The 56,749-nt window shown below is 61.0% G+C and carries 52 protein-coding genes and 3 tRNA genes (2 of these 55 running past the window's edge); 25 read left to right on the top strand and 30 right to left on the bottom strand.

Translation table 11 applies throughout. The annotated features are described in order from the left end of the window. Positions 1 to 176 carry the end of a GFA family protein gene (locus INS80_RS01660; protein ID WP_192963872.1) on the top strand. Its footprint begins 259 nt before the window's first position, so 176 of the gene's 435 nt are visible here — the last part of the coding sequence; its start codon lies off the left edge, out of view; its stop codon occupies positions 174 to 176. A 353-nt stretch (positions 177 to 529) separates the two neighbouring features. On the opposite strand, the gene INS80_RS01655 is transcribed toward INS80_RS01660, so the two are convergent. Continuing rightward, complete coding sequence (locus INS80_RS01655; protein WP_192963871.1) at positions 530 to 3,124, bottom strand: hypothetical protein; 2,595 nt, start codon at positions 3,122 to 3,124, stop codon at positions 530 to 532. Positions 3,125 to 3,307: 183 nt separating this feature from the next. On the opposite strand from INS80_RS01655, the gene INS80_RS01650 reads away from it, so the two are divergent. Then, the gene (locus INS80_RS01650; protein WP_226892531.1) at positions 3,308 to 4,039 is read left to right on the top strand and encodes an SIMPL domain-containing protein; all 732 of its coding nucleotides are present in this window, start codon (positions 3,308 to 3,310) and stop codon (positions 4,037 to 4,039) included. Positions 4,040 to 4,108: 69 nt separating this feature from the next. On the opposite strand, the gene INS80_RS01645 is transcribed toward INS80_RS01650, so the two are convergent. The 4 genes from INS80_RS01645 to INS80_RS01630 all read right to left on the bottom strand — a co-directional run bounded on the left by INS80_RS01645 (position 4,109) and on the right by INS80_RS01630 (position 6,584). Beyond that, positions 4,109 to 5,401, bottom strand: coding sequence for an O-acetylhomoserine aminocarboxypropyltransferase/cysteine synthase family protein (locus INS80_RS01645; protein ID WP_192963870.1), 1,293 nt, complete (start codon positions 5,399 to 5,401; stop codon positions 4,109 to 4,111). Positions 5,402 to 5,675: 274 nt separating this feature from the next. Continuing rightward, positions 5,676 to 5,752 (bottom strand) — tRNA-Arg (locus INS80_RS01640). 35 nt (positions 5,753 to 5,787) lie between these two features. Further along, positions 5,788 to 6,264 carry a GNAT family N-acetyltransferase gene (locus INS80_RS01635; protein WP_192963869.1) on the bottom strand — a complete coding sequence of 159 codons (477 nt, stop codon included), beginning with the start codon at positions 6,262 to 6,264 and terminating at the stop codon, positions 5,788 to 5,790. Between the two features lie 8 nt (positions 6,265 to 6,272). Further along, positions 6,273 to 6,584, bottom strand: coding sequence for an ETC complex I subunit (locus tag INS80_RS01630; RefSeq protein ID WP_192967149.1), 312 nt, complete (start codon positions 6,582 to 6,584; stop codon positions 6,273 to 6,275). A gap of 293 nt (positions 6,585 to 6,877) precedes the next feature. On the opposite strand from INS80_RS01630, the gene uvrB reads away from it, so the two are divergent. Beyond that, positions 6,878 to 9,070: an excinuclease ABC subunit UvrB gene (gene uvrB, locus INS80_RS01625; protein WP_192967148.1), complete on the top strand. Its 2,193-nt coding sequence runs from the start codon at positions 6,878 to 6,880 to the stop codon at positions 9,068 to 9,070. A gap of 132 nt (positions 9,071 to 9,202) precedes the next feature. Here uvrB and INS80_RS01620 read toward each other — a convergent pair whose 3' ends face one another. Further along, positions 9,203 to 9,616, bottom strand: coding sequence for a response regulator (locus INS80_RS01620; protein WP_192963868.1), 414 nt, complete (start codon positions 9,614 to 9,616; stop codon positions 9,203 to 9,205). 140 nt (positions 9,617 to 9,756) lie between these two features. Here INS80_RS01620 and INS80_RS01615 point away from each other — a divergent pair, with 140 nt between their 5' ends. Then, a complete protein-coding gene (locus INS80_RS01615) occupies positions 9,757 to 12,303 on the top strand; it encodes an HWE histidine kinase domain-containing protein (protein WP_192963867.1) in 2,547 nt (848 codons plus the stop codon). Between the two features lie 45 nt (positions 12,304 to 12,348). Here INS80_RS01615 and INS80_RS01610 read toward each other — a convergent pair whose 3' ends face one another. Next, on the bottom strand, positions 12,349 to 12,651 hold the full coding sequence (locus tag INS80_RS01610; protein WP_192963866.1) for a hypothetical protein: 303 nt from the start codon (positions 12,649 to 12,651) through the stop codon (positions 12,349 to 12,351). Between the two features lie 148 nt (positions 12,652 to 12,799). Next, positions 12,800 to 13,258: an Lrp/AsnC family transcriptional regulator gene (locus INS80_RS01605; RefSeq protein WP_192963865.1), complete on the bottom strand. Its 459-nt coding sequence runs from the start codon at positions 13,256 to 13,258 to the stop codon at positions 12,800 to 12,802. 112 nt (positions 13,259 to 13,370) lie between these two features. Between INS80_RS01605 and INS80_RS01600 the strand changes: the two genes are divergently transcribed. Together INS80_RS01600 and INS80_RS01595 are read left to right on the top strand one after the other, a co-directional pair. Beyond that, positions 13,371 to 14,573, top strand: a complete 1,203-nt coding sequence (locus tag INS80_RS01600; protein ID WP_192963864.1) for a methionine gamma-lyase — start codon at positions 13,371 to 13,373, stop codon at positions 14,571 to 14,573. A gap of 10 nt (positions 14,574 to 14,583) precedes the next feature. Further along, positions 14,584 to 16,980 carry a thiamine pyrophosphate-binding protein gene (locus INS80_RS01595; RefSeq protein ID WP_192963863.1) on the top strand — a complete coding sequence of 799 codons (2,397 nt, stop codon included), beginning with the start codon at positions 14,584 to 14,586 and terminating at the stop codon, positions 16,978 to 16,980. Positions 16,981 to 17,329: 349 nt separating this feature from the next. Here the strand turns inward: INS80_RS01595 and INS80_RS01590 are convergent. Next, positions 17,330 to 17,405, bottom strand: a tRNA-Thr gene (locus tag INS80_RS01590). Between the two features lie 313 nt (positions 17,406 to 17,718). Here INS80_RS01590 and INS80_RS01585 point away from each other — a divergent pair. Continuing rightward, positions 17,719 to 18,594 (top strand): hypothetical protein, encoded by an 876-nt coding sequence (locus INS80_RS01585; protein ID WP_192963862.1) that lies wholly within the window; start codon positions 17,719 to 17,721, stop codon positions 18,592 to 18,594. A gap of 61 nt (positions 18,595 to 18,655) precedes the next feature. Next, entirely contained in the window at positions 18,656 to 19,648 is a 993-nt protein-coding gene (locus INS80_RS01580; protein ID WP_192963861.1) for a GT-B fold glycosyltransferase domain-containing protein, read from the top strand. Positions 19,649 to 19,650: 2 nt separating this feature from the next. On the opposite strand, the gene INS80_RS01575 is transcribed toward INS80_RS01580, so the two are convergent. Continuing rightward, the gene (locus INS80_RS01575; protein ID WP_192963860.1) at positions 19,651 to 20,556 is read right to left on the bottom strand and encodes a LysR family transcriptional regulator; all 906 of its coding nucleotides are present in this window, start codon (positions 20,554 to 20,556) and stop codon (positions 19,651 to 19,653) included. 130 nt (positions 20,557 to 20,686) lie between these two features. Here INS80_RS01575 and INS80_RS01570 point away from each other — a divergent pair, with 130 nt between their 5' ends. Next, positions 20,687 to 21,880, top strand: a complete 1,194-nt coding sequence (locus tag INS80_RS01570) for a cytochrome P450 (RefSeq protein WP_192963859.1) — start codon at positions 20,687 to 20,689, stop codon at positions 21,878 to 21,880. 64 nt (positions 21,881 to 21,944) lie between these two features. Further along, entirely contained in the window at positions 21,945 to 22,976 is a 1,032-nt protein-coding gene (locus INS80_RS01565; RefSeq protein ID WP_226892530.1) for a TRAP transporter substrate-binding protein, read from the top strand. A gap of 610 nt (positions 22,977 to 23,586) precedes the next feature. Here INS80_RS01565 and INS80_RS01560 read toward each other — a convergent pair. The 4 genes from INS80_RS01560 to dctP form a co-directional block, all read right to left on the bottom strand. Further along, a complete protein-coding gene (locus INS80_RS01560; protein WP_192963857.1) occupies positions 23,587 to 24,627 on the bottom strand; it encodes a fatty acid desaturase in 1,041 nt (346 codons plus the stop codon). 337 nt (positions 24,628 to 24,964) lie between these two features. Next, positions 24,965 to 26,320 (bottom strand): TRAP transporter large permease, encoded by a 1,356-nt coding sequence (locus INS80_RS01555; protein WP_192963856.1) that lies wholly within the window; start codon positions 26,318 to 26,320, stop codon positions 24,965 to 24,967. A gap of 3 nt (positions 26,321 to 26,323) precedes the next feature. Further along, positions 26,324 to 27,646 carry a TRAP transporter small permease subunit gene (locus INS80_RS01550; protein WP_192963855.1) on the bottom strand — a complete coding sequence of 441 codons (1,323 nt, stop codon included), beginning with the start codon at positions 27,644 to 27,646 and terminating at the stop codon, positions 26,324 to 26,326. A gap of 96 nt (positions 27,647 to 27,742) precedes the next feature. Beyond that, positions 27,743 to 28,840: a TRAP transporter substrate-binding protein DctP gene (dctP, locus tag INS80_RS01545; RefSeq protein WP_192963854.1), complete on the bottom strand. Its 1,098-nt coding sequence runs from the start codon at positions 28,838 to 28,840 to the stop codon at positions 27,743 to 27,745. 480 nt (positions 28,841 to 29,320) lie between these two features. Here dctP and INS80_RS01540 point away from each other — a divergent pair, with 480 nt between their 5' ends. Continuing rightward, positions 29,321 to 31,870, top strand: coding sequence for an ATP-binding protein (locus tag INS80_RS01540; RefSeq protein WP_192963853.1), 2,550 nt, complete (start codon positions 29,321 to 29,323; stop codon positions 31,868 to 31,870). Position 31,871: 1 nt separating this feature from the next. Here the strand turns inward: INS80_RS01540 and thiD are convergent, their stop codons facing one another. Genes thiD through thiC form a run of 7 tightly spaced genes read right to left on the bottom strand, consistent with a single transcriptional unit; the run spans position 31,872 to position 37,952 of the window. Beyond that, positions 31,872 to 32,645 (bottom strand): bifunctional hydroxymethylpyrimidine kinase/phosphomethylpyrimidine kinase, encoded by a 774-nt coding sequence (gene thiD / locus INS80_RS01535; RefSeq protein ID WP_192963852.1) that lies wholly within the window; start codon positions 32,643 to 32,645, stop codon positions 31,872 to 31,874. Continuing rightward, the gene (locus INS80_RS01530; protein WP_226892529.1) at positions 32,645 to 33,616 is read right to left on the bottom strand and encodes a HesA/MoeB/ThiF family protein; all 972 of its coding nucleotides are present in this window, start codon (positions 33,614 to 33,616) and stop codon (positions 32,645 to 32,647) included. Before INS80_RS01530 ends, thiD begins: the two co-directional genes overlap by 1 nt. Then, the gene (locus tag INS80_RS01525; protein ID WP_192967147.1) at positions 33,613 to 34,206 is read right to left on the bottom strand and encodes a thiamine phosphate synthase; all 594 of its coding nucleotides are present in this window, start codon (positions 34,204 to 34,206) and stop codon (positions 33,613 to 33,615) included. The genes INS80_RS01530 and INS80_RS01525 overlap by 4 nt, the downstream gene beginning before the upstream one ends. A 17-nt stretch (positions 34,207 to 34,223) precedes the next feature. Beyond that, on the bottom strand, positions 34,224 to 34,991 hold the full coding sequence (locus INS80_RS01520) for a thiazole synthase (RefSeq protein WP_192963850.1): 768 nt from the start codon (positions 34,989 to 34,991) through the stop codon (positions 34,224 to 34,226). 3 nt (positions 34,992 to 34,994) lie between these two features. Further along, complete coding sequence (gene thiS, locus INS80_RS01515; RefSeq protein ID WP_192963849.1) at positions 34,995 to 35,192, bottom strand: sulfur carrier protein ThiS; 198 nt, start codon at positions 35,190 to 35,192, stop codon at positions 34,995 to 34,997. Beyond that, positions 35,161 to 36,129 (bottom strand): FAD-dependent oxidoreductase, encoded by a 969-nt coding sequence (locus tag INS80_RS01510; protein WP_192963848.1) that lies wholly within the window; start codon positions 36,127 to 36,129, stop codon positions 35,161 to 35,163. The genes thiS and INS80_RS01510 overlap by 32 nt, the downstream gene beginning before the upstream one ends. Next, positions 36,126 to 37,952 (bottom strand): phosphomethylpyrimidine synthase ThiC, encoded by a 1,827-nt coding sequence (thiC, locus tag INS80_RS01505; protein ID WP_192963847.1) that lies wholly within the window; start codon positions 37,950 to 37,952, stop codon positions 36,126 to 36,128. Before thiC ends, INS80_RS01510 begins: the two co-directional genes overlap by 4 nt. A gap of 456 nt (positions 37,953 to 38,408) precedes the next feature. Between thiC and bioB the strand changes: the two genes are divergently transcribed. The 8 genes from bioB (at position 38,409) to INS80_RS01465 (ending at position 47,558) form a co-directional block, all read left to right on the top strand. After that, positions 38,409 to 39,401 (top strand): biotin synthase BioB, encoded by a 993-nt coding sequence (bioB, locus tag INS80_RS01500; protein ID WP_192963846.1) that lies wholly within the window; start codon positions 38,409 to 38,411, stop codon positions 39,399 to 39,401. After that, positions 39,398 to 40,561, top strand: a complete 1,164-nt coding sequence (locus INS80_RS01495; RefSeq protein WP_192963845.1) for an 8-amino-7-oxononanoate synthase — start codon at positions 39,398 to 39,400, stop codon at positions 40,559 to 40,561. Before bioB ends, INS80_RS01495 begins: the two co-directional genes overlap by 4 nt. Beyond that, the gene (gene bioD, locus INS80_RS01490) at positions 40,558 to 41,187 is read left to right on the top strand and encodes a dethiobiotin synthase (protein WP_192963844.1); all 630 of its coding nucleotides are present in this window, start codon (positions 40,558 to 40,560) and stop codon (positions 41,185 to 41,187) included. Before INS80_RS01495 ends, bioD begins: the two co-directional genes overlap by 4 nt. 1 nt (position 41,188) lies before the next feature. After that, positions 41,189 to 42,487: an adenosylmethionine--8-amino-7-oxononanoate transaminase gene (gene bioA / locus INS80_RS01485; protein ID WP_192963843.1), complete on the top strand. Its 1,299-nt coding sequence runs from the start codon at positions 41,189 to 41,191 to the stop codon at positions 42,485 to 42,487. Between the two features lie 362 nt (positions 42,488 to 42,849). Further along, positions 42,850 to 43,809, top strand: a complete 960-nt coding sequence (locus tag INS80_RS01480) for an ABC transporter substrate-binding protein (RefSeq protein WP_192963842.1) — start codon at positions 42,850 to 42,852, stop codon at positions 43,807 to 43,809. Between the two features lie 10 nt (positions 43,810 to 43,819). Continuing rightward, complete coding sequence (locus INS80_RS01475) at positions 43,820 to 44,875, top strand: quaternary amine ABC transporter ATP-binding protein (RefSeq protein ID WP_192963841.1); 1,056 nt, start codon at positions 43,820 to 43,822, stop codon at positions 44,873 to 44,875. Continuing rightward, complete coding sequence (locus tag INS80_RS01470) at positions 44,872 to 46,908, top strand: ABC transporter permease (RefSeq protein WP_192963840.1); 2,037 nt, start codon at positions 44,872 to 44,874, stop codon at positions 46,906 to 46,908. The genes INS80_RS01475 and INS80_RS01470 overlap by 4 nt, the downstream gene beginning before the upstream one ends. A gap of 128 nt (positions 46,909 to 47,036) precedes the next feature. Further along, complete coding sequence (locus INS80_RS01465) at positions 47,037 to 47,558, top strand: DUF2478 domain-containing protein (RefSeq protein WP_192963839.1); 522 nt, start codon at positions 47,037 to 47,039, stop codon at positions 47,556 to 47,558. Between the two features lie 162 nt (positions 47,559 to 47,720). Here the strand turns inward: INS80_RS01465 and INS80_RS01460 are convergent. Continuing rightward, positions 47,721 to 47,804, bottom strand: a tRNA-Tyr gene (locus INS80_RS01460). 120 nt (positions 47,805 to 47,924) lie between these two features. Here INS80_RS01460 and rlmB point away from each other — a divergent pair. The 4 genes from rlmB to INS80_RS01440 all read left to right on the top strand — a co-directional run bounded on the left by rlmB (position 47,925) and on the right by INS80_RS01440 (position 50,374). Continuing rightward, entirely contained in the window at positions 47,925 to 48,716 is a 792-nt protein-coding gene (gene rlmB, locus INS80_RS01455; RefSeq protein WP_192963838.1) for a 23S rRNA (guanosine(2251)-2'-O)-methyltransferase RlmB, read from the top strand. 233 nt (positions 48,717 to 48,949) lie between these two features. Then, positions 48,950 to 49,096, top strand: a complete 147-nt coding sequence (locus tag INS80_RS19240) for a hypothetical protein (RefSeq protein ID WP_226892528.1) — start codon at positions 48,950 to 48,952, stop codon at positions 49,094 to 49,096. A gap of 122 nt (positions 49,097 to 49,218) precedes the next feature. After that, positions 49,219 to 49,677: a YHS domain-containing (seleno)protein gene (locus INS80_RS01445; RefSeq protein ID WP_439650925.1), complete on the top strand. Its 459-nt coding sequence runs from the start codon at positions 49,219 to 49,221 to the stop codon at positions 49,675 to 49,677. Between the two features lie 226 nt (positions 49,678 to 49,903). Next, the gene (locus INS80_RS01440) at positions 49,904 to 50,374 is read left to right on the top strand and encodes a CoA-binding protein (RefSeq protein ID WP_192963836.1); all 471 of its coding nucleotides are present in this window, start codon (positions 49,904 to 49,906) and stop codon (positions 50,372 to 50,374) included. A 364-nt stretch (positions 50,375 to 50,738) separates the two neighbouring features. Here the strand turns inward: INS80_RS01440 and INS80_RS01435 are convergent, their stop codons facing one another. The 4 genes from INS80_RS01435 to hisA form a co-directional block, all read right to left on the bottom strand. Next, positions 50,739 to 51,056: a phosphoribosyl-ATP diphosphatase gene (locus INS80_RS01435; RefSeq protein WP_192963835.1), complete on the bottom strand. Its 318-nt coding sequence runs from the start codon at positions 51,054 to 51,056 to the stop codon at positions 50,739 to 50,741. 13 nt (positions 51,057 to 51,069) lie between these two features. Then, complete coding sequence (gene hisF / locus INS80_RS01430; protein ID WP_192963834.1) at positions 51,070 to 51,831, bottom strand: imidazole glycerol phosphate synthase subunit HisF; 762 nt, start codon at positions 51,829 to 51,831, stop codon at positions 51,070 to 51,072. 38 nt (positions 51,832 to 51,869) lie between these two features. Beyond that, on the bottom strand, positions 51,870 to 52,352 hold the full coding sequence (locus INS80_RS01425) for a DUF2867 domain-containing protein (RefSeq protein WP_192963833.1): 483 nt from the start codon (positions 52,350 to 52,352) through the stop codon (positions 51,870 to 51,872). A gap of 85 nt (positions 52,353 to 52,437) precedes the next feature. Continuing rightward, positions 52,438 to 53,160 (bottom strand): 1-(5-phosphoribosyl)-5-[(5-phosphoribosylamino)methylideneamino]imidazole-4-carboxamide isomerase, encoded by a 723-nt coding sequence (gene hisA / locus INS80_RS01420; RefSeq protein WP_192963832.1) that lies wholly within the window; start codon positions 53,158 to 53,160, stop codon positions 52,438 to 52,440. Positions 53,161 to 53,322: 162 nt separating this feature from the next. Here hisA and INS80_RS01415 point away from each other — a divergent pair, with 162 nt between their 5' ends. After that, positions 53,323 to 53,721: a DUF2147 domain-containing protein gene (locus INS80_RS01415; protein WP_192963831.1), complete on the top strand. Its 399-nt coding sequence runs from the start codon at positions 53,323 to 53,325 to the stop codon at positions 53,719 to 53,721. 24 nt (positions 53,722 to 53,745) lie between these two features. Here the strand turns inward: INS80_RS01415 and INS80_RS01410 are convergent, their stop codons facing one another. Both INS80_RS01410 and INS80_RS01405 read right to left on the bottom strand, forming a co-directional pair. After that, positions 53,746 to 53,997: a WGR domain-containing protein gene (locus INS80_RS01410; protein ID WP_192963830.1), complete on the bottom strand. Its 252-nt coding sequence runs from the start codon at positions 53,995 to 53,997 to the stop codon at positions 53,746 to 53,748. Between the two features lie 125 nt (positions 53,998 to 54,122). Continuing rightward, positions 54,123 to 54,659, bottom strand: a complete 537-nt coding sequence (locus INS80_RS01405; protein WP_192963829.1) for a peroxiredoxin-like family protein — start codon at positions 54,657 to 54,659, stop codon at positions 54,123 to 54,125. 112 nt (positions 54,660 to 54,771) lie between these two features. Here INS80_RS01405 and INS80_RS01400 point away from each other — a divergent pair, with 112 nt between their 5' ends. Then, entirely contained in the window at positions 54,772 to 55,521 is a 750-nt protein-coding gene (locus INS80_RS01400; RefSeq protein ID WP_226892527.1) for a helix-turn-helix transcriptional regulator, read from the top strand. A 12-nt stretch (positions 55,522 to 55,533) separates the two neighbouring features. Here the strand turns inward: INS80_RS01400 and hisH are convergent, their stop codons facing one another. After that, positions 55,534 to 56,172, bottom strand: a complete 639-nt coding sequence (hisH, locus tag INS80_RS01395; RefSeq protein ID WP_192963828.1) for an imidazole glycerol phosphate synthase subunit HisH — start codon at positions 56,170 to 56,172, stop codon at positions 55,534 to 55,536. A 54-nt stretch (positions 56,173 to 56,226) separates the two neighbouring features. Then, positions 56,227 to 56,749: the 3' portion of a TetR/AcrR family transcriptional regulator gene (locus INS80_RS01390; protein WP_192963827.1), read on the bottom strand. The gene runs 86 nt beyond the window's last position; 523 of the gene's 609 nt are visible here — the last part of the coding sequence; the start codon falls outside the window, past its right edge; the stop codon is at positions 56,227 to 56,229.

Below are 56,749 nucleotides of genomic sequence, written 5' to 3'. Positions count from 1 at the left end.
CCGATGATTATCAGCTGTCGATGGGCTTGCTGCACGACACCTCGGACCTGAAGTTTGCGTTACAGGTGTTCACCGATAGCAAACCTGCGGTTTATGAGTTCGCGAACAAGACAGAGATGATGACCGCAGCAGAGGTCATCGCAGCTTTTGCCCCGCCGCCTGAGGATGCTTCATAGGCTGAGTGAGCAGGGACAACTGGGAAAGAGCGGTTCGAAATACGCGGGCAGGGAACTTCATTGCGATAGCGGTAAACGAAACAGGCGCATCCGGTTTCGCTTGGGACTTTGGCAGCCCCGATGAAGCCCGTGCAGCGGCGATCAGAAGATGCGTGGGAAATGCAGCCGCTCTGCCCAAAGATGGCACCGCACGCGTTGTCGCTGCGAATGAGGCGGCTGTAGTGTACCAGTGCCGCATCGTTGGGGGGCTTTCGATAGACTGATCCGGTGCGAGTGAGCAGAGGAGATGTCGCTCAAGCCGATGCGGCCTGACGATACCAGTATCAGTTACTTCTGCTCCGTGGTAAACTCAATCAATCCGGGATCTTGAGCGTCTCGTTGCGACCGCTTTTCTGATACTGGAGCTGTGCCTCTCCGATGGCAACGACCCGGCCGCCGTCTAGCCGGTCGCCCACCTGTACTTTGCGATACCGCCCGCTGGGCAGGCGCACCAGGGCACGCCGGTCGGCGGCGGTACCGTAGACGCCGATAAGGTTCAGCTTGCGTAGGTTGATGGCGTTGGTGATCGTGGCCTGACGCGACACCGAAGCAGAGCTGGGGATCCGGGGGGTAACGCTCGCGGCTGGCGCTGCGGCTGCAGTCGCCGCTGGCGTAGTGCTACGTTGTGCACGGTCTACGATATTGGCGAAATTTGCGGGGCGCTGGCGTGGATTGAGCGAGGTGGAAACCGCCTGTTCCGTGGCGGGCTGGTTTTCTTCTTCGTCGGTTTTCAGAGTTGCGGGACGCGCGCGGGGGCGAAGACTTGCCAGTTCGGCGCGGCTACGCCCGCCAAGCTGGGAGCGCTCTACCTGTTCGGTCAAATTTGCCGGACGCGCACGTGGGCGCAGCCGTGACAGCGTTTCCAGACGGGCGGCCTCGGCTTCTGCGGCCGCGGCTGCGGCTTCTGCATCGGGATCTTCGCGCGGCGGTGTGGGCGGTGGCACCACGGGGGGGCGGCCAAGATAGACCATTACTCCGTCTGGGTTTACGGTGCCCTCCGGGGTCGCCTCGACCAGACCGCGCTGATCAAGGGCAATGGAACTGCCCGCTGCCGCTGGTGAGCTGACAACGTCCGGCGCGTCGTCCAGTTGTAGATCCGGCTGAGGCGGCAGGGCGACGGCGTCTTGCGACAGGTTGGTGTGGTCGATGGAGGCAACATAGATGTTGTCGAGGTCCACCACGGCGGGCACTTCGGCGATTTGCGGCCCGGCCTGCCAGATCCCTGTTGCTGCATATTGCGCCGCTTGCTCCATCGCGCTGAGTTGCGCGGGCTCGGTTTCAGGTTCGTCAGCAATGCCATCTGCGATGGCTTCCGGGTCAATCGCCGTTTCGGAGGCCGGATCATCAAGACGCGCAAGCTCGGTGTCGGCTTCATCGGGCGCCGCTGGCTCTTCGGGCAGTGCAATCACTCCGGGATCGGGCTGATCCGGGATCGGGCTGACCTGCGGGGCTATGGGGCGGGTGTCGGGGTCGATCAGGGCCAGGGGAGCGGGTGTGGCTTCGCCGACGGGCGCGCTGTCCGAGGGAGCCGGACGCTCGGAAACGGGTTGCTGATCCGGCTCCGGGACAGTGATTGCCTCGTCCGGCACATCTTGCGCAGGGGGAGTGGCTGTTGGCTCTGCCTCAAGACCTTCGGTGACCTCCTGCGTATCGGAGAAGCGCGCGAAAGGCCCGGTTCCGGTCACATAGGCCAGCGCGGCAACGGCAAGCATGAAGATCAGCAAAAGGACGGTCAGGATCAGTCCCATGTTGCGGGGTTTTTCCGCTGTGCGCTGTGGCTTTGAGTTTGCAAAGAAACGGGAAATGCCGCTGGTTGCCGCGGCCAAGGTCGATACGGATTTTTCGTCCTTGGAAGATGGCTTTGCCGGCCCGCCGGAAGTCAGCGGAGGGGCCGCCGGAATTGGGCTGGCAAGAGCGGCGGCAGCCAGGTCTTTTGCCAAAATCTCTTCCTGCGTTTTCAGTGGCGGAGAAGTCTTGGGCGCCTGGCTGTCGGGTTGCTCTTTTTCTTTGCGCGCGGAAAGTCCGGTGTCCGCTCCGGCGGCCGGCGGTGTCCTTGACGCACCAGCGAGCGCTGGCGACGGCGTCTTCGAGGCTTCACCCCGACGGCGACGTGTGCTGAAGCCAAGGGCGGGGGTGATGTCCTCAGCCGGACCCACATCCAGCGTTTCTTCTGTACCAAGCGAGGCGGTTGCGGTGTCCGCGCTCAGGGTTAGTCCGCCCTTGGGGCGAGCCGGTTCGCGCTCAGTGCGGTCCTCGGCGGGTTGATCCGTTGTACCTTTCTGCGGGGCAGGCTTTTCAGCCGGTTTGGCTTCAGGCTCTGTCTTGCGAGTACTCGGCGCAGGGGCAGGGGGGATTTTTGCCTTGGGCTGTTCCGCAGGACCGACATCGACAACGGCGATCCCGTCAGGCTCGATCGGGCTTTCGCCGATCGCCTTGGCGGGGCCAAAGAACGGCTCTCCCAAGAAATCCATGTCGCCCGGAATCGCAACGAAGCAGGCAGGGGTAAAACCGTGATCGACGGCGAAGCCCTCGGCTTCGGCAAGGGTTTCTCGAGCGACGGCGGCAATATGGGTCCGTGTGCCATCCTCCGAAATGTCAAAGGCCAGATCGGTAACTGCGTAGGGCGTGGCCCCTTCCAGCGCCTCAGCCGCCAGTGCGCGGCGCTCCCGCGGATCGGCCATGCCGGTTTCGATGGTCAGGTAACGGATCTGATCGTTCGGGATCACCAGCTTGCAGCAATCCGGCTCGCTCAGCTCCAGCGCGTCACCCTTCTTGCGCAGTGCCTCAAGCGCCCCCTTGAGGTCGGAATGATCCAGCGTCACCATACCTATGTTGCGCCATCCCCCGGCAGCGCGATGCAGGTAGGTGATACCGTCAGAAGACAGCGAAAGAGCAAACCCCGGTTTCATTGTGCGGTCAAACCATCCAAGTTCCTGTTGCCCGGACCGCGTTGTGCCCGATTGGCCTTGTGTGCAGACTTTAAAGCAGGAGTTTGCCGAGTAAAAGGAAAAGACAGAAACTGCTCTTGTCTGCGGCAAGGAAGCGCCCCCATTTTGGATTGGCAAAAGGAGGCAGTGCCCATGAATGCGAAAATGACAGCAATACTGAATATGAGGGCCGTTGTGGCGTCACTGGCCCTCATGGCCTGCACAGCGGCGCCGGTCCTGGCAGAGCAGGTTCTGCCACTGCGCCAGATTACGGTCACGGGCGACGCGCGTACAGAGGTTGCGCCGGACCGGGCCAGTATCACCCTTGGTGTGACGGTTGAGGCGGAAAGCGCGGCAGAAGCGATGCGCACTGTTTCGCAGGACATGGCGGCGGTGATTGACCGTCTGGCCGCAGGCGGTATCGCCCCCGAGGACATGCAGACCCAGCGCATTTCGGTGGATCCGGTCTGGAGTGGGGGGCGCTATGACAACGGATCCGGCAAGCGCGTGATTACGGGTTTTGTGGCTTCAAACACGCTTTTGGTGCGGGTGCGTGACCTCGGGAACCTTGGAGCAATCCTGGACGACGTGCTGGATGCGGGCGCCAATGAGTTTCGAGGCCTCAGCTTTGGCGTTGCGGACCGCGCGGCGGTGCTGGATCAGATCAGGGGCGATGCGGTGCGCGACGCGATCCGAAAGGCGCGCCAACTGGCCGAAGCCGCTGATATGACCCTTGGCCCGGTGCGTTCCATTAGTGAGCATGGCGGGGGCGGCGGGGTGCCGATGATGGCCATGGAAATGGCGCGCTCGGGCGACGTTCCTGTACAGGCGGGCAGCCTGTCGTTTGAACACAGCGTCACGGTCGTCTTTGACCTTCTGGAGCCGACGTCAGAGTAAAACCCATTTGGGCGAACGGAAAAAGGCCGGGGCAACCCCCGGCCTTTGGTGTTTTGTCTGATAAAGAACTTAGCCGCAGGCTTTGCTTAGGGCCTGATCCAGATCGGCAATCAGATCGTCCGCATCCTCGATCCCGATCGAAATGCGCACCACATTGGGGCCTGCGCCAGCCGCTTCCTGCTGCTCGGGTGTCAGCTGGCGGTGGGTGGTGGAGGCCGAGTGGATGATCAGCGAGCGGGTATCGCCGAGGTTCGCCACATGAGAGAAGATCTCAAGCGCATCCACCAGTTTGATGCAGGCGTCATAGCCGCCCTTGACCGCAAAGGTGAACAAGCCGCTGGTGCCCTTGGGGTAGCAGGCTTGGGCGCGTTCGTAGTAGGGCGAAGAGGGAAGACCGGCGTATGTCACGTAATCTACGCGGGCGTCCTGCTCCAGCCAGCTTGCCACTTTCATCGCGTTTTCGCAGTGGCGCTGCATGCGCAGGGACAGGGTTTCGATGCCCATCAAGGTGTAATGGGCGGCCTGCGGGTTCATGGTCATGCCCAGATCGCGCAGACCGATTGCGATACCGTGGAAGGTAAACGCGAGGGATCCGAAGGTCTCGTGGAACTTGAGGCCGTGATAGGCAGGTTCGGGTGCGGAGAGGGACGGGAACTTGTCTGAGGCCGACCAGTCGAAGTTGCCCGAATCGATCACCACGCCGCCGGTCACGGTACCATTGCCGGTGAGGTACTTGGTGGTGGAGTGCACAACCAGCGTGGCGCCCTGGGCAATCGGGTTGCACAGGTAGGGGGTTGCGGTGGTGTTGTCCACGATCAGGGGCAAACCTGCGGCATCGGCGACATCGGCGATGGCGCGGATATCGGTGACATAGCCGCCGGGGTTTGCGATGGATTCGCAGAACACTGCGCGAGTATTTTCATCAATGGCATCGCGCACCGCGTCCAGATCGTCTGTATCCACGAACTTGGCCGACCAACCAAAGCGTTTGATGGTCTGGCTGAACTGGGTGACGGTGCCGCCATAAAGACGGGTCGAGGCCACCACATTGCAGCCTGGTGCCATCAGCGGGAACAGCGCCATGATCTGCGCTGCGTGGCCGGAGGAGCAGCAGACCGCACCGACGCCGCCTTCGAGCGTGGCCAGGCGTTCCTGCAGGACCGCAACCGTGGGGTTGGTCAGGCGCGAGTAGATGTAGCCGACCTCCTGAAGGTTGAAGAGCGCAGCCGCGTGGTCGGCGTCTCGGAACACATAGGAGGTGGTCTGGTAGATCGGTGTCTGGCGGGCACCAGTGGCCGGATCGGGCCGGGCACCGGCGTGAATTTGCAGCGTGTCAAAACCATAGCTGGGCGCTTCGGTCATTGGTCTCTCTCCCTAAGGTCATTTCTTGCCACAGGTGTACGGCAGGTGGGCGCGCCAGACAACGTGCTCGATCGAATTCGGAACAGCCTACCCCCGGCGTTGCGGGTTTGGGGGAAATCGTTCCACCACCGGTCGAGGCTGCACAGCCGCAGCCTGCTAGGAAACGTGCAGCGGGCGAACAGCCGGAGCGTGCCTGGGTCGTATCCATATGGCTTTGCGAGCAAAAATAGAGGCGTTTATGGAGGCCTTCTGTGCGCCTCATCGCGTCTGATACTGGCGATCCCTGAAGGACTCGAACCCTCAACCTGCTGATTAGAAGTCAGCTGCTCTATCCAGTTGAGCTAAGGGACCGCTGCGTTCCAGTTACGACACCGGCGACCGAAGGGTCAAGGCGCCGCGCGCAGGTCCAGATGCATAAAGGTGGACCAGGGATCCTCGGAATAGTCGCCGAAGGGTGCGCATTCCTTGAAACCGTAGGATTCGTAGAGTTTGCGCGCGGGCAGGAAATCGGGGGTGGAGCCTGTTTCAAGGTAAATCCCAGCAGCGTGCTCGCAGCGGGCAAGATGCAAAAGATACTCCAGCATGGCACGACCTGCGCCGCTGCCGCGCGCCGCGGCCAGAGTGTGCATCGATTTCAGTTCGAACGCGTCGCCCTGCAAACGCTTCAGCGCTCCCATAGCCAGCGCGCTGCCGTCGCGGCGCAACAGAAAGAATGCGACTGACGGATCTTCTAGGTCGCTGCCGTCCATCGCGTGGCAGCTTTCTTGCGGCGATTGGGCCGCCATTTGGTCCAGGTGGCGACGGATTAGGCCTGCAGCCTCAGGATCACTGGGGCTTGCTGGTGCGATCTGGAATTCCGTCATCGCGGACCTCAATGGGTCCAGGGACCGCGGCGGTTTGTTGCAAAGTTGTCTCCGTAACCACCGGGGCGGATATTGGCTTTGCGCACCTTGGGTTCGATCACTTCGGCTTCGATGCCGTGATCCTTGGCGTATTCGAGCGCTTCTTCCTTGCTGTCGAAACGCAGGCGGACCTGGCTTTGGGTATCGGCCGAGGAGGTCCAGCCCATCAGGGGATCGACTTCACGCGCACTGGCCTGTGCAAATTCCAGAACCCACTTGCGGGTCTTGGCCATACCGGAGGTCATGGCGTTTCTCGCTGGCCGGTAAATACGCGCTTGCATCGCAGTCTCCTGTTCATCCGCTACCGCATATATGCGACGATCGGCGCGCTGCGGCAAGATCGATTTAGTCATGTGTTTGAGACAAACATGACCAAGATACGCTCTGCGCCTGCGTTGCAACACTTGCTGAAACAGCGGTGTCGCAGGGCAAGTGCGTAGGGTGGGAAAGGCAGGGCCTGGGCAAGCCCTCCCCGCTGTGCTGGAATGGGCATTTTTTCGGCAACTTCCGGCGCGGCCTCTTGAATTGGAACAAAAAGAGATCAACTGTGATGCCGCAAGACACAGGACCGACCATGCCCTACGCACATTCCGACAAATCGCTGCCCATGATGACCGAGCGCGCGGCCCAGCAGCGTCCCAAGCTGGAAGGCGGAAAGCGATTCGTCATGAACACCGAGTTCGACCCGGCAGGCGATCAGCCCACAGCCATTGCCGAACTGAGCCAGGGCGTGCGGGAGGGAGAGCGTAGTCAGGTGCTGCTTGGCGCGACGGGCACCGGCAAGACCTTTACCATGGCCAAGGTCATCGAGGAAACTCAGCGCCCTGCCATCATCCTGGCTCCGAACAAGACGCTTGCGGCGCAGCTTTACGGCGAATTCAAAGGCTTTTTCCCGGAAAACTCGGTCGAGTATTTCGTCTCTTTCTATGATTACTACCAGCCCGAAGCCTATGTGCCGCGCAGCGATACCTATATCGAGAAGGAAAGCCAGATCAACGAGCAGATCGACCGCATGCGCCACTCGGCCACGCGGGCATTGTTGGAACGCGACGATGTGATCATCGTTGCCTCGGTCTCCTGCATCTACGGTATCGGTAGCGTCGAAACCTATTCGGCTATGACCCAGGATCTGAAGGTGGGGGAGATGTACGATCAGCGCCAGGTCATGGCCGATCTGGTTGCCCAGCAGTACAAGCGCAATGATCAGGCCTTTCAGCGCGGCTCCTTCCGGGTGCGGGGCGATACGCTCGAAGTCTTTCCGGCCCACCTGGAAGACCGTGCATGGAAGCTGTCGTTCTTTGGCGAAGAGCTGGAGGCGATCACCGAATTCGACCCGCTGACAGGTGAGCGCACCGGATCATTTGACCAGATCCGGGTCTACGCGAATTCCCACTATGTCACACCAAAACCGACGCTCAATCAGGCGGTCATCGAGATCAAGAAAGAGCTGCGCATGCGGCTGGATCAGCTGGTGGGCGAGGGCAAGCTGCTGGAGGCGCAGCGGCTGGAGCAGCGCACCAATTTCGACATCGAAATGCTGGAGGCGACGGGCCATTGCAACGGGATCGAGAACTACTCGCGCTACCTGACGGGCCGTGCACCGGGAGAGCCGCCGCCGACCCTGTTTGAATTCATTCCCGACAACGCCATTGTCTTTGCCGATGAAAGCCATGTATCGGTGCCGCAGATCGGCGCCATGTACAAGGGTGACCACAGGCGCAAGTTCACCCTGGCCGAGCACGGCTTCCGGCTGCCCTCCTGCATGGACAACCGACCGCTGAAGTTCGAGGAATGGGACGCCATGCGCCCGCAGTCGGTCTTTGTTTCGGCCACGCCCGCGGCCTGGGAGCTGGAGCAATCGGGCGGTGTCTTTGCTGAACAGGTGATCCGCCCCACCGGCCTGCTGGATCCGCAGGTGGAAATCCGCCCCGTCGATATGCAGGTGGACGATCTGCTGGACGAGATCCGCAAGGTCTCGGCGGATGGCTTCCGCACGCTCTGCACGGTTTTGACCAAGCGCATGGCAGAGGATCTAACCGAATACCTGCATGAGCAGGGCATCAAGGTGCGCTACATGCACAGCGACATCGACACGCTGGAGCGGATCGAGATCCTGCGCGACCTGCGCCTTGGGGCGTTTGACGTGCTTGTGGGTATCAACCTGTTGCGGGAAGGTCTGGATATCCCCGAATGCGGTCTGGTGGCCATTCTGGATGCCGACAAGGAAGGGTTCCTGCGCTCAGAGACCTCGCTGATCCAGACCATCGGCCGCGCTGCGCGTAACGCCGATGGTCGCGTGATCATGTATGCCGACCGCATCACCGGCTCAATGGAGCGCGCCATCGGCGAGACCGAGCGCCGCCGCGCCAAGCAGATCGCCTACAACGAAGAACACGGGATCACGCCGGAGACGGTGAAAAAGAACGTCGAGGACGTGCTGGCGGGGCTCTACCAGGGCGATGTGGACATGAACCGCGTCACCGCCAATATCGACAAGCCGATGCATGGCGCCAACCTTGAAGCGCACCTGAATGGTCTGCGCGAGGAGATGCGCAAGGCCGCAGAGAACCTTGAATTCGAAGAGGCAGCGCGATTGCGGGATGAGATAAAACGGCTCGAGGCGGTGGATCTTGCCGTTTCGGACGATCCGCTGGCGCGCCAGTCGGCTGTTGAGGCGGCCTCGGAGGCCGCAACAAAATCGCGTGGCCGCTCGACCGCGGGGCGGGCGGGCCAGAGAGGCGGAAATGTGAAGCGACGCGGGCGTTAAGGCAGGGCATCCTGCGCGCGATCACCACGCTGGACACGCCATAGGCGCGCTGGGCTCCAAGCGCCTGGCAGTCTAGCGCGCGCCGCGTTGCGATCCGGAAGTTGGATTGTGCTTTTTTGGTGGCTGTCCGCTTTAACCGGATGTGACGGCGGGATCTTTGCGTTCGATTATCTTTTCCAGCAAATCCAGCAATGCATCCATCTCAAACGGTTTTGCCAGGGTGGCCGTCGCTCCCAACCCCGCAGCAGTGGTCAGGATGTTCTCCATGCCTGAATGCCGTGTAGATCCGCTGATCGCGACAATGGGTACCTTGCGCAGCGCGGGCTGTTTCTGTCCCGGAGAACGCATCCAGCCGATCAGGGAAATGCCGCCGTCGGGCAATGGACGACCATTGGCTTTTACGATGATATCCGCGATCACCACGTCATAGTCACCTTCGGACAATAGAACCTTTGCCCGTGAAGCATCCGGCGCAACATCCACCAGATACCCGGTTCGACGCAGGCGCGCTGCGACGAAGGAGGCAAAGGCGACCTCATCGTCCATAAGGAGTATTTTCCCCAAACTGCGCCCCTTCTTCATCTTTTGCCTGAGCCCTGTTGCTCTACGTGGCGGCTCCCATGCTACTCTTGGCTAGCATACGCCTATTTGGCGCAAATGACATGAATTCTTGAAAGGCGTTCAACATGTCCCAGGATCTGACGGACCAGGAAATCCAGAACGCTTTGGAACAATGCGCCGCTGAACCTGTGCATATCCCTGGGACCGTGCAGCCCCATGCATGCCTTGTTGCAATTGAACCTGAAACCACCAGAGCGCGGTATGTGAGTGAAAACATCAATACGATCCTGCCGGTCACGGCCGATGCCCTGCTGGGCGCCCCGGTATCGGACCATTTGGATCGATCAGTCTGGCACGCGCTGAGCAATGCCCGAGCGCTGCCTGGCTTTACAGCAAAAGCCCGGGGACTTGGGTCGTATTGTGTGCACGGGCAGATGGTCGCCATATCCGCCTTTCAAAGCGGCGACGTCGTTGTTCTGGAAATGGAACCTGAACCGGACATGGATCTGGGTGGGGCGGACAGTCTCGCGACGTTAAACTTTCTGGTAGAGGAATTGGAAAGCTGCACGTCGCAGAGCGCGCTTTTTGAGACGGCAACTGCACTGTTTCAACAGCTTAGCGGATATGACAGGGTCATGGTCTATCGCTTTGATGCTGAATGGAATGGCGAGGTGCTCGCCGAGCACACGCGCATTGGTCTAAAAAGCTATGTCGGTCTGCGCTTTCCCAGCTTTGATATCCCTGCGCAGGCGCGCGCGATCATGGGGCGCGTGCCGCTTCGGTTTATCACTGACGTTGGACAGGTGCCGGTGCCCATTCTGGCGGCAGACGAGAGCGCAGCGCCCCTGGATATCACGCTTGCCTCGTCACGCGGTGTGTCGCAGGTGCATATGGCATACCTGCGCAATATGGGATCTGCGGCCACGCTGACCTTGTCGGTCATGGTGGGCGGCCAGCTTTGGGGCATCATTTCTTTCCATCAAAGCAGGCCACGTGTCCCGGCACCAGCGCTGCGCACGTTGCTTCAAGGCGTTTTGCGCGCCTTCTCCACCAAGCTGCAGCTTTTGATCCAGCAGGAGCGTATCGCGATGATGGAAAAGGTCGAGCGTATCGGCGATGCCATCTTGGGCGATCTCGATGACGCCGCTGGCTTTTCATCTTTTGCCAGAACCGTACAGGATATTGTCGGAGGCTGCGGCCTGGTTGTCTCGCAAGGGGGGAGGCGTCGCCAATTTGGCAAAGTTCCGGCAGAGCCGTTGCTCGAATGCCTGGTGGAGCGCGCGCAGGGGGCCGATGATCTGGAGAGCTTTGAAAACCTGAGTGAAGCATTCCCTCGGTTTTCCAATGCCTTGAACGGATGCGCCGGTGCTGTGTTGTTTGCGCCGGTGACAGATCGTGCGGTTCTCCTGTTTCGTGCAGAACACGCGCGTGAGGTTTCCTGGGCGGGAAACCCGGAAAAGACCATAGACAACATCGATGGTGTCTCTCGCCTGACCCCGCGGGGCTCTTTCTCGACCTATCTGGAAGAGATCCATGGCTGCTGTCGCCCCTGGAGCGAGTTGGACCTGTATTTCTGCCGCAGGATCTGGTCGCTGGCCAATTCGGTGGAGCGCCGTGTGCTGATCACCTCGCTGAATCGTCAACAGAAAATCATGATCGATGAGTTGAACCACAGGGTGCGCAACATCCTTGCCCTGATCCGATCCGTATCGCGCCAGGCCCGTGCGAGCAGCTATGGATCCTTGGCATCCTACTCCAAATCGCTCGAGTCGCGCATTGAGGCGCTGGCGGCCAGTCACGATCTGGCTTCGGGGCATATGGTTGCGTCGGTCCCGATCATCGATCTGATCACACAGGAATTCGATCCCTTTGGCTCAGATCGCCTGAGCCGCTGCAAGATAAGCGGAACTGCAGGAGCGCTGCGCGCAGATGTTGCGCCCATCTTTTCGCTGGTGATCCATGAGTTGGTCACGAATGCGGTAAAATATGGAGCCCTGTCAAATGAGGAGGGACAAGTTGGCATCACCTTGAACCAAACAGAGCACGGGCTGGAGATCGACTGGGCCGAAAAAGGCGGGCCGCAGGTCATCGCGCCAAGGACGCTCGGCTTTGGATCTACCTTGATCTCAGAGGCGATTCCGCATGAGCTGGATGGCCGTGCTACATTGTCCTTTGAAGCCGGTGGCGTTGAGGCCCACCTGTTCCTGCCTCGGACACAGTTGGATCCGGAGTTTCAAAGACCGGACACGTCCAATGCACCACAGCATGCGCAGGCTGGCCATAGCGAGCAATTGCGCGCGCTGCTGGCCGGAAGGACCTGTCTTCTGGTCGAAGACAATTTTGTCATTGCCCGCGCGATGCGGGATCAGTTGATCGAACTCGGCGTTGCCAATGTGGAAATCGTGGCGCAGGTCGATGATGCGCTTGCCTTGCTTGACCGGCTTGGTCGGCAGGATTTTGCCGTGCTCGATATCAATTTGGGGCACCGTGGAACGAGCATCCCGGTGGCTCAGAAGCTTGCGGAAAAGAACATCCCGTTCCTGTTCGTCACCGGGTATGGTGACCGGGACAGTCTGCCGCCTGATCTTCGGGTCTATGCACAGTTGACCAAACCGGTGACCAACGCCGCGTTGACGGCGGCGCTTGTGGAAATCCTGCAAGGCAAGGGCTAGCGGCTGGTTTCACAGGTGCACCGGGGCAGAGGTTTGGGGGAGCACTTAATCCGCTGCGGTGCGGTTCTGCACGACTACGGGCGTGTCATAGTACTGGAAATGCGGCGTGCTGCCGAAGGTCTCGGCGACGCGGGCCAGAAAAGCCTCACCATGCGCTTCCTGCGCGTCTGCAATACTCTCCCACGTATAGACGCCGCCAGCTACGCCACTTTCGGGGTCATAAAGGTAGTTCTTGCGGTGCAACTTCGGGTGCGCGCGCCAGATCTCCGCGCTCTCCTCGAACAGCGCAATCACGCGCTCCCGGTTCATGTCCTTGTTGATCTTGAACGTAACGATTTCGGTGATCATCGTGGATCCTCCCTGTTGCAGTCATGATGGCACGGGCTTCGATCCAATGCCAGCGGTGCGGTCCCAACCTTCGTTGGCCCCGAATGCGAGGACCCTGAGCGATTGAATGGATGACCAGAACGATAGAGTGTGTGGTCAGACGCGTCGGCTACCGCGACTGAGGGAAGACGGCCGTCCTTTTGACCGTTCCGTAGACAAAACTGGTGTCGATGGATGCGATGCCGCCGATGGGGTGGATGCGATTGCGAATGAAGTCTTCATAGGCTTCCAGGTCAGGCACAAGAACCCGCAATTGGTAATCCATCGCCCCTGTCATGACGTGACATTCCAGCACTTCGTCGATCATGCGTACGCGGCTCTCGAAATTCTTCACATCGGCCTCGTTGTGGCGCTCCAGACGGATGCGCACGAAAACCATGATCGACAGCCCATAGGCGGAGGCATCCACATCGGCGCTGTAGCCCTGGATGATGGCGTTGCGTTCGAGGTTGCGGACCCTGCGCAAACAGGGGGAGGGTGACAGGTTTACTGCGGCGGCAAGATCCTGGTTGGTCATGCGGCCATCCCGTTGCAGGGCACGGATGATCTGGCGATCTTTGTCGTCCATAGGGACCCCATATTGGCATAATATTCCAATATTTGGCATCCAGAGGGCAATATTGGCAAGCAAATAGCCGAAGGAATTGTGACAATGGCCAAAATAGATACAGGAGATCCCAATGTCCGCCCCCAAGAGTTTTGCTACACGCGCCATTCACCATGCCTATGATCCGATGCAGAACGAGGGCGCGCTGACGCCTCCGTTGCATCTGACGTCCACCTTCGCTTTCGAGACTGCCGAGGCCGGTGGTGAGACCTTTGCCGGTGACCGTGCCGGGCATATTTACTCCCGGATCTCGAACCCGACCTGCGATCTGCTTGAGCAGCGTATTGCAACCTTGGAAGGGGCAGAGGCCGGTTTGGCCATGGCCAGCGGCATGGGGGCGGTCACGGCCGTTCTTTGGACCCTCCTGTCGCCGGGGGACGAGGTCATTGTGGACAAGACCCTTTATGGCTGCACCTTTGCCTTCATGCGGCACGGGCTGGCAAAATGGGGCGTGACCATTACCCATGTGGATATGACCGACGTCGAGAACCTGCGCGCGGCAATCTCGGATAAGACCCGTGTGGTCTATTTCGAGACACCCGCCAATCCAAACATGCGCCTTGTCGACATCGCCGCCGCCTCCGAGATTGCTCATGCGGCAGGTGCACAAGTCGTGGTCGACAATACCTATGCCACACCATACCTAACGCGCCCGATCGAACTGGGCGCCGATATCGTCGTACACTCGGCAACCAAATATCTTGGAGGTCACGGTGATGTAGTGGCGGGCCTGGTTGCGGGCACGGCCGAGCAGATTACTGAAATCCGCCTTGTGGGCATGAAGGACATGACCGGAGCGGTAATGGCGCCCTTCAACGCCATGCTCATCCTGCGCGGTCTCAAGACCCTTGCCCTGCGTATGGAGCGGCACTGCGCCTCGGCGGAAACCGTGGCTGAATACCTCCAGGCGCATCCCGCTGTTCAGCAGGTGCACTTTCCGGGTCTTGAGTGCTTTGACCAGTTTGATCTGGCGGCCCGCCAGATGGATGAGCCCGGCGCGATGATTGCCTTTGAAGTCAAAGGCGGCATGGCTGGCGGCATTGCGTTCATGAACCGTCTCAAGATGATCCAGCGCGCGGTTTCTCTGGGCGATGCGGAAACACTGATCCAGCACCCGGCCTCGATGACACATTCGACCTACACGGCCGAAGAGCGCGCGCTACATGGCATCAGCGACGGGCTGATCCGTCTCTCCGTGGGGCTGGAAGACGTCGACGACATCCTGCAGGATCTGGAGCAGGCCCTGCCGACTGCAACGAAACACGCCGCCGAATAAGGAAAGCGCCATGTCCGCCGATCTGACTCACCTCAAGACCGTTGAGCAGCGCCTGTTGTGGCTGTCCCACTGGATGATCCACAATGCCAATCACCTGCGTCCCAAGGTGGACGGGATCAAGATCGGCGGGCATCAGGCGTCGTCTGCCTCAATGGTGTCCATCATGACCGCGCTCTATTTCTCGGCCCTGCGGCCCGAGGACCGGGTGGCTGTGAAACCCCATGCCTCTCCCATTTTTCATGCGATGCAATACCTGATGGGCAATCAGACCCGCGAGAAGATGGAAAACTTCCGCGGCTTTGGCGGCGTGCAATCCTACCCCAGCCGCACCAAGGATATTGACGATGTCGATTTCTCCACTGGCTCTGTCGGGTTGGGCGTGGCGATCACCTCCTTTGCTTCGCTCATCCAGGACTATGTCGCGGCCAAAGACTGGGGCAGGGGCGCTCCGATGGGGCGCATGGTGGCGCTGGTCGGCGATGCGGAACTGGATGAGGGCAATATCTACGAGGCCCTTCAGGAAGGCTGGAAAAACGATCTGCGCAATACCTGGTGGATCATCGACTACAACCGTCAGTCGCTGGACGGGATTGTCCGCGAGGGGCTGTTTGAGCGGATCGAAAAGATTTTTGATGCCTTCGGCTGGGACGTGGTGCGCATCAAGCACGGGGTTTTGCAACGGGCTGCCTTTGAAGAACCGGGTGGGGACCGCTTGCGAGACTGGATCGATGCCTGCCCCAACCAGGAGTATTCCGCGCTCACCTTCATGGGTGGGGCTGTCTGGCGCAAGCGGCTGATGGATGACCTTGGCGATCAGGGGGATGTGACGGCCTTGATCGAGCGGCGCAGCGATGCGGAACTGGCCGCCCTGATGGAAAACCTTGGCGGCAACTGCGTTGAAACCATGGCCGAAACCTTTGCCGCTATCGACCACGACCGCCCGACCTGTTTCCTGGCCTACACCATCAAGGGCTGGGGCACCCCCATTGCGGGGCACAAGGACAACCACGGCGGACTGATGAACAAGGCCCAGTTTGCGGATTGGCAGAAACACATGGGCGTAGAGCCAGGCGAAGAGTGGGAACCTATGGCAGCGGTGCAGGACCGGGCCGCGTTGCGCGATTTTCTGTCTCAGGTGCCCTTCTTTGCCAAGGGCACGCGCCGGTATCAGGACGACAAACTGGCCGTACCGTCGATTGCCATCGACACCTCGCGCGAAATCTCGACGCAGATGGCCTTTGGCAAGATCCTTGATGATCTGTCAAAGGGCGACAGTACGCTGGCGGACCGTATCGTGACCACCTCGCCGGATGTGACCGGCACCACCAGTCTTGGCCCATGGGTGAACCGGCGCAAGCTGTTTGCCCGGACCGCGCAGGCCGATGCCTTTATCGAGAACCGCATCCCCTCGACCGCGAAATGGGAGTTTACGCCAAAAGGCCAGCATATCGAACTTGGCATTGCCGAGATGAACCTGATGCTGCTTTTGGGGGCTGCGGGCCTGTCGCATTCCCTGTTCGGTAAGCGCCTGATCCCCATCGGCACGGTCTATGACCCCTTCGTGGCACGCGGCCTCGATGCACTGAATTATGCCTGTTATCAGGATGCGCGCTTCATCCTCGTTGGCACGCCATCCGGTGTGACCCTGGCGCCCGAAGGCGGCGCGCATCAATCCGTTGGCTCGCCCCTGATCGGGATGAGCCAGGATGGGCTGGCCTCGTTTGAGCCTGCCTTTGCCGATGAATTGGCGGTGATCATGGAGTGGGCGTTTGATTATGTTCAACGGGACGGGGAAGGCGACCCGGACGAGCGCACCTGGTTGCGCGATGAGACCGGTGGCTCCGTCTATCTGCGTTTGACCACGAACCCGATCGAGCAGCCTGGCAAACGTGTCGACGAGGATTTCCGACAGGGCGCGATCGATGGTGCCTACTGGCTGCGCAAACCGGGGCCCAATTGCGAAGTGGTGATCGCTTATCAGGGCGCAGTTGCGCCGGAGGCGATCAAAGCTGCCGGGGTGATCGGTGAAGGGCGGCGTGATGTGGGCGTGCTGGCGGTGACCTCGGCCGACCGGCTGAACGCAGGCTGGACTGCCGCGCAGCGGGCGCGGTCTCGTGGCAATGCACAGGCGCAATCTCACATCGAGACCCTGATGGCGGGCCTTCCGCCCCATTGCAAACTGGTCACCGTGATCGACGGCCACCCCGCCTCACTATCCTGGCTGGGAGCGGTGCAGGGACACAGAACGATCCCTCTCGGAGTCGAGCACTTCGGCCAGACCGGTACCATTCAGGACCTTTATGGCCATCACGGTATCGACGCGGCTGCAATCGTGGAAAAGGTTAATGGTCTGACGGCTGGCAAGCATCTGAGCCAAAACAGGCTCAGCCCCCTTCACAACAGCTGATCGCTTCTTAGGGCGCCCAAGGGTAGCTGGCCAAGGGGGAACGGGTCAGCGCAGGGCCGTCTGTGTAGACGGCCCTTGGTTCGCCCGGACTTGCCCCGGTTCGGTGCAGAGCGTTCATTTCACTTCCCGAGCCTTTTGCTCGAATGCGATGGGCTCTGAAAGAAGGTTTCTCACCTGACCTCGGCCACGTCCTTCGGTCAGCGCCTGCGAAACCTTTTCCGGCCTCTGCTCAGTTTGCCGATGTGATTCAGCTTCATTGTCACAGCCATGCAGGTGTCCTCAAAACGTCCCGGAACTGCAAAGCAAGTGCATGTTAATGAATGAATACAGAGCCTTTTGGAGAATGTGATGGTGCCCCCACACGGACTCGAACCGCGGACCTACTGATTACAAATCAGTTGCTCTACCAGCTGAGCTATAGGGGCATGCCACTGAACGCAAAGCGTTCTTGGCGTCGTGATTTGATCAACGGTCACTTTTTCGACAGCGCGATAGGTGACTCGGACAACTCACAAGGGGCGTGTAGACGATTGTCCGGCAAAGCGCAATCCGTCCTGCGATCATTTTCTTCTCAAATTCGGGTGCATCTTAGTCGGCACATAAACGGTGAGTGCGGGCCGTTGATCTTGGATGCCGCACTCTGGCGCAATGGGTAGGTGCTGGCGGTGATGTTTGACGAAGGCGGACCACCGGAGTAAGCCTTGAAATGTCCAAACATCAAAAAGAACAGGCCCATTCATGCAGGTTGTCATTCATGCGGGCAGTCATGAGACAGAAGAGGATCGGTTGCTAAAGACCTTGTTGCAGAACAAGGAGGCAGCCGGGAAACGTGGCACTGCGGTGCCGGGGCCTGGAAAGTATCGATACCTGCTGGGGGACTGCGTCGACGCGATGCTGGATGGCCGCCGACCCGTGCAGGACAGTGGTATTCTGTGGGATGGGATCCTAGAACAGGAACAGGCCAACCGGGTCATCCTGTCCAATCCGCATTTCATGGGCGCGCCGCGCAATGCCGTTGGAAGCCACGGGTTCTACCCGGAGGCCGAAATGCGGCTAGGCGCCTTGCAGCAGCTTTTTCCTGATGACGAGTTGGAGATCCAGATTGGGCTGCGCGATCCGGGCAGTTTTTTGCCTGCGCTGCTCCGCGGGTTGCAGCCTCAGCGCAGTGAGCAGATCTTGAGAGAGTGCGAGCTCCAGGAATTGCGCTGGTCCAATTTGCTGCTGCGCCTTCGAACAGCCCTGCCAGATGTCCCGATAACAGTCTGGTTCTACGAGGAAATGCCTTTGATCTGGGCGGATATACTGCGCTCATTGCTTGGCTTTGAGCCCGGGGAGCGGCTGATCGGGGGCATGGACCTGCTGGCGGTGATCATGTCGGGGGAGGGCATGCAGCGACTGCGCGCCTATCTGCATGAGCACCGCGAGATGAGCGAAGAGCAGAAACACCGGGTGATCGGCGCCTTCCTTGACAAATACGCCATCGAGGACGCGATTGAAGAAGAGGTCGATTTGCCTGGGTGGACGGATATGCTGATCGAACAGCTATCGGTGCAATACGATGCGGATCTTGACCAGATCGCTGCCATCCCCGGCGTTACAATCTTGTCGGCCTGAACGTGCAACCGGTTGATATGACACTCCTCCGGAGCGCTCCGGCAGGCTGCAGGGCCCAGTGATGGCACAGCGCAAACCGTTCAATATCGTCATCATTGGCCAGGCGGGTCGGCTGCAATATGAAGCCGCACTTTTTGCCGCCTCCTTGCGGCACAGCGCGCCGGGTTTCCAGGGGCGCCTCTTCGTAGCGACGCCGCGCGCGGGATCGCTTTGGCAAAAAGACCCGCAGGTTCGCAATCGTGGCGTTTTGGAGCTGTTTGAGCGGCTGGGGGCCGAGGTGCTGCCCTTTGACAGCCGGATCTTTGGTGAAAGCTACCCCTATGGCAACAAGATAGAGGCACTGATGGCCTTGCCCAAGGGGGAGCCATTTGTGTTTTTCGACAGCGATACGCTGATCACGGATGAACTGAGTGATGTGCCGTTTGACTTTGATCGTCCCTCGGCCTCTCTCAGGTGTGAAGGAACCTGGCCGAAGCCGACGCTTTACGGGCCGGGAATAGAACAGATCTGGGCTGCGCTTTATGATCGCTTCGGCCTTGATTTCGCCACCAGTCAGGACAGGTGGCAACCCGATGGGCATTGGCGGCGCTATCTCTACTTCAATGCCGGCTTTTTCTACGGCGCCTGTCCGCATCGGTTCGGCACGCGCTTTGCAGAATACGCGACCTCGATTCGGGATGATTTACCGGTCGAACTGGTGGGGCAATCGCTTAACCCCTGGCTTGACCAGATCGCGCTGCCCTTAGTGATCCACTCGTTTGGCGGCGGGCGCGAAGCCTTGGTGCCAGGGTATCTGGATGGCAAGACCAGCTGCCATTATCGGCTGTTTCCGCTCCTTTATGCGCGCGAAAGCGACCGGGTGATCGAGGTGCTGGAAGAGGTGGCCGCCCCCAACTGGATCAAGAAGGTCCTCAAAACCTATGAGCCGATCAAGCGCATGGTCTATCAGGGGCGTGGGGCCAAGGTGCGTGCCTTGTTCGACCAGGACAACCTGCCGCGGCGCGAGCAGGTGATCCGCAACCGGATCAAATCAAACGGCCTTTGGATGCGATAAACCTAAGGCTGCCGCTGGCAGGCCTGTGCGATCTGGTCTCGCAACCAGATATGCATCGGCGCATGATGGGTGCGCGAGGTCCAGGTGAGATCAATCTCGAATTCTCCGCGAAACGGGCAGGGGGCGGTTTGTACCCGGTCGGCAAAGTGTTCGGCCAGACGGCTGGGCAGGGTGGCCACCAGATCGGTGCCTTCCAAGAGTTCGGGCAGGGCGGCGGGGCTCGGGATGGACATCACCTGATTCAGTGCTTTGCCCGCTGCAGCGATCTCCACCAGAAAGCGCGAGCGCCAGGAGTCCCCATAGGTCACAACCACCTGCGGCGCCGCGAGAAAGGCAGCCTCTGTGCTGGGCATCTGGTCGGCTGACGTTCCCTGGGCCATGACCATGACCGAATGCTCTCGCAGCAATGTGCGCCTGAAATAGCTGTTGCCCTCTATGCGCACGGGGCCGATCACCAGATCGCTTTCGCCGCGATCCAGGTGCTGTTTGCCCTCGACTGTCGAGGTGCGCACTGTCAGCCGCAAACCGGGGGCCACCTGACGCAGCCTGCGCATCAGCCGAGGCAGGATGGTGGCGCGTTCGTAGTAGTTGCAGGATATGGTTACCTCGGCCTCGGCGCGGCGAGGATCAAAGGCGCGCGGCTCGGCCAGTTCCAGCATTTCGTCCAGCATCCGGCTGGTGCTGGCGACAATTTCTTCGCAGCGCTCGGTCGCGACCATCCGCCCGCCTTGCCGCACGAAAAGCGGATCGCCAAAGGCGCGGCGCAGCCGGTCGATCGTATAGCTGACCGTCGATTGGTTCACGTTCAGCGTCTCAGCAGTGCGCGAGAAGGAGCGATATCCATGCACAAGACGCAGGGTGCGTAGGGCTGCAAAATCAAGGCCAAATGGGTCGGGAGTTTCGCTCATGCAGCCAAGCATAAAGCATGCGTAGTGCCCTGTATGCAATTTTTCGATGCACTCGATCAACTTGATCGGATTGCCTCATTTTCCCTTCGGCTTTTAGGCTTTTCCTCCAAGGTGAAAACGGGGGGAGAAGATGAGCGTTTCCACATTGAGCAAACCGCCGCAGGACGATCAGATCACCATTCAGAATCTGACGCTCGATCCCTATCCCATCTATCAGCGCCTGCGCCGCGAGGCGCCGGTGGTGCAGGTCACATCCCTTGGTCGTACCTTGCTGACCAAGGCTGAGGACACCAAATACGTGAAGGATAACCCCGGTCTGTTCAGCTCCAACGACCCTAAAACGCCGATGCAGCGGGCTTTTCGCGCTCATACGCTGATGCGCAAGGACGGGGCCGAGCACGCGCGCGAGCGTGAGGCCATGGCGCCCACTTTTTCGGGCCGCAACATCAAGGGCTGCTGGGAGGAGATCTACACCCGGATCGCAGAAGAGTTTGTCGCGGGCTTGCCGCGCGGGCAGACGGTGGATCTGTTCCCGGCTCTGGCCGGGCCGTATGCGGCCCATTGCCTCAAACACCTGCTGGGCATTCCCGAGGCCAGCGATGATGACATGCAGCGTTGGAGTCAGATCCTGATCGATGGCGCTGGCAATTTCGGCTTTGCGGATGAGCTTTTTGCCGATTGTGACGCCGCCAATGACGAGATGGACGCCCTGTTTCGGGCTGCCATCCCTCGCCATCTGGCCGACCCCAACCCAAGCGCTTTGTCGGTGATGGTCAATGCCGAGGATCCGATCCCCGAGAGCCAGATTTTTTCCAACATCAAGATCGCCATTGGTGGCGGCATCAACGAGCCGCGCGATGCGCTATTGACCATTCTCTACGGGCTTTTCACCAATCCTGACCAGTTGGCGGAAGCCAAATCCAAGGACCTTTGGGGGCAGGCTTTCGAGGAGGGCGTGCGCTGGGTTGCGCCGATCCAGGCCAGTTCGCGCCTTGTGATGGAGGATACAGAAATCCGCGGATACGCGATACCCAAGGGGACCACTGTGATGACGATTCAGGCCTCAGCCTGCCGGGATGAGGATATTTACGGGGACGATGGTGAGACCTTCAACATCTTCCGTCCCCGAAAGCCACATCAGGCTTTTGGCAATGGGCCGCATTTCTGTCAGGGGACCCATATCGCGCGCCGGATGCTGGCGAATATCATGCTGCCCATGCTGTTTGACAGGTTCCCGAACATGGAACTGGCAAAAGACGAGCCGGTGCAGTTCTACGGGTTTGGCTTTCGCGGACCACGCAATCTGCCGGTGACACTGAACTAGGTCACCGATGGGAGGAGATGCCGGATACTCTGGCCAATAAATCATCATCTGGGAGGAGAACATGATGAGACGCAAAATACTGGGCGCGGCGCTATTTGCTGCAGCAACTGCACTGACGCCTCTGGCGGGCGCAGCTCAAGAGGTGACGCTCAGGCTACACCAATTCCTGCCGCCGCCTGCCACGGTGCCGAAAATGATCCTGAAACCCTGGGCGGCAGAGGTCGAGGCCGCCTCGGGCGGGCGCATCAAGATCGAACACTATGACGCCATGTCCCTGGGCGGCACCCCGCCGGGGCTGATGGATCAGGCAGCCGATGGGGTCGCCGATATGGTGATGACCGTGGTGGGCTACACGCCGGGGCGCTTTCCAAAGACCGAGGTGTTCGAGCTTCCCTTCATGATGACCGATCCGATCGCGACCTCAAAGGCGTTCATGGAACTGGTGGAAACCGACCTGCAGGAAGGGGAGTACAAGGACGTCAAGGTGCTGGGCGCCTGGGTGCATGGCCCCGGTGTGATCCATACCGAGAGCGGCGTGACCAAGCTGGAGGATATGGAGGGGCAAACCCTGCGCGGGCCGACCCGCATCATCACTGACATGCTGAAAGAGCTGGGGGCAACTCCGGTCGGTCTGCCGCTGCCTGCTATCCCCGAGGCACTGTCCAAAGGCGTGATCAGCGGCACGGTGATCCCCTGGGAGGTGACGCCTGCGGTCAAGCTGAGTGACCTTGTCGAGCACCATACCGAGTTCAGCGGCGATGAATCCCTTTACACCGCGACCATCGTTCTGGTGATGAACCGGGACAAGTACAACGCGCTGCCGGATGATCTGAAGGCAATTCTGGATGCAGAATCCGGGCAGAAGCTATCCGCCTTTGCTGCCCGCGTGATGCTGGAACGCGATGCGCCGGGTCGAGAGATCGCCGAGGACAAGGGCAATGAGATCTTTGTTCTGGACGAGGCGGAAGTGGCGCGCTGGAAGCAAAAGGCGCAGCCCGTGATTGCCAGATGGGTCGAAGAGATGAACGCGAAGGGCGTGGACGGCGAAGCCCTGATCCAACAGGCCAAATCGCTGATTGCCAAACACGGCGGGTAACGGCAGGCGTTCCAATCGGGCAGAATAACTGAACGCACTGACGAAAGGCGCAGGTATGGACCTGCGCCTTTTCTTCCTGCGCGGACAGCGTTTCAGGTCTGTCGCCGATTTTTGTGTCACTCCGGGGGCAGGCCGGGGCGCGGCCAGATACCGGCTGTTTTGCGGCTGGTCTTTAGGGGCTCTAAGGCCTGATCTGAAACACGCGACTGTCGTCTGCCCAATCCTGATTTGGCCCGGGGATTGCGCTTGCGTGGACCTGGGGCTGCTTTCGAAGCAAGCTCTTATCGCCCAGGCTTGAGTGACATGGCTGTTGATACTCAGGAGCGCTCACACGCTCATGTACCGGATCTGAGATCGCCTCGCCACGGAACTCCGGCGCGTCAAAATCGAACCGGCGTAACAGGCGGAACAAGGCGCGCCGTCGAAGCGCGGCCTCTTCCTTATCAAGAGAAAAATGCATCATGACTGGTTCCCACACCTACCAAGGTCTTAACCTTTTGCACGGCAGTGGCAAACAGAAGGTTTCCAACAGCAGCCAAAATACGGCGAGTTTTCTATTTATTAAGCTTAGATAACCGCCTGGTCATACCATGTGTCTTGCCTGACTGGATTAGGTCTGGGTCAGAAGCGGACGTGCCTCGGCAAACGACAGAAGCCGCCGACTGTCCTCGTCCCACAGGTGAAGGCGGGCATTGGCAAGGCTCTCACGGATGGTCATGCGGTTGCTTTCGGCCAGTTCCTGATGATCACGCAACACTTCGGTCAGCCGGTAGAACGGGATGCGGCTGTAAAGATGGTGCACGTGGTGAATGCCGATATTGGCGCTGAACCACTGCAGCACTGCGGGCAGCTGATAGTAGGAACTGCCATGCAAAGCGGATTCATGCAGTTGCCAGTCGGGATCATGGTCCCAGTTGGTGTGTTCGAACTGGTGCTGTACATAGAACAGCCAGACGCCGATCGTGGCCGCCATCAGCGTGGTTGGCAGGAAGATCAGCACCAGCGGCTGCCAGCCGCCGAAATACCAGATCGTCACCAGTGCAGCCAGAATGGCCAGATTGGTGAGCATGGCGCTGAGCCAGTATTTGCCGCTGTCCATCAATCCCAGCGGGATACGGTTCTGCAGCAGGAACAGATAGCCGGGGCCGAGGCCAAACAGGACCAGTGGATTGCGATAAAGACGATAGATCAGCCGCTGAAAGCGCCCCATGTCCCGGTACTCGGCAAGGGTGAGTGTATGCACGTCTCCCATGCCACGTTTGTCGAGGTTTCCGGTGGCGCTGTGGTGGATCGAATGGGTCCGTCGCCAGACGTCGTAGGGCGTCAGGGTGACCACACCCATGACCCGGCCAATCCAATCGCTGAGGAGTCGGCTGGGGAAAAAGGCGCCGTGGCCGCAATCGTGCTGAATGGCAAAGAGGCGCACCAGGAAGGCGCCATTCACCAGCGAAATCCCAAAAGCCAGCCAATAGCTGATCGAAAGGCTCCACCAGGCGAGGCCCCAGAGTAGCACAAAGGGCACAATCGTGGCCCCCAGCTCAAAGGCGCTGCGCAGCCGGTTTGGATCGCGATAGGTGGCAAGGGTCTTGACCCAGTCGCGGGCAGCGGTTGCGCCGCGAACGGGGGCTTGGGGGTCGATGATGTCGGTCATGCGCCTGTAGTCTTGTGTTTCTTACTGTCCGGATACCTGAGTATCTGGTTATAGCAAGAGGTATTTGAAACTCCGTTGTCCGCGCGACGCGCTGTATCAGCTGCCTTTGGGTCAATCAGGCGTTGAGCGGGGCGCGAAAGATCGTATTCAAGGTTTTGATTTTGAGGGAAACTTGCCGGTTGAGACGGGCGCGCTGTGACGGTGGGCAGAGACAATGGGCCGCAAGGGGTTACAGGGTGAGTTTGAAAGCTTGCGCAAAAAAAATTTAGCCGCCCCGGATGGGGCGGCTCATTATGATCCTGAAAGATCCTGATATCTCGGTCACGCCGCTTTGGCGTTAGCCGTATACCAGGCGTGGCAGCCAGGTGATGATCTCGGGGAAGACCATACACAGCACCAGACCGACGATCTGCAGCGCAAGAAACGGCAGGGCAGATTTGAAGATATCGGTCATCGGGATCTCTGGCGGAGCCACCCCGCGCAAATAGAACAGCGCATAGCCAAAGGGCGGCGACAAGAAGCTCATCTGCATGTTGACGAGGTAGAGAACCCCGAACCACAGTACCAGATCCGCTTCGGTGGTCAGGCCAAAGGGCTCTGGTCCCATCGCCTTGATGATCGGCACAAAGATCGGCACGCAGAGCAGCAGGATGCCGACCCAATCGAGGAACATGCCCAGGATCACCAGGACGAACATCATGATGATGAGGATACCCCAGGGGCCAAAGCCTGTTGCTTCCAGCGCTGATTGCACGAACTGCTGACCGCCTTCGAGGACGTAAAGCCCCACGAAAATGGTGGCGCCGAACATGATCCAGATCACCATGGCGCTGGCCTTGAGCGTTCCGATCGAGGCCTCGCGCACGGTCTGCCAGTCAAGCTTGCGGTGGATGGCCGCCACGATGAAGGCGCCGAAGGTGCCAATGCCGGCCGCTTCCACGGGCGTTGCAACTCCGGTGAAGATCACGCCCAGCACGATCACGATCAGAGCGATGGGCGCTGACATGTTGCCCATCAGGCGGACCTTCTCGGCAAAGCTGACGCGTTCCTCCACCGGGATCGGCGGACCAAGGGTCGGGTTGATGGTGGAGCGGATCACCACATAAAGCACATAGGTGCCCGACAACATCAGGCCCGGGAAGACCGCGCCGATGAACAGCTCACCCACGGATTGCTCTGCCACCACCGCGTAGATGATCGCCAGGATCGACGGCGGGATCAGGATGCCGAGCGTGCCGCCCGCCATGATCGAGCCCATGGCGATCTTGGGATCATAGCCGCGTTTCAGCATCGCGGGCAGGGCGATGATGCCCATGGTCACCACGGCTGCGCCGATGACGCCCACCATGGCCGCGAGAACGGTCGATGCGATGATCGTCGCTGCAGCAAGACCGCCTTTGACGCCGCCCAGCACCTTGTAGATCACATCGAACATGTCGTTGATGATCCCGGCCCTTTCCAGCATCGAAGCCATGAAGATGAAGAGCGGGATCGCCGAAAGCTGATAGTTGGTCATCAGCGGGAAGATCCTGCTTGGCACGATGTTGAGCGCGCGTTCGTCTCCCAGCACATAGAGGAAGACGCAGGCCAGGCCCCCGGTTACAAAGGCCAGCGGTAGCCCTGCCATCAAGAGGGCCAGCAGCGAGCCGAACATGATGAGTGTCAGCCACTCGATTCCAATTTCCAGACCCATGTCTTAGGCCCCTTTCACGATTGCGCGCACGTCCTGCGCAAGCTTGGAAATGCCCTGCAGGACCAGCAGCAGGCCGCCGATCACCATGACCCATTTCATCGGCCACAGCGGGATTTCCCATTCATTGAAGCTGATCTCGCCCCAGCGGATGTTCGGATCGGTCCACTGAGCCAGGTTCATGCTGCCCAGCATTTCGCCAAATCCGATGTTGCCGCGGGCCCATTCGGACACGACGCTGTTGCCTGTGGCCACCGCATTGGCGTCGAGCGCGAACTTGTAGCCGGTGAACAACAGGGTAAAGGCGAAGATGAAGAAGAAGATCGAGGTGAACAGATCCGCCCAGGCCCGTTTCGGGCGGCTGAGGGGCGCATAGAAGATGTCCACGCGCACATGTGCCTCGGTCAGCATCGCGTAGGACCCGGCAATCAGGTACTGCATGCCGAACATCAGATACATCGCCTCATGCGCCCAGTTGGTGGGGGAGCCGAAGACATAGCGGCTGATCACTTCGAAGTAATAGACGAAGACGGCGATCACCGCCCAGTAGCTGACGAATTCGCCCGCCATCAGGGATGTGCGGTCGATCCAGCCGGTCCATCCGGTGGAGACATGGCTGGAGTCTTCGACGTTTTCGGCCTCTTCCAGCTCCCGCAAGGCTCTTTCCGCTTCGGTTTCTGGCTCTTCTTCCGGCAGGTTCTGATTGGCGCGGCGCACCAGGCCCGGCATCAGCACGGCATCCACCAGCATCGCGGCCAGCAGCACATAAAGCGCATAGGCCCCGACCTTGTTCCAGAAGGCCATGTTCTCACCGGCAACCTCCAGCGCTGGGGCGGCGGTTTCCAGGTCGGTTTTTGCCTCGGCTATACGTTCCTGGCCGTCAGAGATGCGCTTTTCGGCGCGTTCTATGTTCTTTTCCGCGCGCCGCTTGGCAAATGTGCCCTCTTCGGCTGCTGCAAGTTCTTCGCGCAAGCTGGGCAGGTCGGCCTCTGCGGCGGCGACACGGCCCTCTTCGCGTTCCAGTGTGCGTTCTGCCTGGCGCACGACGTTGGAGGCATCGGACAAGATGCTTCGCGCCTCCTGGCCGTTGGAGTTGGCGATCAAGATCAGAATGAAGACCGGAATAAAGGCCAGCCCCAGAAGATTGCGCAGGTAGAAGCGGTGCAGCCCCAGCATGCCGCCGGTCACAAGGATGAAGTAACCAAGCGCGTTGGTGTATGTACTGGGGCCTGATTTTGGCCGTCTGGCCAGAACCATGGCCACCAGCGGGAAGACGATCAGTCCGACCCAATAAAGCCAGTGCGGTAAGGTAACATCGAGACTGGGCATGGGTTCCCCCGTTTTGTCGGTGATGAGTGGTGTCACAAACGAACCCGCACGCGGTGTGCGGGTCCGTCTTGGTTTTCGCGGTTGTGAAAGGCCGACTTACAGATCCAGCGACAAGCCTTCGGTAAGGGCCGGGTCCACGTAGCCGAGAGAGCCGGACTGCATGTAGTCCAGGATCGTTTTGAAGACGCGGGCGCTGGACTTGTCGCGGTTGGCATACTTGTACCAGACTGGAACAGCGACCTCGGTCATCAGCTCCACATCGTCCTGGCTGAGGCGTGTCACCTCTGTGCCATCGGCCTCGAACTTCTTCCAGGCTTCCTGGTCGGCGGCCTGGATCGCGGCGTGGTGCATGTCGGAATAGACGTGGGTTTCCATTTCGACGAACTGCTGCATTTCGGGCGACAGGGCATTCCAGCTGTCCATGCCAACGGTCAGGTCCATGATGTCCACTGGCTGATAGAGCGACATGAAGCCCGGAGGGCCCATGACGATATAGTCGGTGACCTGGCTGAAGCCCAGCGAGTAGTTCACCGCCGGTCCCACATAGTCGGCCACGTCGATGGTGCCTTTTTCCAACGCCGGGAAGATTTCCGAGCCGGGCAGAACCGTGGTTTCGGCGCCGATCTCGGTGAAGATCTCGGCGACCATGCCGCCGGGCAGGCGCATCTTGCGGCCGCGGAAATCGTCGATTGAGCGGATCGGCACCTTGGAGTGGATGATGTTCGGGCCGTGATGGATCGGTCCGACGAAGTGCATGCCTTGGGCCTTGTACAGTTCGCGGGCCATGTCGATGCCGCCGAGACCGTAGTAGAAAACGTCATACTCATGCGGGTTGCGCAGGCCCAGCGGGAAGGACGACAGGAACACCGCCGCCGGAATGATGCCTTGCGCATAGATGGTGAACGGGTTCACCGCATCCAGCACCCCGTTCTTCACGGCGTCATAAAGCTGGAAGTCGCCGACGACGTCATTGGCGCCAAAGGGCTGGAAGGCCAGCTCACCACCGGTCTTTTCCACGATTGTGCCGCACCAATCCTTGAAGATTTGCAGGCCTGCGCCACCGGGCCAAGATGTCTGGACTTTCCAGGTTTTTGTATGGCCGGCGGCTGTTGCGATGTGAGGTGCTGCCAGTCCAGCTGCCCCGGCTCCTGCAAGAGCGGTCAGCGCGCGGCGGCGCGTTACGATTTTTGTCATGATATTCGGTTCCTCCCTTTTACTGTCTTGCGACAGTTCCAACCGCGCGCTCCTCGGGTTTTCTGTGCGCGGTTGTGCTATTTTAGGGCTCGAAAAACAGATTCTCAAAATCCTATGTTTTGTTTTTTTCGCAGGGCTGATCCTTGGGTCGACTAACAAATTGATTTTAAGATCAGAAAGCGGCTGAGGCCGCCATCAAAAATTGGACTGTTTTTTTTACCAAATGGGCCTCGGGTCGAAATGACCGTGTTGGGGGCGACTTTTGCGTCGTGAAATGTCAGAATGTCCAGTATTTGTTGGCCCGGCGGCCATCAGTGCGCCGACTGCTCAGCTGGGGGGCAATCAAGGCTTGGTTGATCTGATCTTGCGGCACGCAAGCGAATGGTTCAATCACGCACGTTAAGGTCTATTGAACGACTTGTTAGGATATAGTCGGTTAGGACGTGTCGGGAATAGTTTAACGGTGTTGTGAGGTTGAAGATGGCGGAGGGTGTGAAGGGGCTAAGCGTGCTGCGCCAAGGGCTGCGCAGTGTGGTCAGCCGTTTCTATCCACTTGCGCTTGTGGCGCTGGCGGCTTTGACCGGCATCTTTATTTTTGCCGAACAGCAGAATGCCACCATTCACCGGCAGCAGCTGCGGTCCGACGTCCAGAACGAAGCCGGGTTGATCCGCTCGCGACTTGAGGGCGCATTAACGGCAGATGTCCAGTTGGTGCGAGGACTGGTGGCCGTGTTGTCAACCGAACCGGATATGACGCAAGAGAGATTTGCGGATTTGGGCGCGCATATCATCGGTGACCACGGTGAGATCTCACATATCGCGGCGGCGCCGGATCTGGTGATCTCTCTCATTCATCCGCTGTCGGGCAATGAGGCCGCGATCGGGTTGGACTACAACCAGAACGACGCGCAGCGCGCGGCTGCCTACGATGTCCGGGACAGCGGCAACATGGTGCTGGCGGGGCCGGTCAATCTTGTTCAAGGCGGCCGCGCCTTCATTGCGCGGTTTCCGATTTTCACAGGTGAGGGGGCGGATCGGCGGTTCTGGGGTATTCTGTCTGCAGTTATCAAGGAGCAGGGGCTTTATGATCGTGCCGGATTGACAGATGACAACCTTGGCATCGATTTGGCCTTGATCGGCAAAGATGGCCGTGGCTCCGAGGGGGAGCTGTTCTTTGGCAACGCGGAGGTTTTCGGGGATAACCCGGTATTGATGGAAATCACATTGCCGGAGGGCGACTGGCTGCTTGCCGCGCGCCCCAAAGGAGGGTGGGCGTCGGCGCCGGACAATCGCTGGACCATGCGTTTGGTCCTGCTGATGGCCGGTGCGTTGATCCTGATCCCGACATTTCTGGCCAGCGCCCTGTCTGCCGCGCGCAGGCAGGCGATCGAGAAGCTGAAACGCCGCGAGCGTGAGCTGGAGACGCTGTCGCGACGCCTCGAAATCGCTGTCGAGACCTCAAAGATCGGTATCTGGGAGCTTGACGTGGGCACGGGGGAGCTGATCTGGGATCGGCGGATGTTCGAGCTTTACGGTATGGAGCGGTCGGATCATCCCGTGACGTTTTCGGATTGGAAGAAGCGCCTGCATCCCGAAGATGTCCAAGGGGCTGTTGAAACCTTCTGGCGGGCAACGCAGCAGGACGAACACTATCTTTCCGAATACCGCATTGTGCTGGACAATGGTGAGCGCAAGTACATCCGTGCTCTGGGCAGTGCCTATTGGGATGCGGAAGGCCGCCAGCGCATGATTGGTGTGGATTGGGATGTCTCCTGGGACGTTCATCTGCGCGAGGAACTGATCCGCGCCAACAGGGCTCTGACCCAGCGCAACAACGAGCTCCTCGAGGCAAAGCTCACGGCAGAACAGGCCGATCGGGCCAAGAGCGAGTTCCTCGCCAATATGAGCCATGAAATCCGCACGCCCATGAATGGTATACTGGGGATGGCGGATCTGCTTGCCGACACCGATCTGTCCGAGGAAGAACAGCTCTATGTCGAGACCATTCGCGACTCGTCGAATGCACTGCTGAAGATTATCAACGATATCCTGGACCTTTCGCGGCTGGAGGCCGGGAAACTGGACATCTCGCCAACGGATTTCGACCTCCATACTTGCATTCAGCAGGCCGTCAACCTCCTGCGGCCCAAGGCGGAAGAAAAGGGCTTGGACGTCTCGGTCGAAATCGATCAAGGCGTGCCGCAACATGTCCGCGGCGATGATGGCAGGTTGCGCCAGATCCTGGTAAACCTCGTAGGCAATGCAGTTAAATTCACGGCGGAGGGTGCGGTCACCCTGCGCGCGCGCAATGCACCGACATCGCCTTATCGGATTATCATCGAGGTCGAGGATACCGGGATCGGCATTTCCGAAAGCCAGGCGCAGCATATTTTTGACCGGTTCTCTCAGGCGGATGCGGCAACCACCCGTGCCTTTGGCGGCACGGGCCTGGGCCTGACGATTTCGAGCATTCTTGCCGGTCGGATGGGCGGCAGCCTGACGCTTTGCCCGGATCGGGATCCGGAGGGGGGCGCGTGCTTCCATCTGGAAATCGAACTGGAGCCGATCCGCAATCCGAACGCCCTGCAGGAGGCCGATCAAACACCGGACCTAGATATCGAGGTCCTGCGCGGCTGCCGTATCGTTCTGGCCGAAGACAATCGCACCAACCGCCTGTTGATCCGAAAGTACCTTGCACGTCTGCCAGTGACCTGTGTCGAAGCGGAAAATGGCCGAGAAGCGGTCGAGATGTGCCGCGCTCAGATGCCGGATTTTGTCCTGATGGATATGTCCATGCCGGAACTGGACGGGATAGCCGCGACACAGGAGATCCGTGCCCTCGGCGGGCAGCAGCCAGTTATCGTTGCCTTGACGGCCAATGCGTTTGACAGTCACCGCAAGGCCTGCCTGGAGGCTGGCATGGATCACTTCCTTCAAAAGCCGATCCGCAAGCTGGTCCTGCTGAATGCCCTGACCGCGCTGCAGGCGGAGCGGCTTGCCGCTGGGCCGAAGCGTATCAGCGCCAAGTAGGTTATGCGTCTGGCGTGGCTGCCGGAACTCCCGGCCCCTGCTTTAGCCAGTCTGTCACGTGGCGTTTGCCCAGGGCGCAGGCCGCCTCCATGCTCTGTCCTCTGGCAAGGTAGCAGGCGATGGCCGTGGCAAGAGTACAGCCGGTCCCGCGCCGTCCCCGCGGCAGCCGCCGGGCCGCAAAGACCGCGTGAGCGTCCGCAAAGAACAGGTGATCGCGGCTTTCCTCGCCGCTGGCGTGGCCTCCCTTGATCAGGATCGCTTCCGGGCCTCGCGTGCTGCCCGCGGCCATGAGGATTTCAGCGTGCCACCTGAGGGCCTCCGGCTCCTCGCTGAACGGCTGGCCACTCAAAAAAGCGCTTTCTGACAGGTTCGGGGTGAGCAGTGTCACTTTCTCCATCAACGGCGCAAGGCTTTGCCCGGTTCCGAGGAGGCCGCCGGAGGAGGTTTTCAGCACGGGGTCCAGCACCACGGGTATGTCGCGGGGAAGGCCCTGGGCAATCGCCCGTGCGATCCCGGCATTTCCCAGCATTCCGATCTTGACCGCTGCGACCGGCGCCTCCTCAAGTGCGGCTGCCATCTGGGCGTGGACCATCTTCACAGGCATGGCAGAGATGCGGCTCAGGGCCTGGCTGGTTTGCACCGTGACGGCCGTGACCACCGGGGCGACGTGACACCCCAGTGCAGTTGCAGTCGCTGTGTCACGTGTGAGGCCCGCACCGCCGCTGGAGTCGGTTCCGGCGATCACCAGGATTCGCGGGCAAGCGGCGCCTTGCATCAGGCTGCCGCTGCCAAAAGGGCCAGATCGCCATAGCCCCGCTGCTGTAAAAGGCGCGCAGCGCGCCAAGCGCGCAGGCCGGATCGGCAGCACAGGACGACGCGCCTGTCCAGCGGGAGCGCAACGGTTTCGAGCTCCTTCGGGCTAAGACGGAGCGCCTGAGGTATCGCGGGGATGGGTGCCTCTTCAGGCGGGCGCAGCTCGATCACGCAGTCCTCGGCCACGATGTGCTGGCGCGCAACAAAAGGCAGGCGGCCGCTCGGCTCTTCGGCCGCGTCAAAACGAAAGGCTCCGGGTCTGAGGTCTGCCATGTCCAGCGATATGAGCTGCCCAAGTGGCGACGGGCTGTGCCCAAGAAGGACTTTCAAGACCATCTGGGCCTGCAGAGTGCCAATCGCTCCCACCACGGGCCCCATGATACCATGACTGGCGCAGGTTACGGCGGTTTCCGGCGGGTCGGGGAACAGCGCCCTGAGCGATGGCGCTGAGCCACAAAATCCCCCGACATAACCCGATTGCCCCAAGGCAGACGCTGAAATCAGCGGCGTGCCCTTGGCCATGCAGGCATCGGACAGGGTGTATGACGCGGCTATGCTATCGGCTGCATCCACGACGATGTCGGCCCGGGCCAGGGCCGCAAGGGCGTTCAAAGGTGTCAATGCGCTCTGGATCGGATAGAGCCTTACACCGGGATGAGCCTGGCCGAGGTGGCGCCTTGCAGCCTCGACCTTGGGCAGGCCGATGTCGGACATGGTGTAAAGCGGTTGGCGGTGCAGGTTGCTCTCCTCGACCAGATCGGGATCCATCAGGGTGATCTCGCCCACGCCCGCTCCGGCAAGGTAGCTCAGGCACGGGCAGCCCAACCCTCCGGCGCCGACGATGAGTACATGGGCCGAGGCCAGCCTGGCCTGACCGCGGGCGCCGACCTCGGGCAGGGCTGTCTGACGTGCGTATCGGTCTGTCTGACTCATGAGGTGCAGGCCTCGATCCATTCGCGCGTGCGCCGCTCGGGGTCGGCGGCCTGTTGTATGTCCGTCACCACAGCGGCGCTGTCAGCGCCTGCGGCAAAGACACCGGGCAGGCGCTCGGGTGTCAGCCCGCCGATGGCAACAAGGGGCGTGTCGCCGACAAGCGCCTTCCAGCGCCGTACCCGATCCAGCCCCTGCGGTGCCCATTTCATCTTTTTCAGCAGGGTCTCATACACGGGTCCCAGCGCCACATAGGCAGGATCATGGGACAGGGCGCGGTCCAGCTCTGCCTCGTCATGGGTGGATAGGCCATAGCGCACCCCGGCTCGGCGCAGGGCGGCGAAATCGGCCGTTTCCATATCCTCCTGGCCAAGGTGCACAAAGGTGCAGTTCAGATCCAGCGCCGCCTGCCAGTGGTCATTCACGACCAGCTGCGCGCCATGCACCGCGCAGAAATCGCGCGCGCGGGCGATCTGGCGGCGCACCTCTGCCTCGGGCTGGTCCTTGATGCGCAGCTGGACCAGTTTCACGCCCTGCGGCACCAAAAGCTCCAACCGGCCCACATGGCCGACGATCAGGTAAAAGCGCTCCATCACATCAACTCCGCCCATCATATCAATTCCGCAAGGCCCAGAACCGGGGTCGAAGGCACCCCCATGTCGCGCCGCTCCATCGGTTCCGCTTCAAAACCGGCGCGCCCGGCGGCAATTGCCTGCGCCATGGCACGGGCCATCAATACCGGATCGCCGGCCTTGGCCACGGCGGTGTTCAAAAGGACCGCGTCCATGCCCAGTTCCATCGCCTCTGCGGCGTCCGAAGGCCGACCGATACCGGCATCGACGATCAGCGGTATGTCCGGGAAATGCGCCCGCATGGCTCTAAGGCCGTCCCGGCGCAGCAGTCCTTGCCCGGACCCGATCGGCGCGCCCCAGGGCATCAGCACCTCGCAGCCCGCCTCGATCAAGCGCTCACCTACCACCAGATCTTCGGTGGTATAGGGAAAGACCTGAAAGCCGTCCTCGCTGAGGATGCGGGCCGCTTCGACCAGCGCAAAAACGTCCGGTTGCAGCGTATCGTTGTGGCCGATCACTTCGAGCTTGATCCAGGGCGTACCAAAGACCTCTCGCGCCATGTGGGCGGTGGTGACCGCGTCACGCACCGTGTGGCAGCCGGCTGTATTGGGAAGGATGCGGGTGCCAAGGTCTTGCAGTAGTTCCCAAAAGGCCGCGCCAGAGCCACCCGTCGTTTCGCGCCGCAGGGACACGGTGATGATCTCACTGGCGCTTGCGCGGATCGCCTCCATCAGCACCTGCGGGGAAGGGTATTGCGCGGTCCCAATCAACAGGCGCGAAGTGACTTCGCAGTCATAAAGCCGCATCGCTCAGCCTCCCTGCATGGGGGAGAGTACTTCGAGCCGGTCCCCTGCCGTTAATACTGTGTCAACACGTTTCGCGCGCGAAACAAATTGCCCGTTGAGCGCGGTGGCGATTGCAGGGCTGGTAAAGCCCAGCTCTTTCAGTGCGGCGTCGAGGGTCGCGGCGTGGATCTCACGCGGTTCGGCGTTCACGATGATCTGCATTTCTTGTCTCCGGCATCAGGGCATCTGCGGCGCGCGCGGCCATGGCGGGCGCCAGCAGAAACCCGTGTCGATAAAGCCCGTTCAGGAACAATGTGCCGTCCTGCCAGACGAGCTGGGGAAAGTTATTTGCAAAGGCCGGGCGCAGCCCTGCGCCGACCTCCACCACCGAGGCTTCAGCAAGCCCCGGATGCAGGGTGTAGGCGGCATTCATCAACTCGCTGAGGGCGCGCAATGTCGGCGGGCAGGTGGCGCTGCTTTCCACCATGGTGGCGCCCAGCATGAAGTGGTGATCCCCGCGCGGCACCAGATAGATGGGGATTCGCGGGTGCAACAGACGTAGGGTGCGGCTGATCCCAACCCCCGGTGCATGTAGGATGGCCATCTCCCCGCGCACCGGGCGCAGGCCTGACAGTTGCGCTTTGATGCCGGTGCAGTCAAGGGTCACCCTCTCCGGGGCGGGGGTGCCAAGATGGAGTATCACGCCCATCTTCTCGACACGGCTGGTAAGGTCCTTCAATGCCTTTCGCGGGTCCAGATGCCCTTCCTGCGCAAAGTGCAGACCCGTGCGGAACCGGCCAGCGAGGTCCGGCTCCAACGCGGCGATCTGCGCTTCATCAACCACCTCATGGGCTTTGGTGCGTTTGGCAAAGCGGGTGAGGTCCGCCCGGTCGCGGGTAGGCGCAACCACCAGCGTGCCGCGCCGGACCACCGGGGTGATCTGGGCCCACCAATCGAGGGCGCGGCTGCCGAGGGTGATTACCTCGGCTTCGGCGCTTTCCGCCTCACACCAGGGGGCAAGCATGCCCCCCGCATAGCGCGAGACGCTGCTCTCGCCAATGCGCGCGCTGTTTTCATAGACCGTTACTTCAGCACCGCGCTGCGCCAGCTCATGCGCGCAGGCCAGCCCGGCCAGCCCGGCGCCTGCGATGGTGATCATGCGCCCGTGTCCTCAGCGTCCTTCACCGGCACATAAAGGTCACCGCCCTCGCGGAACTTGGCCGCCATGGCCTCCATCCCCTCCTTCTGGGCTTCGGCGCGGATGTCGTGGCTGATCCGCATAGAGCAGAATTTCGGCCCGCACATGGAGCAGAAGTGCGCCACCTTATGGGCTTGTTTCGGTAGGGTGGCATCGTGGAAATCTCGGGCCGTTTCAGGGTCCAGCGAGAGGTTGAACTGATCTTCCCAGCGGAACTCAAACCGCGCGCGGGATAGCGCATCATCGCGCCGCTGCGCCCCCGGCAGCCCCTTCGCCAGATCGGCTGCATGAGCCGCGATCTTGTAGGTGATCACGCCGGTCTTGACGTCGTCGCGGTCCGGCAGGCCCAGATGCTCCTTAGGCGTCACGTAGCACAGCATGGCGCAGCCGAACCAGCCGATCATCGCCGCCCCGATGCCGGAGGTGATGTGATCGTACCCCGGTGCAATATCGGTGGTGAGGGGGCCAAGCGTGTAAAACGGCGCCTCGTGGCAGCACTCCAGCTGCTTGTCCATGTTTTCCTTGATCTTGTGCATGGCCACATGGCCCGGCCCCTCGATCATCACCTGGCAGTCCTTGGCCCAAGCAATCTGTGTAAGCTCGCCCAGGGTTTCCAACTCGGCAAACTGCGCCTCGTCATTGGCGTCCGCAATCGAGCCGGGGCGTAGCCCGTCGCCGAGCGAGAAGGAGACATCATACTTGCGGCAGATGTCGCAGATCTCCTCGAAGTGCTCGTAAAGGAAGCTTTCCTTGTGGTGATGCAGGCACCATTTCACCATGATCGAGCCGCCACGCGACACGATCCCGGTGACGCGGTTCACGGTCATCGGCACCATATGCAGCCGCACCCCCGCGTGGATGGTGAAGTAGTCAACGCCTTGCTCTGCCTGTTCGATCAGCGTGTCGCGGAACACTTCCCAGGTCAGATCCTCGGCAATGCCGTTTACCTTTTCCAGCGCTTGGTAGATCGGCACGGTGCCGATGGGCACGGGGGAGTTGCGGATGATCCATTCGCGGGTGTTGTGGATGTTGCGCCCGGTGGAGAGGTCCATCACCGTATCGGCGCCCCAGCGGATCGCCCAGACCAGCTTGTCCACTTCCTCCTCCATCGAGGAGGTCACGGCGGAGGTGCCCATATTAGCGTTGATCTTGACCAGGAAGTTGCGGCCGATGATCATCGGCTCCAGTTCGGGGTGGTTGATGTTGGCGGGTATAATGGCGCGGCCTGCGGCGATCTCCTGGCGGACGAATTCCGGCGTCACGTAGTCAGGGATATTGGCGCCCCAGTCGTTGCCGTCGCGCGCTCCGTGGCAGGGCGAGGTCTCGCGCAGCTGGTTTTCGCGGATCGCGATGTATTCCATCTCGGGCGTGATGATCCCGGCGCGGGCATAAGCGAGCTGCGTGACCGCCTTGTCCCCCGTGGCCCGCAGCGGGGCAGGGCGTACCGGGAATTCGGGCGTCAGGCGGTCCCCTTCGACAAATCCGTTATCCTCGGGCTTGATGTCGCGGCCTTGGTATTCCTCCACGTCCCCACGTGCGCGGATCCAGTCTCGGCGCAGGGCAGGCAGGCCCTGGCGGATGTCGGTGGTGTGATCAGGATCGGTGTAGGGGCCTGAGCTGTCATAGACCGGCAGAGGTGCTTCGCCCGCGGTAGGGTGGGTCGATATCTCGCGCATCGGCACGCGGATATCCGGATGGATCTCGCCGGGCACATAGATCTTTTTCGATGCGGGCAGCGGGCCTGTCGTCACACTGGGTGCGATCTTGGGGTCTTGATGGGTCATACGGTGCTCCTCGAAGCAGAAACTTCAAAAAAGACACCAGATGAGGCATGGGCGGGGAAACGCGGAACGGTCGTACTCACCGTTCGGTTCGGACGTTGCATTCTCGGCCTGTACCGGGCCAAGAGACGCGGGTCCTAGCTTCCTACGCCAGTGTCAACTGGGTCAGGTTCAAAGGGTCGCGTCACCGGCCGGAATTACTACCGTCCTGTCAGCCTCTCAGTCCCCTTGGTGGGACTCCCCTGCGTGCTTTCACACCTAGAAGAGCCGCCCCTGTGCCGTCAAGTGGGTTTCTGCATGGTGCGTCCAGGTTGTGGTGATTGTATCTAAGTATATGTATATAAATCAAAAAAATGATCTCGGGCAGGGCTTGTATTCCAGCTCAAAAATTATCTATAAAAATGCAATCTGCGGTGTACGCATGAAAAATTGATAGATAAAAATCAGAGGAGGGTGCAGATGCTGGATGCCGCGCCGATCAGAACGGACTGGACACGCACCGAGGCTGAGGAAATCTACAACCTGCCCTTCATGGATCTGCTGTTCCGGGCACACACGGTACACCGGCAGGCGTTCGATCCCAATCAGGTGCAGAAATCCAAGTTGCTGAGCATCAAGACCGGCGGCTGCCCCGAGGATTGCGCCTATTGTAGCCAGTCGGCCCGCAACGGCGCGAAACTGTCTGCCGCCAAGCTGATCGAGGTGGAGCGGGTGATTGCGGAGGCGAAAAAGGCCCGCGATGCAGGCGCGACGCGCTATTGCATGGGCGCCGCCTGGCGCAGCCCCAAGGACCGCGATATGGCCGCGCTGGAGGCGATGATCCATGGGGTCAAGGATCTGGGGATGGAGACCTGCATGACCCTGGGCATGCTGGAAGAGGATCAGGTCTTCCGCCTGCGCGATGCGGGGCTGGACTACTACAACCACAATATCGATACCTCTGAACGGTATTATTCCGAGATCATCACCACCCGCACCTTTGCCGACCGGATCGAGACCCTGAACCGGGTGCGCGAGGCTGGTATCAAGGTCTGTGCGGGAGGGATCGTCGGCATGGGCGAGCAGCAGATGGACCGGATCGACATGCTGCTGGCGCTTGCGACGCTTGAGGAACACCCGGATTCGGTGCCGGTCAACATGCTGATCCCGATCCCGGATACGCCGCTGGCGGATGTGCCAAAACTCGACCCCATTGAATTCGTGCGCACCATCGCGCTGGCGCGGATCCTGATGCCAAACAGTCATGTGCGCCTCTCTGCAGGCCGTACCGACATGAGCGATGAGCTGCAGGCCATGTGTTTCTTTGCGGGTGCCAATTCGATCTTCGTAGGGGAGACGCTCCTGACCGCCGACAACCCCGAGGAAGACAAGGACCAGCAACTGTTCGACCGGCTCGGCCTCAAGGCGATGGCAGCCCATTGCGAAGGCCGGATCGAGGGGACGAGCGAATGACTGTCGCCCTGCTTGATACGCCTGCTGCCGACTATCCGCGCCAGCAGGCGCTGCTGGACAGCCTTGCGCAGCAGGACCGCTATCGCCGCCTGATCCCGCGTGCGGGTCATGATTTTTCTTCGAACGACTATCTGGGCCTTGCTGCCAGCCCGGAAATGCGTGCAGCGGCCCATGCGGCGCTGGAGCGGGGCGTTCCGGTCGGGGCGGGTGGTTCGCGCCTTCTACGCGGCAACGACAGCGAGCATCAGCTGCTTGAGGCTGAGGCGGCGGCCTTCTTTGGCAGTGAGGCGGCGCTTTTCATGGGCGGCGGATTCAACGCCAATGTGGCGATCTTTTCGACCCTGCCGCAACGGGGCGATCTGGTGCTCTACGATGATCTGATCCATGCCAGCACCCGCGACGGCATGCGGCTGGGCCGGGCCGAGATCCAGAGCTTTGCCCATAACGATGCCGCGGACGCGGCGCGGCGCCTTGCCGAGTGGCGCACGCAGGGCGGCACCGGGCAGGTCTGGATTGCGGTCGAGGCGGTCTATTCCATGGATGGCGATCTTGCGCCGCTGGCTGAACTGATGGCGCTGGCGGAGACCTCTGGCGGTGTTCTGGTGGTGGATGAGGCCCACGCCACGGGTCTTTTTGGCCCTGGGGGACGCGGGTTGGCACATGAGTTTGCCCATCGCAGCAATGTCATCACCCTGCATACCTGTGGCAAGGCGCTCGGCGCCTCTGGGGCCTTGATTTGCGCGCCGCAGGTTCTGATCGAGATGCTGATCAACAAGGGGCGCAATTTCATCTTTGCAACCGCCCCGTCGCCGCTGAATGCCGCACTGGTGCGCGCAGCACTTGAACTGCTGGCGCAGGGAGGCGAGCGTCTGGAGCGCGCCTGGGAGGGGATCAACCACGCCCATGCCGAGGCCGCTCGCCTGTGTGGTCTGGACGGGTTTCAGTGCCAGATTTTGCCGATCATCATCGGTCAGGATGGCAAGACGATGCAGATGGCAGCGGCCCTGCAGGCACGAGGCTATGACATTCGCGGTATCCGCCCGCCCACGGTGCCTGCGGGCACCTCGCGCCTGCGCCTTTCGGTGACGCTCAACGTGTCGAAAAAGGTGATCACGCAGATGTTCGAAGACCTCGCCCAGTTGCAGGATGTGTGGGCATGAGCGGGGTTCTTGTGGTGACTGGCACCGATACGGAAGTGGGCAAGACGGTGGTAGCAGCCGCGCTGACGCAGGCCTTGAGTGCCACTTATTGGAAGCCAGTGCAATCGGGGCTGGAAGAGGAAACCGACAGCGCCTTTGTTGCGCGCATGGTGCGCTGCCATGTGCTGCCTGAGGCCTACAGGCTGCAGCTTCCGGCCTCGCCGCATCTGTCGGCCGAGGCGGAAGGCGTGGAGATCGAATTGGAGCAACTGGCGTTGCCACAGGTCTTTGGGCCGCTGGTGGTTGAGGGGGCAGGCGGCCTCATGGTGCCGCTGAACCGCACCTCGCTTTATGTTGATCTCTTTGCACATTGGCAGGCGCCTGTAGTTCTGTGTGCCTCTACGCGCCTTGGTACAATCAACCACACGTTGTTGTCGCTAGAGGCGCTGCGCGCGCGCGGCTGCAGTGTTGTCGGCGTGATCTTCAATGGCGATCCCGCCCCGGAGGTAGAGGAGACGATCTGCCAGTTCGGCGAGGTGGCCCACCTTGGCCGTTTGCCTGTTATTGCTCCGTTGACGCCAGATGCTCTGCGCTCGGCCTGCGCGGCGGACATTGATCTTGACACCATCAGGAAAGCCTTGATCTGAAATGCCCGACACAGCTCTCGGCCCGCTGGCCTTTGATCAAAAGCACCTTTGGCACCCATACACGAATGTTACCAAGCCCGGACCGACCTTTCTGGTGAAAGAGGCCGAAGGCGTTCATATCACGCTGGAAGACGGCACGCGGCTGATTGATGCGATGTCCTCATGGTGGTGCATGATGCACGGCCACCGGCATCCGGCGATCACGGGCGCCATTAAGGCGCAGCTGGACCGGCTGCCCCATGTGATGTTCGGCGGTCTGACCCACGATCCGGCGGTTGATCTCGGGCGGCGGCTGCTTGATGTGACGCCAGAGAGCCTGACGCGGATCTTCTATTGCGACAGCGGCTCGGTTTCGGTCGAGGTGGCGATGAAGATGGCGGTGCAATATCAGCACGCCATGGGCCATCCGGGGCGCAGCGAATTCGCGACGGTGCGGTCGGGCTATCATGGCGACACCTGGAAGGCGATGAGCGTTTGCGATCCGGATACGGGCATGCACCACCTGTTTCAGGGCGCGCTCAGCGTGCAGCACTTCGTCGCCCGCCCGCCTGTGCGCCTTGATCATCCTTGGATCGAGGACCCCGAGCAGAACGGACTGGCCGAGCTGCGCCGGGTTCTTGAGGTGGGGCAGGACCGGATCGCGGCTTTCATCCTCGAACCCGTGGTACAGGGTACGGGAGGTATGTATTTCTACCATCCTGAATATCTGAATCAGGCTCGCGCTTTGTGTGACGAATTCGGTGTCCTTTTGATATTTGATGAGATTGCCACAGGGTTTGGGCGCACGGGGGAAATGTTCGCCACCGGTCTCACCGACATTCAGCCGGACATCATTTGTCTCGGCAAGGGGCTCACGGGCGGGCATATCTCGTTCGCGGCGACGCTCACCAACGATCGCGTGGCAGAGGGGATCGGTGGCGGCCATCCGGGCATCTTCATGCATGGCCCTACGTATATGGCGAACCCGCTGGCCTGCTCCGCGGCCTGCGCGGCGATCGATTTGCTGACCGGGCAGGACTGGCGCTCCCGCATCGCACAGATCGAGGCGCAGATGATAGAAGAGCTGGCCCCCGCGCGTGATCTTCCCGGCGTGCGTGATGTGCGGGTGCTGGGCGCGATTGGTGTAATCGAAATGGATCACCGCGTCTCGGCAGATGAGGCGCACGCTCTGGCCCCTAAAAGCGGTGTATTCCTGCGTCCCTTTGGGCACAATATCTACACCATGCCCCCCTTTGTGACGATGCCTGACGATCTGAGCCGGGTCACCGGCGCCATGCGGCAACTTGCGGCGGTCCTGTAGGTCGGTCGGCCCCAAGACGGCGAGCTTTGATTCTCTTGGGTGATTCTCTTTTTTGGGCGGAAAGCGCCACTGGACATGTCTGTTCTGAATTCCATTCTTGAATTTCGAACCAAAAAATTGAATGGATAATCAAGAAATTCCGGTATCTATGCCGCGAATGCTCGACAAATGGTCGCAAGAACGTCAAAACCTAGGCCATGAGCCGGTCACACTTGGTCATCGACATGGCGTGCGACGGGCCTGGTTCGGGCGGGTGGCATGACGCTCCGACACCGGATCCATGAGTTTGGACGATCAACAACATATCGGGGCGCGATGGGGCCGATTCGGCCTTCGCCCCCAAAAGAACAGGGATGACATCAATGAAGACAACTTCTTTTGCACTGACGCTGGGCGCTGCGGCTTTCATATCGAGCGCAGCCGGGGCCGCCGATCTGGGCGCTGTGGACAAGCCGATCAAGCTGGCGATGAACGAATGGACAGGTCAGCACATCACCACCCATATCGCCGGTGAGATGCTCAAAGCTGCGGGTTACAAGGTTGAGTACGTCTCTGCCGGAATGATGAACCAGTTCCAGGCGATCGCGGATGGTGACATCCACGCGACGCTGGAGATCTGGTCCTCAAACGTTTCTGACGAATATGCCAAAAAGGTCGCCGAGGGCACCGTAGTCGAGCTGGGCGATCTTGAACTCGACGCCAAGGAAGGCATCGCCTATCCCGCCCATGTGGCCGAGCTGTGCCCGGGCCTGCCTGCCTGGGAAGCGCTGAAGGACTGCGCGCCGCTGTTTGCGACCGCTGAAACCTTGCCTGCGGGCCGCCTGGTGGACTATCCGGCTGACTGGGGCACCCCTGGCGCTGACCGCATGACTGGCCTTGATCTCCCCTTCAAAGCCGTGCCCGCCGGGTCCGAAGCGGCCCTGATCGTTGAACTGCGCGCTGCAACCGAGCGCAAGACGCCTCTGCTGGTGACCTTCTGGCAGCCGCATTGGGCAATGTCTGCTTATGACGTGAAATTTGTGGACCTGCCGGTGGGCGAAGAGGCCTGCTTCAACGATCCGGCCTGGGGCCCTAACCCCAACGCAGTAAACGATTGTGACTTTGCGCCTTCGCGCATCTTCAAGGCCGGCTGGTCGGGCCTTGCCGAAACCTGGCCTGCTGCGTTCGAGATCCTCTACAACTACACCCTGGCGGTGGAAGATCAGCAGCCGATGATGGGTGCGGTGGACGTCGATGGCGGCAAGGTCGAAGAGGTTGTCGCGGAATGGATGGCCGCGAACGAGGACAGCTGGCGCCCGGTTGTGGATGCCGCGCTGCAGTGAGGGTGACACCGTGAGCAAAGAGGTAACACCTGCCATCACCTGCCAGCATGTCTGGCAGGTGTTTGGTGCCAACGCAGAAAGCGCCCTCAAACGGGCGCTGTCTTCCACCGCGTCCGCGGATGAGGCCGCTGCCGAACTGCGCGCCGAGGGTCTGACGCCCGCGGTGCAGGACGCCACCTTTGAGGTGCAAGAGGGTGAACTCTTTGTGATCATGGGCCTCAGCGGCTCGGGCAAGTCGACCCTGATCCGCTGCATTTCCCAGCTTTTGCCCGGCACAGGCGGTGAGATCCTGATCGAGGGTGAGGATATCCGTACCGCCAGCCCGAAGCGGCTGATCGAGATGCGCCGCAACAAGCTCGGCATGGTGTTTCAGCACTTCGGCCTCTTCCCGCATATGAGCGTGGCCGAAAACGTCGCCTATCCGCTGCGGGTGCAGGGCATGGGCAGGAAGGAACGCCTCGCCAAGGCGCAAAAGGTGATCGACCTGGTTGGTCTTGGTGGGCGTGAAAAGAATTTCCCGCGTGAACTTTCCGGTGGTCAGCGTCAGCGTGTCGGCATTGCTCGTTCCCTGGTTGCGGATTGCTCGGTCTGGTTTCTCGATGAGCCGTTTTCCGCACTGGATCCCTTGATCCGCCGCCAGTTGCAGGATGAATTCCTTGATATTCAGGCCAAACTGAAGACCACCATCGTCTTCATCACCCATGACATCAACGAGGCGCTGAAACTGGCCGACCGCATCGCCATCATGCGCGATGGCAAGATTGTGCAGATCGGCACGCCCTCGGATATCGTGCTGAACCCGGTCGATGACTATGTGCGCGAATTCTCCAAGGACGTGGCCAAGGGTCAGCATGCGCGCGTGGCCTCTGTCATGCAGGCGGGCGGCGATCTGGCTCATGGGCCGGATGATCCGGGCCTGCGCCGCGACATGACGCTGGATGCGGCCCTTGCGCGCTGCATGGAGCTTTATGAACCCGTGCCGGTGCGCGATGAGAATGGCGAACTGTTGGGCGTTGTGAATCCGGCGGATCTGGCCGCCGCCCTGCAGGTGGATCCGGCGGCATGATGACGCTCAGCAAAGGCAGCATGGCGGCGCTGATCGCGCTGGCCGTGGGCGCCATGTGTCTGGTGCTCGAAGGCGTGGCGCCCTGGTTGACGGCCTTTCCGAAAGGATGGGTGCTGCCTGCGACCGAGTGGGTCGGCAGCGCGATGGAGGCTTTCCTTGCCCTGATCAAACCGGCGGCGCGTCAGTTCTCGGCCCTTATGGCCTATCCGATGGAGGCGGCGAACTGGATCCTCGGGGCGACGCCCTGGCCATTCCTGATCGCGGCCACGGTGGCGCTGGGCTGGCGGCTTGGGGGCCTCACCATGGCGCTGATGGCGGCAGTTGGTCTCGGTGCGGTGTTGGCCTCGGGCTATTGGCCGCAAAGCATGAATACGCTGGCGCTGGTGTCGGTCTCGGTGCCGCTGGCGCTGCTGATTGGCGGAGCAATCGGGATTCTGGCCAATGAATACCCGCGTGTCCGTGCGCCGGTGCAGGCACTGCTGGATGTCATGCAGACGGTGCCGACCTTTGCCTATCTCACGCCGCTCCTGGTGCTCTTCGGTTTTGGCCCGGTTGTGGGTCTTATTGCATCGGCCATATATGCGGCTCCGCCGATGGCGCGCAACGTCTTGCTCGGCCTGCAGCGCATCGAACCGGAGATCAAGGAAGCCGCGATCATGGCAGGCGGCACCCGGGTGCAGCAGCTCTTCCAGGTCGAAATTCCTGCCGCGGCAACTCAGATCATGGTGGGTGTGAACCAATGCCTGATGGCGGCTCTGTCGATGGTGATCATTGCTGCCGTGATCGGGGGCTTTGACGACATTGGTTGGGAAGTCCTTTTGACCATGCGCAAGGCGCAGTTCGGCGCCAGCCTTTTGGCCGGTCTGGTCATCGTGATCTTTGCCATTCTGATCGACCGGATGAGTGGTACGCTCGCCAACGAGAAACGCCGCTATTATGACGGCCGCGTCTCGCTGGTGATCCTTGCCCTTGGCGCGCTCGCAAGCCTGGCCTTTTATGGGCAGATCCAGGATCCGGGCGCCTATGCGCTGTTCAACAGCACGGCGGACCGGGTGGATGCGGGGCTGTCGGCCTTTACCAGCGCCAATGCCGAGCTTTTGACGGCCATCAAGAACGGCGTGATGTTCTACGTGCTGCTGCCGCTGCGCATCGGTCTTGATCAGGCGGTGCTGCCTTTCACCTGGGGCTTTGTCTGGACCTCCGGCATGAGCATGGCGCTTTTTGCAGCTGGTGCGGTGGTCGGGCTCTACTGCGCCTATCGCGGCAAGCTGACGCTGGGTTTGGTGATCCTCATCGCGGCAGGCATGCTGGAGACGGGGATTTCCCAGCTCCCTTGGCCCTTCGTTCTGGTCGGCGTTGGGGCACTGTCCTACGTGGCGGGCGGTGTACGTCTTTCGGCGCTTTCGGTGGTTCTGCTTTCAACGATCCTGCTGTCGGGGCTGTGGGAGCGGGCGCTGTTGTCGCTATACCTGTCGGGCGCGGCCGTTTTTGCCTGCGCCGTCCTTGGGGGGGTAATCGGTCTTGCCTCGGCTGTGTCGCCCATGGTGTGGCGCGTGGTGCGCCCGGTCTGTGACATGCTGCAGACGATCCCGCTGTTTGTCTTCCTGATCCCGGTCTTGATGGTGTTTCAGATCGGAGAGTTCTCGGCCTTCCTGGCGATCATTGCCTATGCGATCGTTCCGATGATCCGCTACACGCGTCATGGGCTGACCGAAACCCCGGCCGAGATGATTGAGGCGGCGACAGCTTCTGGAGCGACCCGCTGGCAGATGATGCGCGACGTGCGCGCGCCCTATGCGGCGCCGACCATCCTCTTGGGGCTGAACCAGACCATCCTGTACGCTTTTGCCATGCTGGTGATCGCGGCGCTGATCGGCACCACTGGTCTTGGCCAGTCGATCTACCTGGCGCTGGGGCAGGCGGATGTGGGGCTTGGCATCTCTGCTGGGGCGGCGATGGCAATCCTTGCGCTGATCGCGGACCGCATTGTGCAGGGCTTTGCCGAGGAGCGTCGCCGCGCGCTGGGTCTTTAAGGCTGATACCTTTTGAAACCTTGCCGCGCTGCCTGATGGGCGGCGCGGCAAAAGCGCCTCTGGCCGACCTCCCAAAACCGCGCTACTGTCCCGTTTGCTGGAAAGAACCACAGTGAAATGAGGGTGTGATGAGCCTAGCTTATGTCATGACAACCGAACGCGGCGCCACCGACCGGCTGCTGACCGCTCTGGCCGAGCGCCTGCAGACGCGGGGGCTGCGGCTGGCGGGAATCGTGCAGACCAATACGGAATGCTACGACGACAAGCTGTGCGACATGGACGTGCGGGTTCTGCCGGGCGATACGGTGATCCGAATCTCCCAGTCCCTCGGTCCCGAGGCACGTGGCTGCCGCCTCAATCCCGGCGCATTGGAGCAGGCCGTAGGGCTCGTCACCAAGTCGCTGAGCGAGACACCGGCACCACAGGTTCTTCTGGTCAACAAGTTTGGCAAGCACGAGGCTGACGGGCGCGGCATGCGCCCCGTGATCGGCGAGGCGCTGGCGATGGGGATCCCGGTGGTATCGGGTGTGAACCGTATGAATGTTGATGCCTTTAAGGACTTCTCGGGCGGCATGGCCGAAGCGGGCGAGGCCGATCTTGATGCGCTTGAGGCCTGGGTGATGCAGGCAATCGAAGCCCCTGCAGACTAAGTCGTTTCGAGAAATCTGATATTTAAATCAACACGATGACCCGGCTTTGCGGCCGGGTTTTTTCTGTGCGGCGAGTGGTGATCGAAAGTGGGGGTGACACGCCAATAGGCGGACGCACCATCATCCCTTTGCGATTGATTTCACATGAAAACTGGGGGGAGATGGTGGGCGACCCTGGAATCGAACCAGGCGTGCGTCTCCGCGAGGGAGTTACAGTCCCCTGCCACACCTTGCGGCCTGTCGCCCACTGTCAGGTGAGTGTTGCACCTGACGTGGAGGCGTGATTACTAGCGCCACAAACGGGCGTCAACAGGAAAATACCAAGTTTTCTGCGCCGGCCTGAAATTCCTTTTGCAGGAGAGATCCATGTCCAAGAAACCCACCAAGAAACCCCAGTGGGTCATCGAAAAGGAACAGGCCAAGAAGGCCGGCGCGAGCGAAACCGTCTGGCTCTTTGGCCTGCACGCAGTGCGCGATGCGCTGATGAACCCCAAGCGCGAAAAGCTGCGCCTGATCGTGACACTCAATGCCAAGAACAAGCTGGAAGAGGCGATCTCTGCAGCCGGGATTGAGTCCGAGGTGGTTGACCCGCGCAGGTTCAAGGCGCCGATCGATCCGGGCTCGGTGCATCAGGGGGCAGCGCTTGAGGTGAAACCGCTCAACTGGGGCAGTCTTGCGGAGAACTGTATCGGCGCCGAGGTGCCGCGTGTGATACTGCTGGACCGGGTGACTGATCCGCATAACGTCGGCGCCATCCTGCGCTCGGCCGAGGTTCTGGGCGCCAGCGCCGTGATCGGCACGCGCCACCATTCCGCGCCCGAAACTGGCGCTTTGGCCAAGACTGCAAGCGGCGCGCTGGAACGTCAGCCCTATCTGCGTATGCGGAACCTCTCGGATACCATCGTCGAGCTGCAGAACATGGGCTTTCTCGTGCTTGGCCTTGACGGGGAAGCTGAGCAGACCATCGAACAGGCACTTGAGGGGCGCAAGGACCGCCCGGTGGCGCTGGTCCTTGGGGCTGAAGGGCCTGGGCTGCGCCAAAAAACCAAGGAAACCGTGGATCAACTTGTGAAAATCGACTTTGCCGGTGGATTTGGCTCGCTCAACGTCTCAAATGCTGCGGCGATCGCCCTATATGCCTCAAGAGAGCGGTCGTAACCCTTCAGGAGGCAGTTATCGCACATTCGAGCATTCCCGGCGGGAAAATCATCAGCTGCTGCTATTGCGGCGTTCAATCGGCTTTTGTCTCGGGCAGCAAAACGGGTGGCGTATCGGCGCTGGTCTGTGGCACCTGCGGTGCGCCCCTGTCGGCGCAAAAGGCAAGGCCGCTGGCACCGGGAAAGGGTGCCAAGGCTCCAGTCGGGGCGCCCGCGCCGTCACAGGCACGCAAGGTGTCTCATCAGCCCACCCCGACCAAGGCATATGGCAAGCCGCCCAAGGCAAAGCCGATGAAGGCCAGGAAACAGAAGAAACGCAAAAGCCTGTTTCAAAAGATGATGTCAGAGGCCTTTGACGTGATCGAGGATATCTTCGACTGATCGCCCAGTTGGGGGAGGCTGCGACAGTAGGCGACGTCACAGGCCGATCACATCTGCGTATCACATCTTTGCAGCGCGATGTGTGTGCGGCACACTGTAGGCGTTCCTGTTCCAGATATGGAGTGCGCCACTTGATCCTGCGACTGATGATTCTTGTCCTGTCCTTTGGACTGTTTGCCGCACCTCAGCGCGGCATGACCGATGTGGCGCTGTTTTCTGCGCAAGACGGGGTAGCAATAGGTGGCTATGATCCTGTGGCCTTTTTCGAGACGGGACATGCGGTGCAGGGCAGCTCCGAGCATGTCCTGATGTGGAAAGGGGCGGTTTGGCAATTTGCGTCGGCCAGCAACCAGATGCGGTTCGAGATGAACCCCTGGGCCTATGCGCCGATGTTTGGCGGCTATTGCGCCTTTGCCATGGCGCAGGGCCGTCTGACGACCGCAGATCCGGAGCTGTGGGTGATCCTGGAAGGGGAGTTGTTCCTGCTCAACAGTCCGCAGGTGCGCGCGCGCTGGCAAGACGAAGCCGAGGCCCTTATTGCCGAAGCCCGGAGCAATTGGCCGGACGCCTTGCGTCGATAACGTTGAAACGCGCGCCCCTTTTAATTCAGATCCGCGGTTCCCATATAACGATTAGGCCTGCGGCGCGGAACAGCCGCGGACCTTTTTCACTGTCCCTCGTTCCATACCTGACGCCCGGGGCCCGTCCCGGGCGCCTTTTTTTGTCGAATGATGAAATCTCTTTGCTCGCGGTCAGCGAGATCACTTTTGACTTTCACGCGCTTCTCGGCCGTTCTAGGGTCGGCCCATGACCAGCTATGCCGATGATCATCTGCGCGAGATACTGAAACGCACCCGAACGATCGCCGTGGTGGGCGTGTCGATGAATTCGGTGCGCCCCAGTTACTATGTGGCGCGGTACCTGAGTTTGAAAGGCTATCGGGTGATCCCGGTCAATCCCGGCCATGCCGGTAAGCGGCTGTTTGGCGAAACGGTACGAGCGAGCCTGTCTGAGATCGACGGTCCGGTCGATATGGTCGATATCTTTCGCAAATCCGAAGCGGTGCCGCCGATCGTGGAGGAGGCGCTGAAGCTGTTTCCTGACCTTCAGACAATCTGGATGCAGATCGGCGTTGAGCACGCCGAGGCGGCCGCCCTGGCCGAGGCGCGCGGTGTTGATGTGATCCAGAACCGTTGTCCCAAGATCGAATACCAGCGCCTGTTCGGAGAATTGCGTATGGGCGGCTTTGCCACCGGGATCATTTCCTCGAAACTGTGACGGCAGGCGCGGGGTAGGGCTCCCGCCCGTCGCAATGCAGATCACAGATCTGCAGGCTCCCGTTGGGCCGGGCGCCGCGCTGATGCGCGGCGGTATTTCTCGCTGAGAGGCGCTTCAGGGGCAGGACTGCCCTGAAGCGCCACTTCGATGATATCTCCGCTCAGACCCGCCTCAAGGGTTAACCGCGCTATGCGCGGCCGCTGGCGCGGCCCTTGACCCGGTTCAGATCGAGGGGGCGATCGCAACAGAGCGTCGGCGCAGTGCGCCTATGGCGCGCTGCTGGGCCCAAGGCTGCGAGGAGGGGCCCGGCGCAGCCGGGGCATCCGCAGGCGCGGGAGCACGCCTTTGGTGGATTGGAAAACGGTCAACTCTTGGGGCGGGCGGCTTTTTCCGCGATGCCGCTGAGGCCCTGGCGTTCGGCCAGGACCGTAAGCACATCGTCCAGCGCCACATCGCGCGACGCAAGCATCACCAGGAAATGATAAAGCACGTCGGCGCCTTCGCTGGCGAGTTTCGCCTTGTCGTCCTTGACCGCCTCGATGATGACCTCGATGGCTTCCTCGCCGAATTTCTCTGCGCATTTCTCCGGTCCTTTGGACAGCAGTTTGGCTGTCCAGGAGGTGTCGGGGTCTGCGCCCTTTCGGGAAAGGATGGTGGCTTCGAGATCGTGCAGCAGGTTCATCACGGGTCTTCCTTCAGGTCAGCCGCATCGGGATACCGGCGGCGGCCATGTGCTGTTTGGCTTCCTGGATGGTGTATTCACCGAAGTGGAAGATCGAGGCGGCAAGCACCGCCGAGGCGCCGCCTTCGGTGACGCCTTCAACGAGGTGATCCAGGGTGCCGACCCCGCCCGAGGCGATCACCGGCACATCAACCGCATCGGAAATCGCGCGGGTCAGGGGCAGGTTGAAACCGGATTTGGTGCCGTCCCGGTCCATCGAGGTCAAGAGGATTTCGCCCGCGCCCTTGGCGACCACGGTCTTGGCGAATTCCACCGCATCGATGCCGGTTTCGCGGCGCCCGCCATGGGTGAAGATTTCCCATTTGCCGGGGGCGACGGTCTTGGCGTCGATCGCCACCACGATGCACTGGCTACCGAACTGCGCGGCGGCCTCGGCCACCACATCGGGGTTGGCCACGGCGGCGGAGTTGAAGGAGACCTTGTCGGCCCCGGCCAGCAGAAGCGCGCGCACGTCTTCCTTGGTGCGTACACCGCCGCCCACGGTGAGAGGCACGAAACACTGTTCGGCGGTGCGGCGCACCATGTCGAACATGGTACCGCGGTTTTCATGGGTGGCATGGATGTCGAGAAAGCAGATCTCGTCAGCGCCCGCCGCATCATAGGCCTTGGCCGCCTCGACGGGATCGCCCGCATCGCGCAGGCCGACGAAGTTCACGCCCTTGACCACGCGGCCATCTGCAACATCAAGGCACGGGATGATGCGGGTTTTCAGCATTGTTCTAGGCCCTTGGTCGCCGGAGTGATGCTCTGTCTTTACTGACCGCGGGGCGCAGATGCAATCAGGGTGGAGTGCTTGGCGATGCGGCGCATCGAATCGCGCACGATCAGCACGTGAAAGGGCATCACCGCCAAGAGGTAGAGACGCCCCAGCAGGTTGTTGCGATGAACCCAGGTTGCCATGTGTATGCGGCCTTCTTGTTGCATCACGCAGATGCGGAAATTCAGGTGGCTGTCGTCCGTACCCAGGATCAGCTCCCTCTCGTCTTCATGGACCACGGGAAAGATGGCATTTGCACCCTGGTCAGAGACTTCGGTCTTGAGCCCTAAGGGCGCCACGATCCTGTTGCGCAGGGCCAGGAGGGCCTTGGCCCATCCGGGCATTGCAAGGCCCATATCGGCGGCAGCACGGGGCGACAGGTCACTTTCGACCGCATAACCATCAACGAAGTCGCCAGGTTGCACATTGGCCCAAAGATGTGAATGCGCGGGCAGGGGCGTTTTTGAAATCACGGACATGAGGCACCTTTTGAAGTGTCTTTACCAAGCCCACTTTCCACTGCCTGCACAAAGCGGCGCGGTGCCGCAGGCGATTGGGAATGGGCTATCCTTTCAAGACGGCTAGTGCCTCACTCAGGTCGATGGCGCCATCATAAAGCGCGCGGCCCGAGATGGCGCCATTGAGCGGCGCGCCGCAGGATTTGAGTGCCCGCAGATCATCGAGCGAGGAGACGCCGCCCGAGGCGATCACCGGAATCGAGACCGCATTGGCGAGATCGGCGGTGGCTTCTACGTTCGGGCCCTTCATTGCGCCGTCCCGCATGATGTCCGTGTAGATGATGGCGGCAACCCCTGCGTCCTCGAAAGACTTGGCGAGGTCGGTGACCATCACGTCGGTTTCCTCGGCCCAGCCCTTGGTGGCCACGCGGCCATTGCGGGCGTCGATGCCGACGGCGACCTTGCCGGGGAATGCGCGCGCGGCCTCGCGTACCAGATCGGGGTTTTCCACCGCCACGGTGCCCAGGATCACGCGGGCCAGCCCCTTGTCGATCCAGTTCTCGATGGTCTTCATGTCGCGGATGCCACCACCGAGCTGGGCGGGCACCTTGCACTGTTTCAGGATCTCCTCGACCGGGGCGGCATTGACCGGCTCACCGGCGAAGGCGCCATTCAGATCGACCAGATGCAGCCATTCACAGCCTGCCGCGACGAACTCCAGCGCCTGGGCGGCGGGGTTGTCGTTGAACACGGTGGTCTTGTCCATGTCCCCGTGCAACAGGCGCACGGCCTGGCCATCCTTGAGGTCGATTGCGGGATAGAGGATCATGGTCAGCCGTCCTTGTCGTCTCGTTGGTGCACAGCCTGCACGGCGGCAGGGTTTTGCCGGTTCTATGGCAGGGCGCCGCCGGGATTGCAACGCGACCTAAAGTCAACCTTGCCTGAAAAGCCCGCCTCGCGCCAAACTGGTGGCAAAGAGGGAGGAAACACCATGAAGACACTGACACTGGGGCTGACCGTTGCCCTGACACTGGCCACCGGCGCCCTTGCCGATCAGGTCGCCGGCAAGTGGAAGACCCAAGAGGGCGAGGAAGGCGGCTATCTGCACGTGGATATCGCGCCCTGCGGCTCAAGCATTTGCGGCACCATCGCCAAGGCCTATGGCGCCGGGGGCGGGGTGACGGCAGACTACGAACATCTCGGTAAGCGTTTGATTTGGGATATGAAAGCTGACGGGAACGGCAGCTATTCGGGTGGCAAGATCTGGGCGCCGGATGCGGACAAGACCTACAAGTCGAAGATGTTGCTCAATGGCAACCGCTTGGAGGTGAAGGGCTGCGTTGCAGGCGGTCTGATCTGCCGGGGGCAGACCTGGACGCGGGTCAACTGATCCGGCGGGCTGCTGCCTTCGATATCAGAGCAGCCCCAACTGAACCGGGATCGGCACGTAGCCGCGGCCCACATGGCGATCCCGGACCGCCTCGAACAGCTGCAGGGCTTCGGCGTGCTGGCTGAAATAGGCGCGCCGCTCCTGCCCGCCAGGGGCAGCGATCGGCCCCAGCGCCTGTTCCACGCACCAATCCCCGAACAGGGTCTGGCTCAGTCGCAACACGCAATAGCGATGGCGCCCGCTGTGGTGGTCGAATTTTTCCAGTCTGATCTGCAAGGGGGCGGGGCCTGACGCGGTTTCAAGTCCACCTCATATGCCGCGAAGCGGCTGGCCTGTCCATTCCTGTCCTTCGGGCCGCGTCGGGGCGGCCCGAAGGGTGACGTTTTACGGATGACCGCGGGTCAGACCGCGCCGGTGTATTCGCCCCGCGCCGGATAATCGTTGGCAATGGCGAAATCGAGGGCCGAGACCAGCTCCGAGAAATGCGGCCGTACAAAAGGCATGGTCTGGACCGATCCATAGTAAAGCGTCTGCTCGGGCGTCACCATGAAAAGGCCGGGTTCGGAAAAGAGCGCCGGTTCTTCGATTCCAATGGAGGTCTTGCCGCGCGAGGTGGAGATATAGAGCCCCCAATCCTTGGCCACTTGCAGGGGCAGGTCATAGGCAAAGCGCAGGCCCTTGGCCTCCACCTTTTCGGCCATCTCGCGGGTGCGCTCTTGACCGTCGGTGCTGATGGCGATGGTGCCGACACCGCGCTCGGCGAAATCGGCGGTCTTCTTTTCCAGCTCTTTCAGGTAGTTGGCGCAGATCGGGCAATGCAGGCCGCGATAAAAGCAGATCACCGTGCCGCGGCTGCTGTCCTCTGTGGCAAGATCAAAGGTGCCACCGCCCAAGAGCGGCAGGTTGAGGTTCGGGGTTTTCTGGCGGGGCATCAGCATGAAAAGTCTCCGTGTCATGAATGTTGGGCCGGAGGCCCGTGAGTGGTGATGCGCTCTCTATGAGGTGAATTTCGGCTTGAAAAATCCGAATAACCTGACATTTATTCCGATAATGCCGATTGGAGGACAGGTCGTGGACAGATTGTCGAGCCTCATGGCGCGCTTTCACATGGTGGTGGAGCCGGCAGAACCGCAGGATGCCAATCTTGTCGCCTGTGGCGATGCGGCGGCTGGATTGTCACGGCTGGTTTTTCATCCTGTTGCTCGGGGCGAGGCCTCCGAGCAGGAGGCTTGCCTTTCCCTGCGGGTGGAGTGGTCCGGCGCCCATAACCCACTGGTCGCGGCCCTGCCGGAGCGGGTGGAAGTCTCCCTGGACGCCGCGCCAGAGCTGCGGGCGATCCTCGATCTGATCCGGCAGGAGGTAGAGGTGCGCCGCTGCGGTGCACAAAGCATCCTGGCCAGCCTGGGGCAGGCGGCGATGGTGCGGCTGCTGCGTCACCTGATCGAGGCGGGCACGGCAGAGCCTGGGCTTCTGGCAGGGCTGTCCGACGCGCGCCTTGCACGGGCGATCGTCGCGATGCACGACCGTCCGGGGCGGGTCTGGACCACGCAGGATCTGGCGACCGAAGCGGGCCTATCCCTGTCGCGGTTTTCGGAACTATTCTCGCAGCAGGTGGGGGAAAGCCCGATGAGCTATCTGCGTCGCTGGCGCCTGACGCTGGCGCGGCAGGATCTGCAGCGTGGCGACCGGGTCGATGCGGTGGCGCGGCGCTATGCCTATGATTCGCCCGAAGGCTTCACCCGTGCCTTTCGCCGTGCCTATGGCTGCGCGCCGGTCTCGATGCGCAAAGGGGCGGCCTGATCCGGCAGTGGCTCAGGGTTTCCAGGTTAGGAAGTTGCCGATCATCCGCAGGCCCACATGCTGGCTTTTCTCCGGGTGAAACTGCATGCCCAGCATGGTGCCCTTGCCGATGACCGCAGTGACATCGCCGCCATAATCCACATGGGCCAGACGTTCTGCGGGGTCCGCGACACGGAAATGGTAGGAGTGCACGAAATAGCAGTGATCGCCCGATGAAATGCCGTCGAAGACCGGGTGGTCATGGTCGATCACCAGATCGTTCCAGCCCATGTGCGGCACCTTGAGTGCCGGATCCTCGGGGGTGATTTTCACCACATCGCCGCCAACCCAATCGAGGCCCGGTGTGTCCTCATATTCATGGCCGGTAGTGGCCATCAGCTGCATCCCGACGCAGATGCCAAGGAAGGGGCGACCCTTGTCCTCGACCGCGTGGACCATGGCATCATAGATGCCTTTATGTCCGCGCAGTTCAGCCGCGCAAGCGGGAAAGGCGCCATCGCCGGGCAGCACCAGCCGGTCGGCGCGAGCCACCACATCGGCATCGGAGGTCACCACGACCTCTCCCGCGTCAACCTCTTGCGCCATGCGCTGAAAGGCTTTCTCGGCAGAGTGGAGATTGCCGCTTTCGTAATCGATGATCGCCGTCAGCATCGCCGGGGTCCTTCCTGTCTTGCCCGTTTGAAGTGGCCAATAATGGCTGCGGGGTCAAGGGGCGGTTGCGGGTTGCAGTGCCTCCAGCAGCGCAATTACCTGCGCGAATGGTCCTTCGTCGATGGGCGGGGGCGGGCTGCCAAATTCCCCGGCCAGATACAAAACGGTGAACCCGTGGATCAGAGACCAGATCTGGGTTTCCACCACCAGGCGGTCCTGCCCGGGGGCAACAAAGGGCGCAGCCACATCGCGCAAGGTGAGATAGGCGTCGGCCTTTTCCTTGCCTCCGAATTGGACCAGACTTGCCAGCCCCTCATCTCCAAAGATCACGGCCAGAATGCCCGGGTGATCCAGCCCGAATTGCAGATAGCCCCGGCAGAGCGACCGGAGGCGATCCCTTGGGTCTTGCGGGCCGCTGTCGCAGGCGCTGCGCAGGTAGTGGGAAAACAGGCGAAAGCCTTCCTCGGCAATGGCCTGTTTCAGCCCGGCCAGCCCATCAAAATGATGCGCGGGCGCCGCGTGCGACACCCCGGCGCGGGCGGCGCATTTGCGCAAGGACAGCGCCTTGATCCCGCCC

Source organism: Phycobacter azelaicus (genome assembly GCF_014884385.1).
In the GTDB taxonomy this organism is placed as follows: domain Bacteria; phylum Pseudomonadota; class Alphaproteobacteria; order Rhodobacterales; family Rhodobacteraceae; genus Phycobacter; species Phycobacter azelaicus.
This window is presented reverse-complemented; position numbering and strand designations above follow the sequence as displayed.

Coding starts and splice junctions, on each gene's coding strand:
- INS80_RS01655 (WP_192963871.1), bottom strand. CDS start 3,124: ATGAAACCGGGGTTTGCTCTTTCGCTGTCTTCTGACGGTATCACCTAC.
- INS80_RS01650 (WP_226892531.1), top strand. CDS start 3,308: ATGACAGCAATACTGAATATGAGGGCCGTTGTGGCGTCACTGGCCCTC.
- INS80_RS01645 (WP_192963870.1), bottom strand. CDS start 5,401: ATGACCGAAGCGCCCAGCTATGGTTTTGACACGCTGCAAATTCACGCC.
- INS80_RS01635 (WP_192963869.1), bottom strand. CDS start 6,264: ATGACGGAATTCCAGATCGCACCAGCAAGCCCCAGTGATCCTGAGGCT.
- INS80_RS01630 (WP_192967149.1), bottom strand. CDS start 6,584: ATGCAAGCGCGTATTTACCGGCCAGCGAGAAACGCCATGACCTCCGGT.
- uvrB (WP_192967148.1), top strand. CDS start 6,878: ATGCCCTACGCACATTCCGACAAATCGCTGCCCATGATGACCGAGCGC.
- INS80_RS01620 (WP_192963868.1), bottom strand. CDS start 9,616: ATGGACGATGAGGTCGCCTTTGCCTCCTTCGTCGCAGCGCGCCTGCGT.
- INS80_RS01615 (WP_192963867.1), top strand. CDS start 9,757: ATGTCCCAGGATCTGACGGACCAGGAAATCCAGAACGCTTTGGAACAA.
- INS80_RS01610 (WP_192963866.1), bottom strand. CDS start 12,651: ATGATCACCGAAATCGTTACGTTCAAGATCAACAAGGACATGAACCGG.
- INS80_RS01605 (WP_192963865.1), bottom strand. CDS start 13,258: ATGGACGACAAAGATCGCCAGATCATCCGTGCCCTGCAACGGGATGGC.
- INS80_RS01600 (WP_192963864.1), top strand. CDS start 13,371: ATGTCCGCCCCCAAGAGTTTTGCTACACGCGCCATTCACCATGCCTAT.
- INS80_RS01595 (WP_192963863.1), top strand. CDS start 14,584: ATGTCCGCCGATCTGACTCACCTCAAGACCGTTGAGCAGCGCCTGTTG.
- INS80_RS01585 (WP_192963862.1), top strand. CDS start 17,719: ATGCAGGTTGTCATTCATGCGGGCAGTCATGAGACAGAAGAGGATCGG.
- INS80_RS01580 (WP_192963861.1), top strand. CDS start 18,656: ATGGCACAGCGCAAACCGTTCAATATCGTCATCATTGGCCAGGCGGGT.
- INS80_RS01575 (WP_192963860.1), bottom strand. CDS start 20,556: ATGAGCGAAACTCCCGACCCATTTGGCCTTGATTTTGCAGCCCTACGC.
- INS80_RS01570 (WP_192963859.1), top strand. CDS start 20,687: ATGAGCGTTTCCACATTGAGCAAACCGCCGCAGGACGATCAGATCACC.
- INS80_RS01565 (WP_226892530.1), top strand. CDS start 21,945: ATGAGACGCAAAATACTGGGCGCGGCGCTATTTGCTGCAGCAACTGCA.
- INS80_RS01560 (WP_192963857.1), bottom strand. CDS start 24,627: ATGACCGACATCATCGACCCCCAAGCCCCCGTTCGCGGCGCAACCGCT.
- INS80_RS01555 (WP_192963856.1), bottom strand. CDS start 26,320: ATGGGTCTGGAAATTGGAATCGAGTGGCTGACACTCATCATGTTCGGC.
- INS80_RS01550 (WP_192963855.1), bottom strand. CDS start 27,646: ATGCCCAGTCTCGATGTTACCTTACCGCACTGGCTTTATTGGGTCGGA.
- dctP (WP_192963854.1), bottom strand. CDS start 28,840: ATGACAAAAATCGTAACGCGCCGCCGCGCGCTGACCGCTCTTGCAGGA.
- INS80_RS01540 (WP_192963853.1), top strand. CDS start 29,321: ATGGCGGAGGGTGTGAAGGGGCTAAGCGTGCTGCGCCAAGGGCTGCGC.
- thiD (WP_192963852.1), bottom strand. CDS start 32,645: ATGCAAGGCGCCGCTTGCCCGCGAATCCTGGTGATCGCCGGAACCGAC.
- INS80_RS01530 (WP_226892529.1), bottom strand. CDS start 33,616: ATGAGTCAGACAGACCGATACGCACGTCAGACAGCCCTGCCCGAGGTC.
- INS80_RS01525 (WP_192967147.1), bottom strand. CDS start 34,206: ATGGAGCGCTTTTACCTGATCGTCGGCCATGTGGGCCGGTTGGAGCTT.
- INS80_RS01520 (WP_192963850.1), bottom strand. CDS start 34,991: ATGCGGCTTTATGACTGCGAAGTCACTTCGCGCCTGTTGATTGGGACC.
- thiS (WP_192963849.1), bottom strand. CDS start 35,192: ATGCAGATCATCGTGAACGCCGAACCGCGTGAGATCCACGCCGCGACC.
- INS80_RS01510 (WP_192963848.1), bottom strand. CDS start 36,129: ATGATCACCATCGCAGGCGCCGGGCTGGCCGGGCTGGCCTGCGCGCAT.
- thiC (WP_192963847.1), bottom strand. CDS start 37,952: ATGACCCATCAAGACCCCAAGATCGCACCCAGTGTGACGACAGGCCCG.
- bioB (WP_192963846.1), top strand. CDS start 38,409: ATGCTGGATGCCGCGCCGATCAGAACGGACTGGACACGCACCGAGGCT.
- INS80_RS01495 (WP_192963845.1), top strand. CDS start 39,398: ATGACTGTCGCCCTGCTTGATACGCCTGCTGCCGACTATCCGCGCCAG.
- bioD (WP_192963844.1), top strand. CDS start 40,558: ATGAGCGGGGTTCTTGTGGTGACTGGCACCGATACGGAAGTGGGCAAG.
- bioA (WP_192963843.1), top strand. CDS start 41,189: ATGCCCGACACAGCTCTCGGCCCGCTGGCCTTTGATCAAAAGCACCTT.
- INS80_RS01480 (WP_192963842.1), top strand. CDS start 42,850: ATGAAGACAACTTCTTTTGCACTGACGCTGGGCGCTGCGGCTTTCATA.
- INS80_RS01470 (WP_192963840.1), top strand. CDS start 44,872: ATGATGACGCTCAGCAAAGGCAGCATGGCGGCGCTGATCGCGCTGGCC.
- INS80_RS01465 (WP_192963839.1), top strand. CDS start 47,037: ATGAGCCTAGCTTATGTCATGACAACCGAACGCGGCGCCACCGACCGG.
- rlmB (WP_192963838.1), top strand. CDS start 47,925: ATGTCCAAGAAACCCACCAAGAAACCCCAGTGGGTCATCGAAAAGGAA.
- INS80_RS01440 (WP_192963836.1), top strand. CDS start 49,904: ATGACCAGCTATGCCGATGATCATCTGCGCGAGATACTGAAACGCACC.
- INS80_RS01435 (WP_192963835.1), bottom strand. CDS start 51,056: ATGAACCTGCTGCACGATCTCGAAGCCACCATCCTTTCCCGAAAGGGC.
- hisF (WP_192963834.1), bottom strand. CDS start 51,831: ATGCTGAAAACCCGCATCATCCCGTGCCTTGATGTTGCAGATGGCCGC.
- INS80_RS01425 (WP_192963833.1), bottom strand. CDS start 52,352: ATGTCCGTGATTTCAAAAACGCCCCTGCCCGCGCATTCACATCTTTGG.
- hisA (WP_192963832.1), bottom strand. CDS start 53,160: ATGATCCTCTATCCCGCAATCGACCTCAAGGATGGCCAGGCCGTGCGC.
- INS80_RS01415 (WP_192963831.1), top strand. CDS start 53,323: ATGAAGACACTGACACTGGGGCTGACCGTTGCCCTGACACTGGCCACC.
- INS80_RS01405 (WP_192963829.1), bottom strand. CDS start 54,659: ATGCTGATGCCCCGCCAGAAAACCCCGAACCTCAACCTGCCGCTCTTG.
- INS80_RS01400 (WP_226892527.1), top strand. CDS start 54,772: ATGCCGATTGGAGGACAGGTCGTGGACAGATTGTCGAGCCTCATGGCG.
- hisH (WP_192963828.1), bottom strand. CDS start 56,172: ATGCTGACGGCGATCATCGATTACGAAAGCGGCAATCTCCACTCTGCC.